Raw genomic sequence first — 57,671 nt, forward strand, 5'->3', positions numbered from 1 at the left:
CCCTTGAATCTCATACGGCTTGACCGGCATAGGGGTCGACTTGCGACGATCATCCGTTGCGGGCCGGCAAGCGGTTCTCAACTCAGCTATCGGACCGGGTTCGGCCATGACGCGTCATTCAATACATGACTCGCTTTGAAGTTCCGGTGTCCGTCGAGACCAAAAAACGGTCCTTCAAAGGGCGAATTGCGTGTCGGACCGCGCTTCGTCAGGTCGTAAGCGCTTCGCTCCCTTTTCCCGTCACAACAACTCAAGCGTTGCGACGCCGATTTCGCGAAGTTTCTGCCGAGCAAGCCGGAAGTCCCAATCGTCCCGACTCAAATCAGAAAACAGGTAGTCGGATACCATGAGTTGGATCGCAACGCGGCTGGCGACCCGCCCGTCGATCGCATTGGGTCCGTTGGGATGCAACGTGGCTGTCAACGCGACTTGCTCACGACTCTGACTATCGAGGATCTCGACGTCGACCTCAAAACCGCAGCCTCGCAGTGCATCGGAGCGATAACCCATGTCGAGGAAGTCAACTCGAACCGGCGCGAGAAGATTTCGGCCGCTGTCGATGTACGCGTCTGGATACACGTACGAATCCGGGTTCGCAAGATATACAGAGGCCACTGCGTTATTTGCCGCAATCAGAGTCTGGATGCCTTCACGACAGGTTTCTGTGATTGCGCGAAAGAGCGTGTCGCCGGAGTCTGGCGGTACACTATCAAACCACCGGGCGAATTCCTCGTTCGCCGCCCCATTCTCGCGTATGGCTTCCTCAATCGACACGTAACCGAGAGCCGCATCCCACCCGGCATAGAGATCCTTGAGCCCGCAGCCGAAGTCGCAGGCTTGCTCGCGCGTAAGGTGCTCAAGCAGCCGAAAGAAGCGCTGCGTCGGAGGGTCATCATCAGGTTGCTTGCCAAAGGTCCCAAGCAGCGACCAACTAACCACGGCAGCAAACTCATGAGCATCGGCATCGCGGCCGAGCTTGCGCCAGAGCGTGAAGAGCGAGCGCAATACCCGTACATACCGCGACGGGACGCTACCATTAACGATCTCTTTAAGGAACATTAACGCGCTCTTCTTCCCGGCGATACGGTCGATCGCGAAGACTTGCGCAAGCACGGCCGACGCCTCGTACAAGTCAACCGGTTGGATCTCAGACTCCGCGACCATGCACCTGCGGATCTGCGCATAGTTTTTTGCGGCTTGCGCAAGCGCGGCCGCATCTAGGCGATCGAGCGGCAATACTTGTTGCGCCCACAGTTGCTCTTGTGAGCGCCGCTCCTCCTCCGTCAAACGAGACCAGCGCAGAAGCGGTGTTGGTACAGGCAGCACGCTAAACCCTGCCCCGATACTTTGCATGCCGTTGAAGAATGCCGCGAGGCGTAGGCGGAAGATCTTGTTCCCGTGCGTCGACAGCACAAAGTCGTGCAGATGCCGAAACTCGTGATCAAGCACGCTCGCGACTGCAAGATCGTGGAGACTTTCGTGATCGAAATTCGCGTGGGCCGAGGGTTCGCCCGTGACAAGCGCTAAAAGCTTTTCAAATGAGTCGGGCGCGTCCGAATGGAACCGCAGACAGACACCGAGAAACTTTGTGTCAAATGCGCCGTAGTCTGCCTGAAGGAATGGCAGCGTCATGCTAGTCTGGCTTGGCAACCGATTCGATGAGTTTCTTGACCTGATCCTCGGTCAGATCGGCGCGCCAACGAATCTCGACTTCACCTTCTGAGGTCACCACTCTAATTTTCTTCTTCTGATCCGGCGCATTGCGCAAGAAGTTCAGCAACGTGAGGGAGAAGTTTCCAACTGCGAATCCCGACGATACGATGGCGGAGATAGCCGCGGCCTCGATCAATCCAAATTCGAAGCCGCGCGGACCGTCAACCTTCTGCGCGGAATTGACGGTCACGTCATCTGGATGCTTGCGCAACTCCTCCGCGAGCGGGTTAATGAGTTCGGGAGCGCCTACGATTCTGATCTGGATCTTCCGAGTTGCAGCCATCATCTCCTCCGTAGGCGAACCACGGTACCGTTCCCGGTGATGCAGTCGTAGACGTGATACTCGCCTCTGCGGCGCGTTCCCGTCAAGAGGAGCTTCCTCCGGCGTCATAAGCAGCCCTTGGTTCGCGGTGCCGCAGGGACAGTCAAACGTTGGCTGCGCCTTGGGTAGGGCACCTTCGCACTCTCAATGAGCCTGCCACGCGGTCGGCCGCGAACTGGTAGCCGAACTTGCCGTGGTGGGCACTCATCAAGCGAACGCAACTGACGTTACAGAGGAACAAAAGTGTGTGGCTGCGCGACAACCGCCAAATGAGCAAGTTTTGGCTAGCTAGGAAGGGCGGCGGCTGTCTTCGAAACGGTCGTAGCGGTTTCGCGGGCTTGAGTGACCGTTCCGGGTCGAACTGGGACGTTCATAGTTGCTTTGCCCCTTCACGTGGGCGATAGTTCAGAGGGTGGAATGACAAGCCCAAGGCCCGCCAGATATAGCGGCTCACTCCAGCTGTAGCAATTCTGTAGCAAACCAAAATTCACCCCGCGGTACCGCGCCCATAGCCCCACGCGGCAACAATCGACCGATATCCGAACGTTGCGATATGACAGCGCCTCTTCATCCAAAAAAAACCGTCTTATTTTCGCTCGAAGTCTGTCACCATTTCATGCGACACCGACCGTGAGCGTAGCGTTGGTCCTGCATTGCGGAAGTATGTCCTAACGGGAGAGTCCTGATGAGCAAGAAGTCCGAAACGAGCGGTAAGAGCGGCGCGAATGAGTCGACCGCTGCGACGCTGGCCGCGCTGGCGAATTACATCAGTGAGTTCGTCATCAATGGGACGCTCGACACCAGATGCGCCGCGAAACTAGTTAAGCGCCTGAGAAAGGAAGCGGAAACCATTTTGGAAAATGGAAGCGCGACAAAGCTGGCACAAAAGGATCTGAAGAAAGCGTTCGACACGGTTGACGCTGCAGTCCAGGACCACGATGCGAAACTGCTGGTCACAGCTAACGCCGCACTACGTACAGCAGACGAGGGGAAAAAGGCGGAAAAGTCGCACTGAAGACTCGCACGCCTTGACGCTGTAGTAGCTGCGTCCCTCAGATAATGTTTTCAACGGCGAGATACGCCCGCAGAATCACCTGGAGCACGGTCAGTACCGGCCATCAAGCGTCATTCGCCCCTCCCGTTAGACAGACGTTCAGACGTCGGCTCCGCATTGCAAACGGTCCTTGGCCTTTGGGACACGAGCGCCGGTATCGTCCATCGCCATAGGCTGTCCACAGCACGTGTCACAGGCGACTGGCAGAACCCAGTCGCGTCGTGGCGCAGTTTCGCGTTGATTTCGTAAAAGCATCTGCAGATGCCGGTACACGCCAGGCGGCCACAAGCGCACAGAATAAAAGGCGAAGAAGGCGCAAAACGCAGAGATATCGGCATGCGTCGGCGACGCGAGCGGCTATTCTTCAGACGCTGCGACTATCGCGTTTCCGGTCGGCTCTGCTGGTCGTCGGCAGCCATTCCGCGCCCCACGCGGAAAGGGGGGGTATGTCACGTCCAAAACTACCTCGGCGCACGCGACGCGCACTGCATCGTCGGCAGTCAAACGCACGCATGTGGCTCGTCATCGGCAGTTCGCTCACCGGTCTGTGCTTTGCCCATGCGACGCTCGCGGCGGGCACCCTTCCACAAGGCGGCACTTACGTGGCCGGCACGGGCGCGATAGCAAGCCAGGCCAACGGCCTCGTGATCACGCAACCGGGTTCGACGCGCGGCGTGATCGAGTGGAACGGTTTTTCGATCGGCAGGAACAACAGCGTGACGTTCGACAACGGCTCGGGCGCGACGCTGAACCGCGTGACGGGCGGCTCGCCGTCCGCCATCTTCGGCAGGCTCAGTGCAACGGGGAGTCTGTATGTGATCAATCCGCAAGGCATCGTCGTGGGGCCATCGGGCGTGATCAGCACGGGAGGCCGTTTCGTCGCGTCAACGCTCGATGTCTGCAACGACGCGTTCATGCAGGGCGGTGGTTCCCTCACGCTGTCGGGCGACCGGGACGCAAGCGTGATCAACCTCGGCAAGGTCAGTTCGAGCAGCGGCGATGTGTTCCTGATTGCGCGACACGCCGTGATCAACGCGGGCACTATCACAGCGCCCAACGGTACGGCCGAACTGGCTGCAGGCGAACAGGTGTTGTTACAGGACTCGGGCAGCAGCAGACAGGTATTCGTGCAGATGGGCAGTCAGGGCACCGTGGTCAATAGAGGGCACATAAAGGCCGCGCAGGTCAGCCTGCAAGCCGCCGACGGCAATGTCTACGCGCTCGCTGGCGGCGGCACGCGCATCCGAGCGACGGGTACCGCGAATCGTGATGGCCACGTCTGGCTCGTCGCCGATGGCGGCCGTGTCAGTCAACTCGGCAAGATCTCCGCGAGCAACGCGGATGGCAGCGGCGGAACGGTCGACACGCAAGCGGCACAACTGGCCTTTGGCAAGCATGCAGCCGTTCACGCGGGCCAATGGAACCTTTTGACGCCGGCTTTCACGATCGATGATGCCGCCGCGCGCGCGTTGCAGCGCAGCCTGAACGCGGGCACGTCGATCGATATCACGACCACAGGCGCGAACGGCGCAACGGGCGACCTGGGCATTGCTTCGAGCCTGAACTGGAGCGGTCCGGCTTCGTTCACGCTTGCCGCGTACCACAACGTCTCAGTGACGACGGGCACGACGATAGCGAACAATGGTGCGGGCAATCTGGCCTTGCGCTCCGACGCTTCGGGCATCGATAACGGCGGCAGCGTCATCAACAATGGCACCATCGACTGGTCGAAAAGTACGGGCATCGTCAGCGCGTTCTACGATATGAACGGCAGTTACAGCCCCGGCACGCTTGTCGGCAATGCGGCCTGGAGCGCGCCGCTCTACAGCGGGCTCGTGACGCAGATAACCGGCTATAAACTCGTCAATTCGGTCACGGACCTGCAGAGCATCGAGAACGATCTTGCCGGCAACTACGCACTCGGCAAGGACATCGATGCTAGCAATTCCGCGTTCACAACGCTCGGTTACTCTTCCGCCACGCCGTTCACGGGTCAGTTCGACGGTATGTGGCATACGATTTCCAACATCTCTCCGCGTTTCGACGCGGTTTTTAACGATATTGGGGCGAAGGGTGTCGTGCGCGACGTGAACGTCAACTCGAAGGTCGGCACAACGGTTTTCTTTTTTGACGGGACCGCAATATTGGCCACCAGCAATCACGGCACGGTGGCCAACGTCTTTACATCCGGGGCCATTACCTCACAGTCCAGTGATGCAGGCGACTCATTCGCCGGGCTTGTCGCCACTAACTACGGGCTGATCGCGCGCTCGGGCAGCAGCGCGACGGTTACGGCCGACGGTTCTGTCGCTGGGCTGGTTATCCTTAACGAAGGTACGATCACCGAGTCATACTCCATCAGCCGAGTCTCCGGAATCAGCTCGCACGGCCCAGCGGGAGGACTCGTCGCGTACAACGGCGGAACGATCACACAGTCCTTTGTGTCGGGTCCCGTGGGGTCGGTATCGGGGCTGGTAGGCGGTGTCTGCGCCAGTTGCGGTGGTCTCGGCAACGATGTCTACTGGAACGTACAGACAACGGGACAGTCGTCGAGTGGCGGCAACCTGCCAGCATCGAACGGGCTCACTACCGCCCAGATGAGCGCCCCGGCGAGTTTTGTCGGCTGGGACTTCGGTCCGAGTGGCGCCTGGACGATGCCGCCCGGGGCCACGCACCCCGTCCTGACCTGGCAAGTCACCGGGCAGTGAGCCATATTTTATGAGCTGGGCCAGCTCAGCATGCCGACGCTCCTGCTGATCGGCCAGAAGGACACGACGGCGATCGGCAAGGACGCCTCGCCGCCCGAGGTGCGCGCGAAGCTCGGCCATTACCCCGAATTGGGCCGCGCGGCCGCGAAGGCGATTCCCCATGCGACGCTGGTCGAGTTCGCGGGGCTCGGTCACGCGCCGCAGATGCAGGACCCGGAAGCGTTTCATCAGGCACTGCTCGATGGACTCGCGGCGGTGCCGACCAATCGTTGAGCGTTCAAACGGCTTTCTGTCCCGCTACCGTAGTCCTGCGTCGTTCACCGCCAGGCGAAACGTCCTGGTAGCTACTTTATAGCTCTTCGCGGATTTCCACGGAGGACGCTTGCGGACAGGCTGTAGTCGGCCAGGAGCCGCTTGCGACCTGAAGACAGGCTAACCGTCGACCGCAGTGGCGGGATGCATTTCAAGCGCCGCGTTGGCGTCCCTTTTAAACGGAACCGCCGCCAGCACCGATGCAAGTACCATCAGACCTCCGCCAAACCATGCCCAGCCAGAAAGATGCTCACCGAGCCATACGTATGCGAATAGCGCGCCGAACGCGGGCTCGCTTCCCATCAGCAAAGCGACGCGCGTTGGGTTGCTGCGCTTGACGGCAAAGTTCTGTGCGAAGAAAGCGAACAACGTACAGGCGAGCACGAGGTAAGCGATGCTCGCCCAGAAGTCACCGTGCCCACTGAGCGACGGCAGCGCATCCCAATGTTGTGACGGCAGCACGAACGCCGCCAGGACACTGCCCAATGCAACGACGCCTGCCTGGACCGCCGTCACCGACAGCGGAGCAAGTTCCGATTCGCGCATCACACGCTTGGTCACGCACACCATCAGCGCACGCAGTAACGCCGCAAGAAGAATCAGCGCGTCGCCCGCGGTCGGAATGATCGCGCCTGCGCTCACGAACGCGGCGCCCGTCAGCGACAGGCCCACGGCGATCCATTCTCCACTCGACGGCTTTCGTCGTAGCAACACCCATTCGACCAGCGGCGTAAGCGCGACACACAGACTGATAAGGAACGCCGCATTCGACGCGCGTGTGTGCGCTATCCCGAAAGTCTCGGCCAAAAAGATGCCGAGCAGGATTGCACTGGAGCCGAGCGCACCCAGCAACGCGGACGCTTTGACGTGTCGGAGCGAGCGCAACGCCGGCGACAACACGAGGAACGTCAGCCCGAAGCGCAACGCCAGCAGACCGAGCACGGGATAGATCGCGAGCGCGCCTTTCACGACCCCATAACTGGTGCCCCACACCATCGCGACCGCAAGCAGCATGAGGTCCGATATCCACAACGCGCTCTTTTGCTTCGACATGACGGACCTTCTGTTTTCATTCGAACGGCCCAAATTGTCAGGTATTGCATTGATAAATATAATCAGGCTCAGTGGAACATCTTTTATGTTTGAGATGCACAAATGACTGGTGCGCGTGCGAGGGTCGCGATGAATCCCAATGAACTCTTTGCGTTGCTACCCGACATGGCGACGTTTGCGAGGGTCGTCGACGCCGGCAACTTCTCCATTGCCGCGCGGCAACTGGGCAGTACACCGTCGACTGTCAGTCGGCAGATCAAGCGCCTTGAGGATTCGCTTGGCACGCGGTTGCTTGAGCGCTCGACCCGTAGCATCCGTTTGACGGATTCAGGCGCGCAGATCTACCGGTATTGCCGGGATATGGTCGGCGCAGCGTCGGGTGCCGTCGACGTCGCTGGACAAGTGACGGGTGATCCGCGAGGCAAGGTCAGCATCAGTGCGCCGATTTCATTTGCGAGATCTGTCATCCATCCGCTTGTTCCCGAATTTCTGCGCATGTGGCCCGACGTGGATGTCCATCTGGTCTTCGCCGACCACGAAGTCGATCCGCTACGTGACGATGTCGATATGGTGATCCGACTCACGCGTTCGCCTCCGCCAGGGCTTGCTGCCCGGCGACTTGGAGCGGTCAAATGGGTTCTATGCGCGTCACCTGCCTATCTCGCGGAACGGGGGACACCGGCCGAGCCGCATGACCTTGCTCGGCATGCATGCATGTATCTAGGGGAGACGGTCGACGACAATCGATGGCATTTCCGCCGCGACTCTGAGACACAGTCGGTCGAGGTGAAGGGGCGATACATCGCCAATGATGCGGGCGCGCGATTGGATGCTGCGCTGCATGGGCTGGGCATTGCGAGCTTGCCCGATTTTGCTGCTGCGCAGGCGATTTCGAGGGGCGACATTGTCCGGGTGCTGACCGACTGGGAGTTCGAGGCGCGTACATATATGGGACCGGTCTGGCTGCTTTATCCGTCGAGCCGTTTTTTACCGTCTCGAGCACGTGCGCTCATCGATTACCTGGTGAGCCAGCTTCACGACAGGTAGGCTGCCACACCGACGGCATCAGGCGCGCAGGGCTGCGCGCCTCCTTTGCTGTCAGCCGTGGTAGAAGCCGTCGGTGACCGAGTTTTGCAGCACGCCGTCGACATAGACGCCGACAGGGTCGCCATCAGCGGACGTGAGGATCGAGCCGATATGCTGGCCGGGTAGTTTCATCCGGCCGCCTTGAATTCTGGTCATCTCCTGGTGATCAAGTTCTGCAGCGTTCTGGATGTCGTCGATGCTCAGCGTGTTCATGATGTGTCTCCTTGAACAAGAGGGTTGTACAAACATTTAAGCGGCCGGCTGCTTGCAGCACACAACGCACATGTCATGCCATCCGGGCGTGACCTGCGCGGAGCGCATCCCCCGGTGAATCGCGATGATGCGAGTTTGGGCGCCACCATCACTTAGCCCAAACGAAGTTGGAAAATCGCTGACATGGCCTTGTTTTCCTTCTCCTACAACAGCAACGAATCGCAGGCGTTCTTGACCGAACCGCCTCACTGGTCGATGGTGGCGCATCGATTACATGTACGTGAACCTCCTGGCGGCATCCGACGTTCAAGACCCGATGTCGCCATTTTTAATTCATCCATTGAAAGGAAACCACTCATGGACCTGAATCTGACAGGCAAGCTCGCACTGGTGAGCGGCAGCACAGCCGGCATCGGTTTCGCTATCGCCAGCACGTTGGCGCAGGAGGGCGCTCGTGTGATCGTGAACGGCCGCGCCCAGTCATCTGTGGACGACGTGGTCGCGCAGCTGAAAGCGCAGACGGGCAGCGACGTGCAGGGATTTGCGGGCGATCTCAGTACCGCCGCTTCAGCAGAAGAGCTCGCGCGACGCTATCCGGACGTGGAAATTCTGGTCAACAACCTGGGCATCTTCGAGCCCAAGCCGTTTGAAGAGATCCCCGATGCGGACTGGCAGCGGTTCTTCGACGTCAATGTCTTGAGTGGGGTACGCCTCGCTCGCCTGTTTTTGCCTGCGATGAGGCAGGCCAACTGGGGGCGCATCATTTTCATTTCGAGCGAAAGCGCAGTGCAGATTCCAGCTGAAATGATCCACTACGGGATGACGAAAACCGCGCAGCTGGCGGTCTCGCGGGGGCTCGCCGAAGCCGTTGCCGGCACGGGCATTACAGTCAATAGCGTGCTGCCGGGGCCGACGAAATCGCGGGGAGTGGGTGAATTCGTGGAGACCCTTGCCAAGGCCGACGGCAAATCGTTTGAAGCGTTCGAAACAGAGTTCTTCGAGAAGGTCCGTCCCACCTCGCTCATCAAGCGATTTGGTTCGCCGCAGGAAATCGCGTCGCTCGTGGCCTATATCGCCAGTCCGCTTTCGTCGGCCACGACGGGAGCCGCGTTGCGGGCCGACGGGGGCGTTATAAAAAGCGCCTTCTAGACCCCGAAGGCATCGGACCGGCTTCTCACACGACCGGCCCCAAGTCAGTGCAAAGACAAGGACGGCTTGCCATGAGCCGCCCTTTTTTCGTGCGTCGCCGTGTCCGCCGATCGGTTCGCGAACCGCTTATCTGGCCGCCATCATTTCATCGCGCACCTCGGCGCCGATCTCGAACGACCGCAGCCGCGCGGCGTGATCGTAAATCTGCGCGGTCAGCATCAACTCGTTCGCGCCGGTCTGCTCGATGATCGATTGCAGACCTTCGCGGATTGCGTCGCGATCGCCGAGCACCGTGCAGGCGAGCGCACGCGCGACGTTGTTCAACTCCATCTCCGACGCGTCGAGCCGCTCGACCGGCGGCTGCAATTGTCCCGGCGTGCCGCGCCGCAGATTGATGAACTGCTGCTGCAGCGACGTGAACAGCCGTGCGGCTTCGTCGTTCGTGTCGGCGGCGAACAGATTGACGCCGACCATCGCATAGGGCTTCGCCAGCGTCGCGGACGGCCGGAACTGCGTGCGATACACCTGCAACGCGGTCATCATGTAATCGGGCGCGAAGTGCGACGCGAACGCGAACGGCAGCCCGAGCGCCGCGGCCAGTTGCGCGCTGTACAGCGACGAACCGAGCAGCCACAGCGGCACGTTCAGGCCCGCGCCCGGCACCGCGCGAATGCGCTGGCCCGCGACCGGCTCGGCGAAATACCGTTGCAATTCGACGACGTCGTCGGGGAAGGTTTCGGCGCTCGCCTGGAGATCGCGGCGCAGCGCGCGAGCGGTGGTCTGATCGGTGCCGGGCGCGCGGCCGAGGCCGAGATCGATCCGCCCCGGATACAGCGACGCGAGCGTGCCGAACTGCTCGGCGATCACGAGCGGCGCATGGTTCGGCAGCATGATGCCGCCGGAGCCGACGCGAATCGTCTTCGTACCGCCGGCCACGTAGCCGATCACGACCGAGGTCGCCGCGCTCGCGATACCGGTCATGTTGTGATGCTCGGCGAGCCAGTAACGCTTGTAGTTCAGCTTTTCCGCGTGCTGCGCGAGTGACAGTGTGTTCCTGAACGCGTCAGCCGGCGTGGCACCCGCGGTGACCGGCGAAAGATCGAGAACCGAGAAGGGGATCATTGTCTGTTGATTGCGATGGGCGGCGCTTTCGCGCGATGGGGCATTGTGGCAAAGCGGCGCCTTTTCTGCTGGCGGCGCGGCGATGCCCCTGTCGACCGAAGGGTCGGCAGGACCGATGAGGCGCACTGAGGCGCGACCCATGGCGCGGAAATTGCGCGTGCGTAGCGTGTTCGTGCGGCGGTGCTTCGCATTCGCAGTGCGCCCGAATAAGCAATCCAGCGAGTGACCGTGCGCCGATCGGAATTCGAGTGTACGGTTAAGTATCGGTGCGGTGACGCGACCCGTTGCCGGACATCCGGAATGTAGCGAAGGAGTTCCCGATCCCATGAATGTCGTCAAAGAGTTTCGTACCCGGTCATTCCAAGACGTGTCCCACGCATTGCTCGACCGCGAGGAGATCGCGCTCGTCGACGTGCGTGAGGAAGATCCGCACGCGCGCAGTCATCCGTTGTTCGCCGCCAATCTGCCGCTGTCGCGGCTCGAACTCGACGCGCCGCTGCGGCTGCCGCGCCCGGCCGTGCCGATCGTCGTGTTCGATGCCGGCGAAGGCCTTGCGAGGCGTGCGGCCGAGCGCTTCGCCGAACTCGGCTATACCAACGTCGCCTTGCTAGAAGGCGGCCTGCAAGGCTGGCGCGAAGCGGGCGGCGAGTTGTTCAAGGATGTCAACGTGCCGAGCAAGGCGTTCGGCGAACTGGTCGAAAGCGTGCGTCATACGCCGTCGCTGTCCGCGCAGCAGGTGCAGGCGCTGCTCGATCGCGAGGCCGATGTCGTGGTGCTCGACGCGCGCCGCTTCGACGAGTTTCAGATCATGAACATCCCCGGCAGCATCAGCGTGCCGGGCGCGGAGCTGGTGCTGCGCGCCCGGCAGCTCGCGCCGAATCCGGCCACGCGCATCATCGTCAATTGCGCGGGGCGCACGCGCAGCATCATCGGCGCGCAGTCGCTGATCAACGCGGGCGTGCCGAATCCGGTGGCCGCGCTGCGCAACGGCACGATGGGCTGGACGCTCGCCGGTCAACCGCTCGCGCACGGCAGCGCGCGGCGTGTCGAAGGCGCGGTCGACGACGCTTCCCGTCTCGCCGCGGCAGACGGCGCGCGCGCGCTTGCCGACCGGGCGCGCGTGCGCCGCACGTCGCGCGACGAAGCGCGCCGCTGGGCCGACGAAGCGATGCGTACCGTCTATCGCTTCGACGTTCGCAACCCCGAGGAATACGAGGCGGGCCACGTTCCCGGTTTTCGCAGCGCGCCGGGCGGTCAGCTCGTGCAGGAAACCGACCTGTTCGTGACGGTGCGCGGCGCGCGCGTGATCCTCGCGGACAGCGACGGTGTGCGCGCGAACATGACCGCATCGTGGCTCGCGCAGATGAACGTAGAGGTGTACGTGGTCGATGGCCTGACGGCGGCCGATTTCGCCGAGAAGGGCATGGCGCCGTTGGCGCGCAACGCGGTCACGCCGCCCGACGTCGACGACATCGCGCCGGCCGAGCTCGCCGCGCTGCTGCAGTCGACGGGAACCGTCGTGCTCGATTTCACGAGCAGCACGCACTATCTGAGGCGGCATATTCCGGGCGCGTGGTTCGTGATCCGCAGTCAGCTCGCCGACGCGCTGCGCACGCTGCCCGACGCGAAGCGCTATGTGCTCACGTGCGGCAGCGACGTGCTCGCGCGCTTCGTCGCGCCGGAGCTCGCCGCGGCGACGGGGCGGCCGGTGCAGGTGCTGCGCGGCGGCACGATCGCGTGGATCGACGCGGGCTTGCCGGTGGAGTCGGGCGGCACGCGGATGGCGTCGCCGCGGATCGATCGTTATCAGCGGCCGTATGAGGGCACCGAGAACGCGCGTGAAGCGATGAGCGCGTATCTGGAGTGGGAGCATGGGCTCGTCGCGCAACTCGCGCGCGACGGCACGCACGGCTTTCGTGTGATTTGATGGGCCGTCCGTCCGGGGGCCGGCCATCCGGCGGCCGGCGATCCGGGGGCCGGCCATCCGGCATCCCTCTTGCGCCACGCGAATCTTCTGCCGATTCGGTGTAAACGCGCTCTCGTCGAAAGCCTCCGATGCGTTTAGATTAGCGGCATCTGGAAGGCTTTTCGAGGGACCAGGGCGGCCATAAAAGGCAGCGGTTTGTCATTCGGCGATGGCGCAAGGTGAGTAGCCAAGGTTGCTCATCGCTTCGTCTGGAGCAGACCGCTGCGCGTCGTCCGCGGTGCTTCGCGCAAGGCGGCCAATGAGCCGCCGTCACTTCCGGTTGATCCTATCGACCGACATGGCGACGCTGTATACAGCGTCGCCTTTTTGCTTTTGGCGTGCCCATCTCAGCCGACCTCAGCCGATCCATTACCGCTGCGCGCAACACGTTCCTCGCGGTTTTCTCCGTGCGCGGTTATCCTTGTAGTACACACTACAGACCGGCCAGGCGCCGCGACGACAGATCCCACACATCCGGACAGGAACCGAAGTGAGCCTCAAACCGCTGGGCGTCACGCTACTGATAGCGTGCTTTGCGCTGACCGGCTGCGACCAACAGCAGAGCGATCAAGCCGTGCAAAAACTCAAGGACTTTTTCAACGCCGTCAAACCGGACGCGTTGCTGCTCAAGAACATGACGCCGGGCGTCACGACCGAAGCGCAAATCCTCGCGCAGATGGGCAAGCCCGAGACCACGCGCACCTTCACCGACGGCTCGAAGCGCTTCGAATATCCGCGCGGCCCGCAAGGCCTGAACACCTACATGGTCGACATCGATCGCGACGGCAAGCTGCAGGCGATCACGCAGGTGCTGACCGCGGACAACTTCGCGCAGGTTCGCTCGGGCATGACCGAGGACGAGGTGCGGCGCTTGCTTGGCAAGCCTGGACAGGTGGCGGTGTTTCCGCTGAAGCCGGAAACCGTGTGGAGCTGGAAATGGCGCGAGGGCGGCGTGACCGAAGAAGGCATCTTCAACGTTCACTTCGACCGGAACCAGAGGGTGTACACCACGTCACGCTCGGACGTGATCCGCGGGCGATAGGCGGGGGCAATGTCGATCAGAAGACGGCCGGATAAGCGGGCCGAAAAAGCGGGGTAGGCATGATACGTCGACGTCGATACAGCCGGATCGGGCTGGTGTTGGGGGGCGGCGCCGCGCGCGGCTGGGCGCATATCGGCGCGATTCGCGCGCTGCAAGACGCGGGCATCAGGCCCGACGTCGTGTGCGGCACGTCGATCGGCGCGCTGGTCGGGGCGGTCTATGCGAACGGCGATCTCGACTGGCTCGAGGAGTGGGTGTCGCGTCTCACGTGGCAGACCGTGGTGCGGCTGCTCGATCTGCGCATCTCGGGCGGCCTGCTTGGCGGGCGCAAGGTGATCCAGCTATTCGCCGACAAATTCGCCGGCCGCTCGATCGCGCAACTGCACATGCCGTTCGCGGCGGTCGCGACCGAACTCGACACCGGCCGCGAAATCTGGCTGCAGGACGGCAGCACGATCGACTCGGTGCGCGCATCCATTGCGATTCCGGGCATCTTCACGCCGGTATGGCACAACGGCGTGTGGCTCGTCGACGGCGGGCTCAGCAATCCGGTGCCGGTGTCGGTCGCGCGGGGCATGCGCGCGGACTGCGTGATCGCGATCGATCTGAACAACGACATCCTGAACGGCCGCGATTTCGGCGGCCCGGTCATTCAAACGCCCGCGCTCGATCCCACCGCACCGCCGCCCGTCGCGCTGCGCCGCAACGGCAAGCCATGGCCGCGCTGGCTCGCGCCGGCGGAGGCGAGCGCCACCGACGACGTGCGCGTGCCGCCGAAGCCAAGCGCGCAGGTGCCGTCGATGCTGAGCTCGATCGCGCAAAGCATCGACATCATGCAGGTGCGTATCACGCGCAGCCGGCTCGCTGGCGAACCGGCCGATATCCTGATCCAGCCGCGTCTCGGCGGCATGGGCATCTTCGATTTTCATCGTGCGGCGCCAGCCATCGAGGAAGGGCGCGAGGCGGTCGAGCAGATGCTGCCGGCGATTCGCGCGCGGCTCGGGCTCGACTGAGCGCGAGCTGTCAGGCGTCGGAGCCGGCGTGAACGCGCTGATGCAACGGCGCGACGCGATCGGGCGGTGCCACCGCCGTCGGCGCGGCCTATCGAAAAAGCGACCCGAAACTTGCGAAATCGCCGCACGGCCAGGCGCGCGCGGCGCGCCCGACAACACGATAACCGCCGTGAAACCAAGCGCTACGAGGGTTCCGTCGTGCGTCGAAGTGTCATGTTGCGTCGCAGCAAACCACCCGCCCGGTATTTGAGAAATTGATTTCAGCTTGCGAGACTCCGCGCCATGCCGGAGCAGCGAGCAGCCCATGAAGCCGCCGCCATCCGCGCCAATACAACGAACCTGGATGGAGACACGCGTGTTCCTATACGGCTTTGGTCCCGTGCTGCTCGCCGGCACGCTCCAGACGATCGAGCTGTCCGTTCTGTCGCTGGCGGCCGCTGTGTTGCTCGGCCTCGCGGGCGCGGCGGCGAAACTCTCGTTCAACCGGCCCCTGCGGGTCATCGCGACCGGCTACACGACGCTGATCCGCTCGGTGCCCGACCTCGTGCTGATGCTGCTGCTGTTCTACAGCATCCAGATCTGGCTCAATGATCTGACCGACATGTTCCGCATCGAGCAGATCGACATCGATCCGTTCGTGGCCGGCGTGCTGACGCTCGGTTTCATCTACGGCGCGTATTTCACCGAGACTTTTCGCGGCGCCTTTCTCGCGGTGCCGCGCGGCCAGCTCGAAGCGGGCAGCGCGTACGGCATGAGCGGCGTGCGCGTGTTCACGCGCATCCTGTTCCCGCAGATGATGCGCTTCGCGCTGCCCGGCATCGGCAACAACTGGCAGGTGCTCGTGAAGGCCACCGCGCTCGTGTCGATCATCGGTCTCGCCGACGTCGTCAAGGCCGCGCAGGACGCGGGCAAAAGCACCTTCAACATGTTCTTCTTCATTCTCGTCGCCGCGCTGATCTATCTGGCGATCACCACCGTATCGAACCTCGTGCTGATCTGGCTGAACCGCCGCTATTCGATCGGCGTGCGACACGCGGAGCTCTGAGCGTCATGATCGACATCCTCAATCAATTCTGGAAGGCGTATCTGTTCTGGGACGGGCAACGCCTGTCGGGTCTTGCGGTCACGCTGTGGCTGCTGGTCGCGTCGATCGCGATCGGCTTCGTGTGCGCCGTGCCGCTCGCGGTTGCGCGCGTGTCGAAGAAGCGCTGGCTGTCGACGCCGGTACGTCTGTACACCTACGTATTTCGCGGCACGCCGCTCTACGTCCAGCTGCTGTTGATCTACACCGGCGTGTACAGTCTCGCGTTCGTGCGTTCGCACAGTTTGCTCGACGCGTTCTTTCGCAGCGGCTTTCACTGTGCGATCCTCGCGTTCGCCTTGAACACCTGCGCGTACACGACCGAGATTTTCGCGGGCGCGATCCGCTCGACCTCGCACGGCGAAGTCGAGGCGGCGCGTGCCTACGGCATGAGCGCGTTCACGATGTACCGGCGCATTGTGATACCGTCCGCGCTGCGCCGCGCGTTGCCGTTGTACAGTAACGAAGTGATCCTGATGCTGCACGCGACGACGGTCGCGTTCACGGCCACGGTGCCCGACATCCTGAAGGTCGCGCGCGACGCGAACTCGGCGACCTACCAGTCGTTCAACGCGTTCGGGCTCGCGGCGCTGATTTATCTCGTGGTGTCGTTCGCGCTCGTCGCGCTGTTCAGGCGCGCCGAGCGTCGCTGGCTCGCGCATCTCGCGGTGCGCACGCACTGAGCGCGCGTTGACGACATAGCATCGGGCGCCTCGAGCTTCGGCAGGGCGGCGTCCGCACCAGACCGATCCGTATTCTCACTGGGAGAGCATCTTGCTCCATACCACTCAAACCGAAGCTTGCAAGCTCGCCGTACAGGACATCCACAAGAGCTACGGCGACAACGAAGTGCTCAAGGGCGTGTCGCTCAACGCGAACAAGGGCGACGTGATCAGCATCATCGGCGCGAGCGGCTCGGGCAAGAGCACTTTCCTGCGCTGCATCAATTTTCTCGAGCGGCCGAACGCCGGGCAGATCATCGTCGACGGCGAAGCGGTCAAGACGAAGACCGATCGCGCCGGCAATCTCGAAGTCGCCGATCACAAGCAGCTGCAGCGCATCCGCACGAAGCTCGCGATGGTGTTCCAGCACTTCAACCTGTGGGCGCACATGAACGTGCTCGAGAACGTGATCGAAGCGCCGATTCATGTGCTCGGTCTGAAGCGCAAGGAGGCCGAGGACCGGGCGCGCGAGTATCTGGAGAAGGTCGGGCTCGCGCCGCGTCTCGAGAAGCAGTATCCGTCGCATCTGTCAGGCGGCCAGCAGCAGCGTGTCGCGATCGCGCGCGCGCTCGCGATGGACCCGGACGTGATGCTGTTCGACGAACCGACCTCCGCGCTCGACCCCGAACTGGTCGGCGAAGTGCTGAAGGTGATGCAGAAGCTCGCCGAGGAAGGCCGCACGATGATCGTCGTCACGCACGAAATGGGCTTCGCGCGCAATGTGTCGAACCATGTGATGTTCCTGCACCAGGGCCGCACCGAGGAAGAGGGCAATCCCGCCGAGGTGCTGAGCGCGCCGCGCAGCGAGCGCCTGAAGCAGTTCCTGTCCGGCAGCCTGAAGTAAAGCGCGGCTCGCTTTTTACGGACACCCGATGGCCCGCACGTCCAGCCCGGCTCGCACGACCCAGGTCGTGATCGTGGCACTGCCGCCCGTGTCGATGTCGGGCGTCGGGCCGATCGTCGACGCGCTCAGTCTCGCCAATGAAATCGACGGCCGTGCGCTGTATCGCGTGCAGGTGTGTTCGTGGGACGGCCGCGCGGTGCCGCTCGCGGGCGGCGCGCAATGGCCGGCCGATGCCGCGTTCGGCGACGCGATCGCGTGTGACTGGCTGATCATCGTCAGCGAGCGGTTCCAGCAGTTCGCCGACTACCGGCTGTTTCTCGCGAGCCTCGCGCGCGTCGGTCAGCGTACGCCGCTCGTCACCGGTATCCACCACGGCGTGTGGTGGCTCGCGATGGCGGGGCAGTTGTCCGGCTATCGCGTCAGCGTGAACTGGGAAACCTATCAGCAGTTCTCTGAACAGTTCGAACGCTCGATCGTCACGCAGCAGATCTTCGAAATCGATCGCGATCGCGCGACCTGCGCGGGCGGCCAGGCGACCGTCGACTTCATGCTCGCGATGATCGGCCGCGAGCACGGGCCCGAACTCGCGGAGCGCATCGCCGATACGCTCGGGGTAGGCGTGCTGCGCGCGGGCGAGGAGCGTCAGCGCATTCCGTTCGTGACCGCGCCGGGCGAGCGCCACCCGCGCCTGAACGACGCGCTGCTGCTGATGGAAGCCAATATCGAGGACCCGCTGACCACCGATGAAATCGCCGGCTTCGTCGGCGTCTCGCGGCGGCAGCTCGAGCGCCTGTTTCGCCAGTATCTCGGCTCGATGCCGTCCAAATACTATCTGGGGCTGCGGCTGTCGAAGGCGCGCACGCAATTGCAGCGCACCAGCAAATCCGTCGTGCAGATCAGCCTCGCATGCGGGTTTGCGTCGGCGGCGCACTTTTCGAATGCGTATCGGGAGCGCTTCGGCGTCACCCCGCGCGAGGATCGCCGCAACTGGATCGACCGCCAGAGCGGCGCGCACGGCGGCGCGAGCGAGCCGCGGCCGGCCGCGCTGATCGAGCGGCCCGAGCTCGATTGATGCAAGCCATCTGAAAGCGAAACCGCGGCAAGTTCAGCGCAAAGCTCGACAGCCGCGACGCGCGGAACCTCATAGAAAGCGTCGCGTATGCGCAAGACGTGCCGCGCGCGGTTTCCTACACTAGCTGTATTACCTGTCACCCGTAAAAGGAATTGCCATGAACGACCTGACTGTGACACGCGAGACCTTCGACGAAGTCATGGTGCCGGTGTTTGCCCCCGCCGCCTTCGTACCGGATCGCGGTCTCGGCTCGCGCGTGTGGGACACGCAAGGCCGCGACTATATCGACTTCGCCGGCGGCATCGCCGTCACCGCGCTCGGTCATGCGCATCCCGAGCTGCTGAAGGTATTGCATGAGCAGGGCGGCAAGCTGTGGCACATCGGCAATGGCTACACGAACGAGCCGGTGCTGCGCCTCGCGAAGCGCCTCGAAAGCCTCACGTTCGCCGACCGCGCGTTCTTCGCGAATTCGGGCGCCGAGGCGAACGAGGCCGCGCTGAAGCTCGCGCGCCGGGTCGCGTTCGACCGTCACGGCGCGCAGAAAGATGAAATCATTTCGTTCGCCCAGTCGTTCCACGGCCGCACGCTGTTCACCGTCAGCGTCGGTGGCCAGCCGAAGTACTCGGAAGGCTTCGGCCCGGTGCCGGCCGGCATCACGCATCTGCCGTACAACGACATCGAAGCGGCGAAGAAGGCGATCGGCGCGCAGACCTGCGCGGTGATCGTCGAGCCGATCCAGGGCGAGGGCGGCGTGATCCCGGCCGATCCGGCGTTCCTGAAGGCGCTGCGCGAAGCGTGCGACCAGCACAACGCGCTGCTGATTTTCGATGAAGTGCAAACCGGTGTGGGCCGCAGCGGCTTCTTCTACGCGTACCAGGACACCGGCGTGACGCCGGACATCCTGACCACCGCGAAGGCGCTCGGCAACGGCTTCCCGATCGGCGCGATGCTGACCACCAAAGAGCTCGCCGCGCACTTCAAGGTCGGCGTGCACGGCACGACTTACGGCGGCAATCCGCTCGGCTCGGCGATCGCGGAAAAAGTGGTCGAACTCGTCAGCGACCCGAAGCTGCTCGAAGGCGTACGCTCGCGCAGCGAAGTGCTGAAGGGTCATCTCGCGAAACTGAACGAGCGCTTCGGGCTATTTACCGAAGTGCGTGGCAAGGGTCTCCTGATCGGCGCCGAACTGAACGACACGTTCCGGGGCCGCGCGAAGGACTTCGTCACCGCGGCCGGCCAGCACGGCGTGATCATGCTGATGGCGGGTCCGGACGTGCTGCGCTTCGTGCCGTCGCTGATCATGCCGCTCGACGACATGGCCGCAGGCTTCGCGCGTCTCGAGACGGCCTTCGGCGAACTCGTCGGCGCGAACGCCCAGGCGGCGTCGCATTGATGTTCAGGCGGTCCCGCACGCCCACGCTGATGCAGCGGATCATGCGTCACATTCAACAGGAACGATGATGCTCTTCGTACGTCCAGGCCGCCTTGCCGATCTCGATGCGCTCGAGCATATGGCGCGCACCGCGCAGCCGGTGCTGCATTCCCTGCCGCACGACCGGCGCGCGCTCGAAGCGCGGGTCGCGTTGTCGGAAGACTCGTTTCGCGCGGAGGTCGATTTTCCGGGCGAGGAGTTTTATCTGTTCGTGCTCGAAGACTCGGAGAGCGGCAAGCTGATGGGCACCGCGAGCATCGTCGCGGCGGCCGGTTACGCGGACCCGTTCTACGTGTTTCGCAACGACGCGCTGATTCATGCGTCGCGCGAACTGCACGTGAATCGCAAGATTCACGCGCTGACGATGTCGCACGAGCTGACCGGCAAGAGCCGGCTCGCGGGCTACTACATCGACCCGTCGCTGCGCGGCGACGCGGCCGCGCAATTGATGTCGCGCGCGCGGATGATGTACATCGCCGCGAATCGCAAGCGCTTCACGCCCGAGGTGTTCTCGCTGCTGCTCGGCGTGACCGACGAAAACGGTGTATCGCCGTTCTGGGAAGCGGTGGGGCGCAAGTTTTTCGGCCGCAATTTCGCCGACATCGAAGTCGAATCGGGCGGCCGTAGCCGCACCTTCATCGCCGAAGTGATGCCGACCTATCCCGTGTATGTCCCGCTGTTGCCCGAGGCGGCCCAGCGCGTGCTCGGCGAGCCGGACGCGAACGCGCTGCTCGCGTATGAGATTCACCTCGAGGAAGGCTTCGAGACGGATCGCTACGTCGACATCTTCGACGCGGGTCCGGTACTGACCGCGCAGGTGGATCGCAGTGTCAGCGTGCAGCACAACGAAACGCGCGTCGTGCGCGAGGCATCTGCGACGCACGGCGCAACGTACCTGATCGCGCACAACGGCGCCGCCGGCGAGTTCCGTTGCGTGCTCGGCGATCTCGCGCCCGGCAAGGAATCGGGCGCCGGGTTGTCCCAGGCGGCGCGCGCCGCGCTCGGCGTACGGGAAGGCGATGCGGTGCGCTGCGTACCGCTGCATCAGCCGCAGGATGAACAATCGGGAGAAGCGCAATGATCGTCGTTCGCGTAGTACAACGAGGCGATGTGGATGCGCTGATGCGGCTCGCGCAGGAGACCGGGCCGGGCCTGACCACCTTCAAACCGGATCGCGATGCGCTCGCGGCGCGTGTCGAGCGCGCGCGCCGCACAATGGAAGATCAGGCCGCGCCGCACGAGGCCGGTTATTTCTTCGTGATGGAAGACACCGCGACCGGCGACGTGGCCGGCGTCTGCGGTATCGAAACGGCGGTGGGTCTGCAGCAGCCGTTCTACAACTATCGCGTGAGCACGGTCGTGCACGCGAGCCAGGATCTCGGCATCTGGACGCGCATGCACGCGCTGAACATCTCGCACGACCTCACCGGTTATGCGGAAGTGTGCTCGCTGTTCCTGAGCCCGCGTTATCGCACGAGCGGCGTCGGCGGCTTGCTGTCGCGCTCGCGCTTCATGTTTCTTGCGCAGTTTCGCGAGCGTTTTCCGCAGCGTCTGTGCGCGGAGTTGCGCGGCCATTTCGACGAGCAGGGCACGTCGCCGTTCTGGCGCGCGGTCGGCTCGCATTTTTACCAGATCGATTTCAACGCGGCCGACTATCTGAGCTCGCACGGCCGCAAGGCGTTTCTCGCCGAGTTGATGCCGCGCTATCCGGTGTACGTCGAACTGTTGCCGGAAGAGGCGCAGCGCTGCGTCGGCCTCACGCATAACGACACGATTCCCGCGCGCCGCATGCTCGAGGCCGAAGGGCTGCGCTATGAGAATCACGTCGATATTTTCGACGCGGGTCCGGTGCTCGAATGCCATATAGCCGATTTGCGCACGGTGCGCGAAAGCGTGCTGGTGGCGGCTGAAATTGGCGAGGCAGCGGAGCAAGCCGCGCAGGACGGGCCGAAGTCGATGGTATCGAATACATCGCTCGGCGATTTTCGCGTTGGCGTCGTGGCGGGCGTGCCGCGCAACGGTGTGTGCCGCCTGAGCGCGGCCGAGGCCGACGCGCTTCGCGTGCAGGCAGGCGATCCGCTGCGGGTGCTGCCGTTGAAACACAAACAAGGATGATCATGAGCGAGCTTTTCATCGACGGCGAATGGGCCGCCGGCACAGGACCCGTATTCGCATCGCGCAATCCCGGCACGGGCGCGGTGGTGTGGGAAGGCAACAGCGCGTCGGCGGACGACGTCGATCGCGCGGTACGTAGCGCGCGCCGCGCGTTCGCCGCGTGGTCGGCGCTGACGCTCGACGAGCGCTGCGCGGTGGCGCGCCGCTTCGCCGCGCTCGTGACAGAGCGCAAGGAAGCGCTCGCCGAAGCGATCGGCCGCGAGACCGGCAAGCCGCTGTGGGAAGCGCGCACCGAAGCGGGCTCGATGGCCGCGAAGGTCGAGATCTCGATTCAGTCCTACAACGAACGCACCGGCGAAAAGCGCTCGGCGATGGCCGACGGCACCGCGGTGCTGCGGCATCGTCCGCATGGCGTGGTGGCGGTGTTCGGGCCGTACAACTTCCCGGGCCATCTGCCGAACGGGCATATCGTGCCCGCGCTGATCGCCGGTAATGCGGTCGTGTTCAAGCCGTCCGAACTTGCGCCCGGCGTCGCGGCGCTGACCGTGCAGATCTGGCGCGACGCGGGGCTGCCTGCCGGCGTGCTGAATCTCGTACAGGGTGAGAAGGACACCGGCATCGCGCTCGCGAATCACCGGCAGATCGACGGACTGTTCTTCACCGGTAGTTCGGATACCGGAACATTGCTGCACAAACAGTTCGGCGGACGGCCGGAGATCGTGCTCGCGCTCGAAATGGGCGGCAACAATCCGCTCGTGATCGGCCCGGTCGCGGACCTCGACGCCGCCGTGCACCACACGATTCAATCGGCGTTTCTGTCGGCGGGGCAGCGCTGCACGTGCGCGCGCCGCATCTTCGTGCCCGACGATGCGTTCGGCGAGCGTTTCCTCGCGCGCCTGACGGAAGTGACCGCGCGCATCGGCGTCGGTGAATACAACGCCAAGCCGCAGCCGTTCATGGGCGCCGTGGTGTCGGCGCGCGCGGCCTCGCGTTTGATCGGCGCGCAGGAGCGTCTGCTCGCGAGCGGCGCGAAGGCTCTGCTGAAAATGGAGCAGCGCGATCCGCAACTCGGCTTCGTCACGCCCGCGATCCTCGACGTGACCGACGTAAAGGACCTGCCCGACGAGGAGCACTTCGGTCCGCTCGCGCAGATCATCCGCTACCGCAATTTCGACGACGCGCTCGAACGGGCGAACGATACGGAGTTCGGTCTCTCGGCGGGCCTGCTCGCCGACGACGAAGCGCTGTGGACGCATTTCCAGCGCACGATTCGCGCGGGTATCGTCAACTGGAACCGGCCGACCAATGGCGCTTCTTCAGGAGCGCCGTTCGGCGGGCCGGGCCGCTCCGGCAATCATCGGCCGAGCGCGTACTATGCGGCCGACTACTGCGCATACCCAATGGCCTCGGTCGAGAGCGCGCAACTGACCATGCCCGCGAGCGTCTCGCCGGGCCTTCAATTCTAAGGATCGACGATGCTGCAAGCCACTGAAGCCAATTTCGACGGTCTGGTCGGCCCGACTCACAACTACGCGGGCTTGTCGTTCGGCAACGTCGCGTCGCAGAACAATGAGAAGTCGGTCGCGAATCCGAAGGCCGCCGCGCGCCAGGGTCTGCGCAAGATGAAGCAGCTGGCGGACCTCGGCTTTCATCAGGGCGTGCTGCCGCCGCAGGAGCGTCCGTCGATGCGTCTGTTGCGCGAGCTCGGTTTTTCCGGCGACGATGCTTCGGTGATCGCGCGCGTCGCGAACAACGCGCCCGAACTGCTCGCGGCGGCGAGTTCGGCCTCGGCGATGTGGACCGCAAACGCGGCGACGGTGAGCCCGTCCGCGGATACGCACGACGGCCGCGTGCATTTCACGCCGGCCAATCTGTGCAGCAAGCTGCATCGCGCGATCGAACATGAGTCGACACGCCGCACGCTGCGCGCGATGTTCAGCGACACCGACCGCTTCGTCGTGCACGAGGCGCTGCCCGGCACGCCCGCGCTCGGCGACGAGGGCGCGGCGAATCACACGCGCTTTTGCGAGCAATACAATGCGCGCGGTGTCGAATTCTTCGTGTATGGCCGCAGCGAGTATCGTCGCGGGCCGGAACCGAAGCGCTATCCGGCGCGCCAGACGTTCGAGGCGAGCCGCGCGGTCGCGCATCGTCATGGCTTGCAGGAAGCGGCGACCGTGTACGCGCAGCAGAACCCTGAAGTGATCGACGCGGGTGTGTTCCATAACGACGTGATCGCGGTCGGCAATCGCAACACGCTGTTCTGCCATCAGCTCGCGTTCGTCGAGCAGCAGGCGGTGTACGACGAGCTGCGCGCGAAGCTCGCGAGCCTGCACGCAGGGTTCAACGTAATCGAAGTGCCCGACGCTCAGGTCAGCGTCGCCGATGCGGTGACGTCGTATCTGTTCAACAGCCAACTGCTGACTCGGCCCGATGGCAAACAGGTGCTGGTCGTGCCGCAGGAATGCCGCGAAAATCCGCGGGTGGCCGCGTATCTGGATGAGCTGACTGCGCACAGCGGTCCGATCGACGAAGTGCTCGTGTTCGATCTGCGCGAGAGCATGAAGAACGGTGGCGGGCCCGCATGTCTGCGTCTGCGCGTCGTACTCGACGACACCGAACGCGCCGCGGTCGCGCCGGGTGTGTGGCTCGACGACACGCTGTTCGGCCGTCTCGATGCGTGGATCGAAACGCACTACCGCGATCGTCTCGCACCCGCCGATCTCACCGATCCGAAGCTGCTGGTCGAGTCGCGCACCGCGCTCGATGAGCTGACGCAAATCCTCGCTCTGGGCTCGCTGTATGACTTCCAGCGCTGAGCACCCGATGGCGGCCCCGAGCGCGATGCTCGACGATTTTCTCGCGTGGACGCTCGCGGGGTCCCGGCCTGCCGCGCAGCAGGCGCAAGGCACGTGTGCGAACGGCGTGCGCTGGACGTGGCAGGGCGACGGTGTCCTCGTCATCGAGCCCGCGGAGCAGCACGCGGACATCCGTAGCGTGCTCGTGTCGGCCGGCGTGCATGGCGACGAAACCGCGCCGATCGAACTGCTGTCGCGCATCGTCGCCGATATCGCGCAGGGCCGCGCCGTGCTTGCATGCCGGTTGCTCGTGATTCTCGGCAACATCGAGGCGATGCGCGACGGCGGCCGCTATCGCGACGACGATCTGAACCGGCTGTTCAGCGGCCGTCATCTGCAACTGCCGCACAGTCATGAGGCGCCGCGCGCGGCCGCGCTCGAACAGGCCGCGACGCGCTTTTTCGCCGACGCGTCCGCCGCGCCCGGCGCGCGCTGGCATATCGACATGCATACGGCGATCCGCGCGTCGGTGTTCGAGCGCTTCGCGCTGTTGCCGCATACCGGCAAGCCGTTTTCGCGCGCGATGTTCGAATGGCTCGGCGACGCGCGTATCAGCGCGGTGCTGCTGCACACGACGAAGGGCAACACCTATTCGCACTTCACCGCGCAAGCGTGTGGCGCTGCTGCGTGCACGCTCGAACTCGGCAAGGTGCGGCCGTTCGGCGAGAACGACCTGACACGCTTCGAGGGCGCGGATCTCGCGGTGCGCGCGCTGCTGGCCGGCACGCGAGCCGACGCGCAAGCCGCTCTGCCGCGTGTGTTCACCGTCGTCGATCAACTGACCAAGCAAAGCGACGCATTCGAGCTGCTGCTCGCGCCGGACGTACCGAACTTCACGCCGCTCATAAAGGGCAGCTTGCTGGCGCGCGACGGCGACTATCGATACACGGTGCAGCGCGACGAAGAGCGCATCGTGTTTCCGAACCCGACGGTCAAGCCCGGCCTGCGCGCCGGTCTGCTCGTCGTCGACACCACCGCCGATACGCTGTCCAGGCTTGTCTAGACAGGTTCCATGTACAATCGCCGGCTTCGCGGCTGTCGCATCTACGGGTCACGCCGGCCGCGCGAGTCCGAAGCGCGGCGGGCGTAATCCGCCTGTGCGCGCCGAATCGGCTCCGTTTCAGTCCACACCGTAAAGGAACATCCGTAATGAAGAAGAATTGGCCCAACCTGGCCGCGCTCGCGCTGGTCGCGACGGCGGTGTTGACGGCAGGCACCGCGTCGGCGGCTGAGATCAAGGAAGTGCGCTTCGGCGTCGAGGCGTCGTATGCGCCGTTCGAATCGAAGTCGCCCGCTGGCGAGTTGCAGGGCTTCGACATCGACGTCGGCAATGCCGTGTGCGCGAAGCTGAAGGCCAAATGCGTGTGGGTCGAGAACTCGTTCGACGGCCTGATCCCGGCGCTCGAAGCGCGCAAGTTCAGCGCGATCAACTCGGACATGACGATCACCGACCAGCGTCGCCAGGCGATCGACTTCACCGATCCGATCTACACGATCCCGAACCAGATGATCGCGAAGAAGGGCAGCGCTCTGCAGCCGACGCCCGCATCGCTGAAGGGCAAGCACGTCGGCGTGCTGCAGGGCACGATCCAGGAAACCTATGCGAAGGCGCGCTGGGCGCCGGCCGGGGTCGACGTCGTGCCCTATCAGACGCAGGACCAGATCTACGCGGACCTCGCGTCGGGACGTCTCGATGCGTCGTTCCAGGACGCCGAAGCGGCATCGAAGGGCTTTCTGAAGAAGCCGCAGGGCGCGGGCTTCGAGTTCGCCGGTCCGGCCGTCAGCGACGACAAGCTGCTCGGCGCGGGTGTCGGCTACGGCGTGCGCAAGAACGACAAGGCACTGAAGGATGCGCTGAACGGCGCGTTGAAGGAGCTGAAGGCGGATGGCACCATCGACCGCCTCGCCGCCAAATACTTCGACGTCAAAGTCGTGCTGAAGTAACGATGCATCGAAGTGTGCAAAACGGCCGCGCGTTGCGGCCGTTTTGCTTTCTGCGCGCGTGTCGCAAACGTTCAGCAAATATTTCGAGATATTGCCTCGTAAGCCTGTTCGTGCCCAATGGCGCTGCGATAAAATTGCGACGCACACTGCCGCGCGCGACGGAGCTTGCAACGTCACGGAAACGCGCCAACGTGCAGCGAAAAACAGAACATAGCGGCAAGGCGCCAGCGGCGCCGAGCGGGGGACTGGAATGACCACCATCGCAATCGAGACTCTGAGCCACAGCGGCACGACCGACGACGCGTCGCTCACCGCCAGCTACGCAAGGCAGCCCATTCTGAATCGGGACGGCATGCTGTGCGGCTATGAGATCAAGGTGCGTGCGCCCGAGCTGCCGCTCGCCGACGCGGACCTCACCGCCCCGCAAGCCAATACCGATCTCCCTCCCGAAACCGACGCGTTGCCGGGCCGCGCGCCCACGCCGGTGCAACGCGTCGCGCGCGCGATCGCGCGCGGGCTCGTGCAAGGCGACGTGCGCGGCGCGCTGACCGGCCATCCGGCCTACGTCGACGTGAGCCGCGAGCTGCTGCTCGACGACGCGATCCTGAGACTGCCCGCCGAGCGCTTCATGCTCGAGCTGCCTTCATCGCTCGAAGTCGACGACGCGTTGATCGCGCGTGTCGTGTATCTGCATGGCCGCCGCTACCGCTTCGCGCTCGACGACGTCACGCAGCCCAATGAGACTTTCGCGAAGCTGCTGCCGTACGCCGAAGTCGTCAAGATCGACGTCACGCGCACACCGCGCGCGCTGCTGCCGAAGCTCGCGAGCGTGCTGAAGTCGGCTGGCAAGCTGCTGCTCGCATCAGGTGTCGATGCGCAGGCCGACTTCGAAACGTTGCACGAGCTCGGCTTCGACCGCTTCCAGGGTTATTACTTCGCGCGCGCGCAAAGCTCGGCGACGCGCCGCGTCAGCGCGCCGCGCCACGCGCTGCTCAATCTGCTGCAACTGCTCGCGGGCGACCCGACGGTCGCGCAGCTCGAAGCCGAGCTGAAGCTGAACCCGGTGCTCGTCATGCATCTGATGAAGCTCGCGAATTCGAGCGGCCTCGCGGTCGGTCACAAGGTGACGACGCTGCGCGACGCGATCAACGCGACCGGCACCGACCGCATCGCGCGCTGGACGCAGCTGCTGCTCTACGCAGACGGCCGCAAGGTCGCGCTGGAGGACGATCCGCTGCTGCAACTCGCGGCCACGCGCGCGCGCTTCATGGAACTCGCGATCGAGCGCATGCCCGAGGCGGGCCGCGACGAAGCCGATGCGGCCTTCCTGACCGGTGTGTTTTCGTTCGTCGATGCGGTGTTCGGCGGCTCGCTCGAAAATACGCTGAACATCCTTACGCTGTCGCGACCGATCCAGGCCGCGATCCTGCATCGCGAGGGCAGGCTGGGTCTGCTGTTGAGCGCGGTCGAAGCGCTCGAAGGCGGCGCATGGGAGCGCGTCGCCACGCTATGCGAGCGTCTTGCTCCGTTGACCGTGGAAGAGGTGGCGCAGATGGGTCTCGCGGCCGGCGCATGGGCTGGCGTCGCGGATCGCGGCGCGGAAGGGCTCGAGCGGATCGAGGATTGAGTGGGGTAAAAGCCCCACACGGTGCCCGGATAAAATCGTTTGCGGGCAAACACGGAAAGGATCGACGTGAAGCGGCGTGATCAACGATCACGCCAGGTCTTCACATCGTCTCCATTTCCCGCATCTGCCCCTGGCCGAAAAAACGTCCTAACTCCCGTGCCAGTTCGTTGAGCACGCTCATCTCCTTCTGCGAGATGCGGCGCGCCTCCTGCGTATGCGACCAGTCGCCGTAGAGCAGCGCGACCGTCTGATCGGTTTCGTCGACGATCGGCAGCAGCACGAACGCGCGCGCGTCGTCGAACGAGCGCCGGAACCACTCGGGCAGCCGCGCGACCATCTTCGGATCGCGCGCATTCTCGATGAAGATGCCCACCGAGTTCGCGATCGCGAGATGAAATACGTCGGGTTCGAACGCGGTGCTAAACGAGAGCCGCGGCAGCGCCGCGTCGATCTTCGGCCCGAAGCCGAGACGCGCCTTGAACGTGCCGCTGCTGTGCTTGACGTACACCACGGTGCGCGAGAAGCCGAGCGCCGCGAGCACGGTCTCGGCGGCCATCGCAAGCGTCGGTGCGAGCGGGCTGCCCTCGGGCAGGCCGCGCAGATCCTTCACCCCGATCTCGATGCGCGCCTCGGGTGTAAGCGCCTCGCGCGCGATCGCATCGGCATTCGCGCGTAACTCGACGATCTCGCGCATCACGCTGTCGCCGCCATCCTCACGCGATAGCGCGACGCTCATCTGCAGCAGCACCTCGGGGTCGGTGTTCAGCGCGCCGCTGTACTCGTGCGCAAGCTCGCCGATGCGTGCCTCGCGCTCCCCCTCGGGCATGTTCTGCTGGGTGAGCACGTCGGCGACCGCGGTCGAGTAATTGGTGATCGCGCGCAGCCACTGCACCTGGCGCGGTTGCGTCACATCCTCCGGATCGAACTCGCCCATGCCCGAGCGGATCGTGTCAGGCAGGCGCCAGCGCACCGCGGCTTCGGCGCCGATTTCATCGAACGTCACGCCGAGCACGAGCACGCACGCATCGGTTTCGAGTGCGCCGCCGTCGATATGGCGGCGAATCTGGTCCCATTCGGCGTCGAGATAGAACACGACCAGCAGCTTGCCGATCTGCCGCATCAGCGTGCAGACCACCGCTTCCTCGCCGGCGCGCAGGTCGCCGCGCTCGGTCAGCTTGCGCGCGACGCAGCCCGACAGCAGCGTGCGGTTCAGTTCGAGTTTCGCGTCGATGCGGCGCGGCGCGCTTTGATGAAAGTGATCGACGATCTTCAGACCGACGACCAGATGGCCGACCGCATCCATGCCGAGCACCATCAGCGCGCGCGACACGGTCGTGATGTTGCCGCCGAACGCGATGTACATCGCCGAGTTCGCGAGGCGCAGCACCTTCTGGGTGAGCGCGAAGTCCGACAGCACCACTTGCACGAGGCCGGTGAAGTCGAGGTCGTCGTTGGTCACTGCCGCCATGGTGGTGCGCAGCGATTGCGACAGCATAGGGAAATCGCCGCGCTCGCTCATTCGCGTCCAGAGCCGGTCGAGCACTGCCGCCTTTACCATGTGAGTCCCGCAAAAGCCATACGTGTTCCAGTGAATGCCATGCCGGTCGTGAGCCGGCTTGTTGCGCTGCCTGGGCGTCGTGTCTGCATCGCCCGTTACGCGCCGTGCAACTGAAGCTCGCGCGATTCGAAGCGCTGCGCGAGTTCCTCGGACGGCAGCGCCTTGCAAACGAGCCAGCCCTGAATGTGATCGCAGCCCATCTCGGTGAGCAACGCGCGTTGCGCTTCCGTTTCGACGCCCTCGGCTACCAGTTCGAGGTCGAGCGTCTGCGCAAGGCCGACGACAGCGCTAACGATTGCCTGATCGTTTCGCGAGGTTAGCAGATTCTCCACGAAACTCCGGTCGATCTTCAGCTTCGCGAGCGGAAAACGCTGCAGGTACGCGAGGCTCGAATAGCCGGTGCCGAAGTCGTCGACGGCGAAGCGGATGCCCATCGCGGTCAGCTCTTCGAGCAAGCCTTTCGCGTGCGCCGGATCGTGCATCAGCAGACTTTCGGTGATCTCGAAGACGAGGCGGCGCGGATCGATGCCGGTCAGCTCGATCGCCTCGCGCACCGAGTCCTTGAAGCGCGGATCGCGAAACTGCTGCGGCGACACGTTGACGGCCACGTACTGCAGCGAGATGCCCTTCGCGTCCCACTGGATCAGTTGCATGCACGCGACCTTCAGCACCCAGTTGCCGAGAAAGTTGATGAGCCCGATCGACTCCGCGAGCGGAATGAACATCGACGGCGGCACGAGGCCATGCACCGGATGCGTCCAGCGAATCAACGCCTCGACACCGACCACGCCCCGCGTGCGGCTGCTCGTGATCGGCTGGAAGTGTAGCGAAAACTCGCCGTTGCGTACGCCGTCGTAGAGGTCGGCCTCGAGCTTGAGGCGCTCGGCGTCGGCCGGGTTGTCGTCGGGTACGTAGAACGCCAGCGTGTTGCCGCCCGCGGCCTTCGCCTGCAACAGCGCGTGGTCGGCCCAGCGCAGCAGGTGCGTGTCGTGGCCGCCGGTGTCGTTGGCGTGGCGCACGTCCGGGTACAGCGCGATGCCGATGCTGGCCGACAGGTGCACCTGCTGACCCTTGAACACGTACGGCTGCTGGATCGCGGTCAACAAACGCCGCGCCAGCGCTTCGGCGGCCGCCGCCGCGTCGGTGCGGCTCGCGGCAGGCTTCACGAGGATCGCGAACTCGTCGCTGGCGACGCGCGCGATCGTTTCGTTCGGGCTCGTCATGTTCAACAGCCGCCGCGACGTGTCGCGCAGCATCTCGTCGCCGGCGTCGTAGCCGAGTGCGCGGTTCACGCGCTGATAGTCGTCGAGATCGAGCAGCAAGAGCGCGACCGGCGTGCCGTGCGCGTCGGCCTTCTGTTGCGCGTCGAGCAACGCGTGCAGCAAGCCCGACTGGTTCGGCAGGCTGGTCAGCCGGTCCAGATGCAGCGCCTGGGTCAGGCGCTCTTCGGTGGCGCGCCACGACGACACGTCGAAGCCGGCGATCGCGTAGCCGTCGACGCCGTCGTGGCTGCTGCGCACGACCCGCAGCTCGACCGTGATCGGATAGGTCAGCGACTTGACGAGCCCGAGCGTCGCTTTTTCGACGTTGCCCGAGGCCGCCGCGAGCTTGAGCAGCGCGTCGAGGCGCGGCACGTCGGCGGGCGCGACCAGATCGTGCAGCGTCGCGGTTTTCAGGTATTCGCGGTGATAGCCGATGAAGCGCAGGCTCGCGTCGGACACGTAGATGAAGCGCAGCGCATCGTCGACGTGCGCGAGCAGATCGACCGCGCCGACCACCTGTTCCAGTGGGGGCGGGCGGTTCGCGCTGCTCGGCTGGTCGTCGTCCTCGCGCCGGCCGAACGCCCACAGCCGGTCGATGACCGTGCGCAAGGAGCCCCGGCGGGGCGCGGTGATCGTGTTCGCTTCCATGTTTGTCGCTGGCAACCTGGGTTCGTCCGCAGGCGGGGCTGCTTGTCCGCCGCTCCGGGCGGCCAGGAGATAGCAGGCCGCCCCATCAGAACGAGATAACGACGCATGCGGGGAAATCTTTAGCGGCCCGTGGAGAAAAACAACTGGTAAGGAGAAGCCCGGCGCCGTCGCCGGGACGATTCGGTTAAAGTGACGTCGCCTCGCGGCCGTTAATACGGCGAATCCCCTTTATTTGGCGACGCTGATGACGTCGCGCTGCATAGACTTTCCGAACCTTGCACTGATGATCCATGTCCGAACGCCCCGTCGTCAGGTCCGCCAGAGCCCCACGGCCCGTCCCGCGGGACGTCGAGGTGCGTGATGTCCTCGCCGGCGCGTCGGCCGGCTATCGTGAGCACGGGGGGCTGGACGCTGCCCCGCAGTATGTCTATGTCGGCCGCCAGCCGATTCTCGATCGCGATGGCGCGCTTCACGCCTACGAGCTGCTGTTCCGTGCCGGAACGTACAACTACGCCGAAATCAGCGACGACACGCAGGCCACCGCGCAGGTGGTCGCGCGCACGATCGGCGGAATCGGCGTACCCGCCGTGCTCGGCCAGCATCGCGGCTTCGTCAATATCGATCGCGCGCTGCTCTTTAGCGACATCGTCCATCTGATGCCGCCCGAGCGCTTCGTGCTCGAAATCCTCGAAACCGTGCGCTACGACGCCTCGCTCGCGCGTCGTCTCGGCGAGTTGCGCGGCGCCGGCTTCCAGGTCGCGCTCGACGACGTGCACGATCTGTCCGACGAGCTGAGCGCGATGCTGCCGTACGCCGACATCGTCAAGATCGATTTCGTGCAGACGCCGCGCCGCGCCGTCGCGCAGCTCGCATCGACGCTGCGCGGCCACGGCAAGACGCTGCTCGCCGAGAAGGTCGAGACGCGCGAGGACTTCGCGCTCGCCCACGAGCTCGGTTTCGATCTGTTCCAGGGCTACTTCTTCGCGCGGCCGCAGGTGCTGGCCGCGCCGCGCAACCGCTCGCTGCGCCCGGGCCTGCTGCGGCTGCTCGCGCTGCTGTCGCGCGACGCCGGCATCGTCGAGCTCGAGGCGGAGCTGAAGGTCAATCCGGGCGTGGTCGTGCAACTGCTGCGGCTCGTCAATTCGAGTGCATTCGGCCTCGGGCGCAACATCGCGTCGCTGCGCGAGGCGATCATCGCGACCGGCACGCGGCAGATCGCACGCTGGGCGCAACTGCTGCTGTACTCGGACACCGGCGAGTTGCCGTGGCGCGCCGATCCGCTCGTGCAACTGGCGGCGACGCGCTCGCGCTTCATGGAACTCGCCGCGAACTGGCTGCGTCCGGCCGACGGCGAATTCGCCGACGCCGCGTTCATGACCGGGATTTTTTCGCTCGTGCACATCGTGCTCGACAGCACGCCTGACGCGGTGCTCGAGAAACTCGGCCTGGCGCCGCAGATTCGCGACGCGATCGTCGCGCGCAAGGGCGAACTGGGCGCGCTGCTGCTGATCGCCGAGGTCGCGGGCGAGGGCGGCGACGCGGCGCCGGTCGCGACGGCGGCGGGCTTACACGCGCTGACGCCCGACGTGCTGTCGGAGCTGAACCTGTCGGCGGCGGCGTGGTTCGGCGCGCACGTGGCGGAATTGGGCGTTTGAGGCGTCGAGCTCGCGCGCCGCACCCTTTCGATTCGCTTGTGATCCGGGCGACGAGCCACGCCGCGTGCGCATCCGTGGTCCAATAGAAAGTTCAGCGACGGCCTGTGACGTCGGCCGAAGCTGTCTCCGATGGACCCGATCAATTGCGTGCGCTCACGCGTGGAGGAGCAGATGAAGACAAAACACATACCGGCGGTACTGGCCGCCGTCATGGCGTTCGGATTCGCAATGCATTCGCCGCTCGCCTCGGCAACCCTGAAGCCCGGCAATACGGCGCCGATGTTTACCGCCGAGGCCTCGCTCGGCGGCAAGACCTACACGTATTCGCTCGCCGACGAACTGAAGAAGGGCCCGGTCGTGCTGTACTTCTATCCGGCCGCGTTCACGAAGGGCTGCACGATCGAGGCGCACGATTTCGCCGATGCGGTCGACCAATACAAGAAGTACGGCGCGACGGTGATCGGCGTGTCGCACGACAACATCCATACGCTGACGAAGTTTTCGGTCAGCGAATGCCGCAGCAAATTCCCGGTCGCGGCCGACGCCGACGCGAAGGTGATCAATGCGTACGACGCGGCCATGCCGTTCAAGGCCGGCATGGCGAATCGCGTGTCGTACGTGATCTCGCCCGACGGCAAGATCATCTACGAGTACACGAGCCTGTCGCCCGACAAGCATGTCGAGAACACGCTGAACGCGCTCAAGGAGTGGTCGGCCGCGCATAAGGCGCAGTGAGGGGCCGAACGCGCCGTCGCGTTTGCCCGCGCTAGCCGACTAAAACCATTTGCCGGATGAGCTTGCGATGCCGATTGTCGTTGCGTTGATTGCGCTGATCGCGCTGGGGTACGGCGCGGTGCGTGCCTTTTATGCGCTGCAGGCCGCTTTCGGGCTGGCGGTGGCGGAGGGTGTGGCTGTGCTGGTTGCGTTGCTGATCGCCGGTGCGCTCGCGTACTGGCGGCAGCGGCGCCGCGAAGTCGCGCCGAACGTGCGCGACGGCGACTGGACGCACGAATTGAAGGGCAGTTGGGGCTCGGTGCGGCTCGCGGCGGCCAAGCGGCTCTGCGAGATTCGCGTCGGCGACCAGCAGGGCGCGTATATCTTCGCCGATCTGCTCGGCGCCGAAGCACAGGGCCGCGACGCACAGGCGCGGCTCGCGCTGAAGGTCAAGGACTCACGGCACGGCGAGTGGCTCGTGCCGATGTCGAACGAGCGGGCGGCGCGCCGATGGCAGCGGATTTTCTCGCTGGCCATCGAGCAGAAGCTGTGAGCGCCACCTTCACTACGTCATGACGACGTCGGCGCCGCGCCACCCGCGCGGCGTGCCTTTCTCGCCTCCCAGCGCACGCGGATGCGATCCATGTACAGATAGACGACCGGCGTCGTATAGAGCGTCAGCATCTGGCTGACGATCAGCCCGCCGACGATCGAAATACCGAGCGGCGCGCGCATCTCCGCGCCTTCGCCGCTGCCGAACGCGAGCGGCAACGCGCCGAGCAGCGCGGCGAAGGTGGTCATCATGATCGGCCGGAAGCGCAGCAGACAGGCCTGGTAGATCGCGTCGCGCGACGACATTCCCTTGCGCGACGCGTCGATCGCGAAGTCCACCATCATGATCGCGTTCTTCTTCACGATGCCGATCAGCAGGATCACACCGATCAGCGCGATGATGCTGAACTCGGTCTTGAACAGCAGCAGCGCGAGCAACGCGCCCACGCCCGCGGACGGCAGCGTCGACAGGATCGTCAGCGGGTGGATGTAGCTCTCGTACAGGATGCCGAGCACGATATACACCGCCGCGAGCGCGGCGAGGATCAGGATCGGCTGGTCGGACATCGACTGCTGGAACGCCTGCGCGGTGCCCTGGAAGCTGCCGTGAATGGTGGCGGGCATGCCGATCTCGGCCATCGTGTCGTAGATCGCCTGCGTGGCGGTGGACAGCGACACGCCCGGCGGCAGGTTGAACGAGATCGTCGAGGCGACGAACTGGCTCTGGTGATTGACCGATAGCGGAGTGGTGCCCGGCCCGAAGCTCGCGATCGCCGACAGCGGCACCATCGTCTCCTTCGCGGTCGACACCGCCGAGCCCGACGACGCGCTCGACTTGCCGCTCGCCGCGATGGAGTTGATGGCCTGATTGCGCGCGGAGTCGGCTGCGATGCTGGCCGCGCTCGTCGCGGTGGTGGCGGCCATGCCGCCGGTTGCCGCGCTCGTCGTGGTCGACGTGCTGGTCGCTCTGGACGTCACGGTGCCGGCCGGCGCGTTGGTGGTCTGCGCGCCGCTCGCGCTGCCGCCCGACGTGCTGACGAAAATCTGCTTCAGCATCTCCGGGCTCTGCCAGTATTGCGGCGCGACTTCCATCACGACGTGATACTGGTTCAGCGGGTTGTAGATCGTCGACACCTGGCGCTGGCCGAACGCGTCATACAGCGTGTTGTCGATCTGCGCGGGCTTGATGCCGAGGCGCGATGCCGTGGCGCGATCGATCGTCACCATCGCTTCGAGACCGCCTTGCTGCTGGTCGGAGTTCACGTCCGCGAGCTCCTTGCGTGCCTGCAGCGCCTCGGTGAGCTTCGGCCCCCACTTGTACAGATCGGGCGTCGAGTCGGCGAGCAGCGTGAACTGATACTGCGCGTTCGACTGCCGGCCGCCCACGCGAATGTCCTGCACCGCCTGCAGGAACGTGCGCGCGCCGGCCACGTCGCCGAGCGGCGCGCGCAGCTGCTGGATCACCTGGTCGGCGGAGAGCTTGCGCTCGCTCTTCGGCTTCAGCGACACGAACATGAAGCCCGAGTTGGTCTGCCGGCCGCCGGTAAAGCCGACCACGCTGTCGACCGCGGGGTTCTTGCCGACGATCGCCATCATCTCCGAGAACTTGCCTTTCATCGCCTGGAACGACGTGCTCTGGTCGGCCTGGATGCCGCCGATCAGGCGCCCCGTATCCTGCTGCGGGAAGAAGCCCTTCGGCACGATGATGTAGAGCGCGATGTTCAGCGCGATGGTCAGCAGCAGGACGAGGACGATCAGCAGCGGATGCCGCAGCGCCCAGCCGAGCGTGCGCTCGTAGCCGCGCTGCATCGATGAGAAACCGCGTTCGAGCCAGCGGCCGAAGCGGCTTTCCTGTTCTTTCTCGTGCGGCTCGCGCAGCAGGCGCGAGCACATCATCGGCGTGAGCGTCAGCGATACGACCAGCGACACCGCGATCGCGAGCGACAGCGTCAGCGCGAACTCGCGGAACAGCCGCCCGACGATGCCGCCCATCAGCAGGATCGGCAGAAACACGGCGACCAGCGAAATGCTGATCGACATCACCGTGAAGCCGACCTCGCGCGCGCCGATGAACGCGGCCTTCATGCGCGGCACGCCGTCTTCGATGTGGCGCGAGATGTTTTCGAGCACGACGATCGCGTCGTCGACGACGAAGCCGGTCGCGATGGTCAACGCCATCAGCGACAGATTGTCGATCGAGAAGCCCATCAGGTACATCGCGCCGAACGTGCCGACGATCGAGATCGGCACGGCCACGCTCGGAATCAGCGTGGCGCGCCAGTTGCGCAGGAACAGAAACACCACCATCACGACGAGCGTGACCGCGATCACGAGCGTGCGCTCGGTATCCCTCAACGACGCGCGGATCGTCGTCGAGCGGTCCGAGGTCGGCGCGATGTCGACGTCGGCGGGCAGCGACGCGTGCAGTTGCGGCAGCATCGCCTTCACGCGGTCGACGGTCTCGATGATGTTTGCGCCCGGCTGCCGGTACAGGATCACGAGCACCGAGCGCTTGCCATTGAAGAGACCGAGGTTGCGCAGATCTTCGACCGAATCGACGACTTCGCCCATGTCGGAGAGTTTGACCGGCGCGCCGTTGCGATAGGCAATGACGAGGTCCTTGTATTGCGACGCCTTGCTCGCCTGGTCGTTGGTGTACAGCTGTACGCGGTTCTCGCCGAACTCGATCGAGCCCTTCGGGCTGTTCGCATTGGCCGCGGCGAGCGCCGCGCGCACGTCCTCGAGGCCGATGCCGTAATGCGACAGCGCGTGCGGCAGCAACTCGACGCGCACGGCCGGATTCGCCGAACCGCTGACATCCACTTCGCCAACCCCCTGCACCTGCGACAACGACTGCTGCAGCACCGTCGCGGCCGAATCGTAGAGCTGGCCCGCCGTCAGCGTGCTCGATGTCAGCGCGAGAATCAGGATCGGCGCGTCGGCCGGGTTGACCTTGTGGTAGGTCGGGTTGCTGCGCAGGCTCGCGGGCAGGTCGGCGCGCGCCGCGTTGATCGCCGCCTGCACGTCGCGCGCGGCGCCGTCGATGTTGCGGTTCAGGCCGAACTGCAGCGTGATGCGCGTCGAGCCGACCGAGCTCTGCGACGTCATCTCGGTGACGTCGGCGATCGAGCCGAGATGCCGCTCGAGCGGACTCGCGACGCTTGTCGCGACGGTCTCCGGGCTCGCGCCCGGCAGCGTCGCCTGCACCGAGATGGTCGGGAAGTCGACCTGCGGCAGCGGCGCGACCGGCAGCTTCGTGAACGCGAATACCCCCGACAACGCGATGCCGATCGCCAGCAGCGTGGTGGCGACCGGACGGGAGATAAACGGACGCGACAGGTTCATCGCTCAGTTCCCTGCATCGGTGGCGGGCGGCGTGGCGCTACCGGACGAATCGCCGCGGTTAAAGCGCTCGCGCAGCCGGCGGCCGAGCGAATCGAACGCGAGGTAGATCACCGGCGTCGTGAACAGCGTCAGCAGCTGGCTCACGATCAGGCCGCCGGCGATCGCGATACCGAGCGGCCGGCGCAGCTCCGAGCCCGCGCCGGTGCCGAGCATCAGCGGCAGCGCGCCGAGCAGCGCGGCGAGCGTGGTCATCAGGATCGGCCGGAAGCGCAGCAGACACGCCTGGTAGATCGCCTCGCGCGGCGGCTTGCCTTCCTCGCGCTCGGCGTAGAGCGCGAAGTCGATCATCATGATCGCGTTCTTCTTCACGATACCGATCAGCAGCACGATGCCGATGATGCCGATGATGTCGAGATCGTGGCCGGTGATCAGCAGCGCGAGCAGCGCGCCGACGCCGGCCGACGGCAGCGTCGACAGAATCGTGATCGGATGGATGAAGCTCTCGTACAGCACGCCGAGCACGATGTACATCGTGACGATCGCCGCGAGGATCAGGAACAGCTCGTTGGCGAGCGACGCCTGGAACGCGAGCGCCGCGCCCTGGAAGCGCGTCTGGAACGACGCGGGCAGACCGACGTCCTTCTCGGCCTGCTGGATCGCCTTGACCGCCGCGCCGAGCGACGAACCCGGCGCGAGGTTGAACGACACCGTGGTGGCCGGGAACTGGCTCAGGTGCGTGACCAGCAGCGGCGCGGGTTGCTCGATGAACTTCGCGATCGACGACAGCGGCACCTGTCCGCCCGTCGACGTGGAAGAGGGCAGGTAGATCGAGTTCAGCGACGTGGTGTAGTGCTGCATCGTCGGCTGCGCTTCGAGAATCACGCGGTACTGGTTCGACTGCGTGAAGATCGTCGAAATGATGCGCTGGCCGAACGCGTCGTACAACGCGTTGTCGATCGTAGCCGGTGTGATGCCGAAGCGCGCGGCGGTCGCGCGGTCGATCTCGATGAACACCGAGCGGCCGTTGTCCTGCAGATCGGTCGCGACGTCCGCGAGCTCGGGCGACTGCTTCAACCGGTCGACCAGCTTCGGCACCCACGTGGTGAATTCGCTGATGTTCGGATCGGTCAGCATGAACTGATACTGCGTCGGGCTGACGGTCGAGTCGATCGTCAGGTCCTGCACCGGCTGCATGTAGAGCGACGCGCCCGGAATATGCGCGACGTCTTTCTGCAACTGGCGGATCACCTCGCTCGCGGTATTGCTGCGGTCGTCGCGCGGCTTCAGGTTGATCAGCATGCGGCCGCTGTTCAGCGTGATGTTGCTGCCGTCCACGCCGATGAACGAGGTCAGGCTTTCGACGTCCGGGTTCTTCAGGATCTGGTCGGCGAGCGCCTGCTGACGCTCGGCCATCGATGCGAACGACACCGACTGCGGCATCTGCGTGATCGCCTGGATCACGCCGGTGTCCTGCACCGGGAAGAAGCCCTTCGGCACGAACACGTACAGCAGGCCGGTCAGCACCAGCGTGAGCACCGCGACGACCAGCGTGGAGCGCTGACGGTTCAGCACCCACGTGAGCGCGACCGCGTAGCGCGCGATCACCCAGTCGATGAAGCGGTGCGCCTTCGCCTCGAAACGGTGACTGTCGTGCGGCGGCGTGTGGCGCAACAGCTTCGCGCACATCATCGGCACGAGCGTCAGCGAGACGACCGCGGAGATGACGATCGTCACCGCGAGCGTGATCGCGAATTCGTGGAACAGGCGCCCGACCACGTCGCCCATGAAGAGCAGCGGAATCAGCACCGCGATCAGCGAGACCGTCAGCGAAATGATCGTGAAGCCGATCTGCTTCGAGCCCTTCAGCGCGGCTTCGAGCGCCGTGTCGCCTTCCTCGACGTAGCGCGCGATGTTCTCGATCATCACGATCGCGTCGTCGACGACGAAGCCGGTGGCGATGGTCAGTGCCATCAGCGACAGGTTGTCGAGCGAGAAGCCGCACAGGTACATCACCGCGAGCGTGCCGATCAGCGACAGCGGCACCGATAGGCTCGGAATGATCGTCGCGTAGATGTTGGCGAGGAACAGGTACATCACCAGCACGACCAGCACGACCGACATCGCCAGTTCGAACTGCACGTCGCGCACCGACGCGCGGATCGTCGTGGTGCGGTCGGTGACGACCTCGACGTCGAGCGCGGCGGGCAGCGACTGCTGCAACTGCGGCAGCAGCGCCTTGATGCTGTCGACCACCTGGATCACGTTCGCGCCTGGCTGGCGCTGCACGTTCAGGATGATCGCGGGCGTGTTGTCGACCCACGCACCGAGCTTCGTATTCTCCGGTCCCGCCACGATGCTCGCGACGTCGGTCAGCATCACCGGACGGCCGCTCTTGTACGCGACCACGGCGCTCTTGTATTCGTCGGCGTCGGTCAACTGGTCGTTCGAGTTGATCGTGTAGTTGCGCGTCGGACCGTCGAAATTGCCCTTCGGCGTGTTGACGTTCAGGTTCGAGACGGTGGTGCGCAGGTCGTCGAGATTCAGGCCGTACGCGGCGAGCGCGCGCGGGTTCGCCTGAATGCGGATCGCCGGGCGCTGGCCGCCCGACAGGCTCACGAGACCCACCCCGGCGACCTGCGAAATCTTCTGCGCGAGACGCGTGTCGGCGAGATCCTGCACCTGCGTGAGCGGCAGTGTCTTCGACGTGATCGCGAGCGTGATGATCGGCGCGTCGGCCGGGTTGACCTTCGCGTAGATCGGCGGCGCGGGCAGGTCGGACGGCAGCAGGTTGCCCGCCGCGTTGATCGCCGCCTGGACCTCCTGCTCGGCGATGTCGAGCGGCAGGTCGAGGCTGAACTGCAGCGTGATGATCGACGAGCCGGCCGAGCTTTGCGACGACATCTGGTTCAGCGACGGCATCTGCCCGAACTGTCTCTCGAGCGGCGCCGTCACGGACGACGTCATCACGTCCGGGCTCGCGCCCGGATAGAAGGTCTGCACCTGGATCGTCGGATAGTCGACCTCGGGCAGCGCGGACAGCGGCAGAAAGCGCAGCGCGACGAGGCCGACCAGCATGATCGCCGCCATCAGCAGCGCGGTGCCGACAGGACGCAGAATAAAAGCGCGGGATGGATTCATGCGGTAAGTGCCGTGCCTTTACTTTATTGCGATGCTTGCGCCGCGTGCCGGCCGCGATGCGCGTGCGCGTGCGCGCCGGATGCGGCCGATGCGCCGGACGCGCCACGCGGCCGCTCGGCCGGAATCGTGATCTTCGCGCCTTCGCGCAGCCGGTCCGAACCGTCGATCACGACGCGCTCGCCGACCGCGAGGCCCGACTGGATGCTGGTGCGCTCGCCGTCGACCGGGCCGACCTTGACCTGGCGCACGGTGACCGTGTTGTCGGGCTTCACGACGTACACGAAGGTACCCATCGAGCCGTTGAGCACCGCCGAGGTCGGCACGATCACCGCGTTCCTGATCGTATCGACAAGCAGGCGAGTGTTGACGAACTGGTTCGGGAACAGGCCGTTGTCCTTGTTCTCGAAGATCGCGCGCAGTTTGATCGTGCCGGTGGTCGTGTCGATCTGATTGTCCATCGTCTTTAGCGAGCCGACTTCGAGCGGATGCGTGTTGCTGCGGTCGTACGCGGTGGCCGACAGCGACTCGCCGTTCTGCGTGTGCTGGATGATCTGCTGCAGATTGTCTTCGGAAGTCGTGAACAACACGCTGATCGGATCGAGCTGCGTAATCACGACGATGCCGTTGGTGAGGCCCGAGGTCACGTAGTTGCCCGGGTCGACCTGACGCAGACCGACGCGTCCCGACACCGGCGCGGTGATGCGCGCGTACACAAGGTCGAGCTTGAAGCTGTCGACGTTGGCCTGGTCGGACTTTACCGTGCCTTCGTATTGCCGCACCAGCGACGCCTGCGTGTCGACCTGCTGGCTCGCGATCGAGTCCTGCGCGAGCAGCGTCTGATAGCGCTTCAGATCGAGACGCGCGGTGGCGAGCAGCGCCTCGTCGCGCACCAGCGTGCCCTCGGCGTTGCGCAGCGAAATTTCGTACGGGCGCGGGTCGATCTGGGCCAGTACGTCGCCCTTCTTGACCATCTGGCCTTCCTTGAAATAGACGTCCTGCAGCACGCCGCTCAGTTGCGGCAGCACGGTGACGGTGGCGAGCGGCGTGACCGTGCCGAGCGCGGTCAGCACGACCGGCATCTCGCCCTGCGTCGCGGCGGCGACGTGCACCGGCTGCGCCATGTTGGCCATCGCGTTCGGACCGCCGCGGCCGAAGCGGCCGCTGCGCGCGCCGCTCGCCGCCCCCGGCGCGCTCGCACCGCTGCCGGGCCCGCCCCACGGATGCCAGCGCCACAGCACGACGCCGAACACGACCAGCGCCGCGACGATCAGCGCGACGGTGCGGCCGCGGTGGCGTTTCACCGCGCCGGGCGCGCTCGATTGCGCGCCGTTCGCGGACGGCTGGGGAGCGGCAGGGCGTTCGGTTTCCGGGTGCTTTTGTTGTTCGTCCATCGGTTCGGTCGGGTGGCTGGCTTGATGATGTGAGCCGCCGATGCGGTCGCCGCCATCGAAGGGCGGTGGGCCGGCACATGGGCGGCATGTCAGGCGGTCGTGGCGGCGGGCGCCGCGCAATGTTCAGCGCGATGCTACCCGAGGCGCGGGACAGGGATGTTAACGCAATGCGGAATCATCACGGCTGGACGCGGCCGGTTCGACGACGCTCACGGCTCGCGGCGCGCGGTCCCGCAACGGGATGCGTGATCGTACGTTGCGGCGTCTGTAACAGTCCAGCCGCGTATTTTTCGGTTGATTACGAAGGTTACAGCATGTCGGCGCATCGTCGGGCGAGGGCGGGCCGCCGTCGCCACTCTCGCAGATCACGGGCGGCTGGCGCCGCGTTCGATCCGCGCGGGGCGCCGTTTGGCGCCCGTTGCCGCCGACGGCTTATTCGTCGAGCCGGCGCCCCGGCGTGCCGCCGATCTCCAGGACGATCTTGTCGATGCATTCGAGCAGCGCGGGCGCGGCGCGCGCGATCAGCCAGTCGCGCGGACATTGGTCGGCCGAGCCGCCGCAATTGACTGCGTAGCGCTCGCCCGACGGCCCGACGAAGCCGAGCGCGATCGCGTTCAGCCCGTTGTACCACTCGCCGGTGGCGATTGCGAAGCCGCGCTCGAGGGTGTCCTGGATCGCGCTTGCGAGACGGCTGCCGATATAGCCCCAATCGTCACCTTCGGCCGTCTGCAGGCCGACCAGCAGACGGTCGCGGTCCGGTTGCGCGAGCGCCGCGAGGTACGCCCGGCCGACGGCGGTGCGCGTCAAGCTCATGCGCGAGCCGATTTCGAGTCGCGACACGAGCACCGCCGAACGCGGCCGGATCGCGTCGATGACGACCATGTCGTAGCGGTCGCGCACCGCCAGATGCACCGACAACGCGGTGCGTTCCGCGAGTTCGATCAGAAACGGCCGCGCGCGCGAGCGGATGTCGAAGTTGCGCAGAAAGCCGTTGCTCAGTTCGAGCACCGACGAAGTCAGCACGAAGCGCTCGCTGTCGGGTAGTCGCAGCAGAAAACCTGTGCCCACGAGCGTCGCGGTGATGCGCGACACGGTGGGCTTCGGGATGCCGGTCAACTCGGCGAGTTCGCGATTGCTGAGTGGTGCGTGTGCGGCGGCGACGGCGCGCAGTACGGTCAGGCCGCGCGCGAGCGCGGTGACTTCATCGCCCGGGCCGTCTCGGTCTTTGCTGGCGGTGACCTTGGCGGCGACGGGTTGGTTGGGAGTGGATCGGTTCATGCGTTTTTTTGGAACAGCATTTCAAATTGTTCGTGCGCCAACCTGTTGATGGCCGCTCACAGAGGCAGGGACATCTCCAAACCGGGGCACCCATTCATACATTTTTAAGAAAAATCATTGTATCGGAAGAAATTGCCGATCGATGGCCGACTACATCTTTTTGCTTGACTTAGTCAGCATAACCATAAAAAATGGAACCGCATTTCGAAAGTCGCTTGTCTCCGCTGCATTTTGGTGCGCGCGAGCGGAAAAATCCCGAAATCCAGGATCGATTGCCCGTCCAATGCGCTTGCGCCTTTCGAATGACCTTCTCTCAGGTTCTAGCACGGCCCTCGGAATGGCTAGAACTTTTTAAGGCGTCACGGCAACGTGACGCTTTTTTTTGTTGTTATGGGTGCACAACAAAGTTTGCGGTAAGTGAGGGAGAGCGGTTCAGATGCAACAAAGTCTGCGGCGACGCGTATTCTTATTGTGCAATGCGCCAATTTTAATGGTCACAGATTGGAGCTCTGCCTCGGCGATGCAAACCGGAGCACTTTGTCTCAACGCCGAGATTCACGAGCGCGAATGCGGATTTCCACGAGTGGTTCAACCAAGTCATACGCTTGGGGCGACTCAATTGCGCTATCGCGCAATTGCTTGAGAACTCCAGAGGTAAAGGTCCGTGCAGAGGTGGCGGTTCGTGTCGCTGCCTTCAGGGTCAGCCATCCGTAAGTGACGGCATAGTCATCGGGGCTGCGAAGTATCTCGGATTTTATCCAAGACTGCCCTAACGCAGTCCAGTTGGGACTATGGCGATGCGCGCGAGCGGCATTTTTTTGGAGTGGCAAAAGTTTTGCCACCGAGCTCAGAATCATCTCCTGTACTATTTCCAATAAGCGCTACGATGTCATCCCAGAATCCCGCTGGGAGTTCCGGTTCTACATCGTCGTGCATATAGTTTTCGTTAATTTTTGACGCGGCGAAAGCGGCGCGGAGGAACGCGTTCGCGTGGCCTTGTGTAGTTGCGAGAAGAATATCTCGATGGGGAAAGAGGTTGCCGCACGGCCAAGTATGGGCATAGTCGTCCCATTCTTGACCACTGACGGGATACGACTCGTTGAACAGCGCTGAAGCATCGATCGGGAATCCATACTCGGTTGATTTGAGTGCATTGAGCAAACCATCGCACAGCTCGGCAACCCGTTCCGGGGCGAAACTGCAGGCGGCCGCAAGTGCTGCATGAACAACGCGCGCGCTATTTTCGCCGTCGAGCGTAGTGCCGCTCAGAATTGCATCGTAGCCAGATAAAATCGGGAGCATCAGCAGAGCGAACTGTGATATCGCACCGCGCGAGGTCGATATTCAGAAGTAGGTTCTGTGATGGGCGTGCGCTCTGACGCTCTCTCTTTTCCAGTTGGCGGAGGTAATCGATTGCCTCGTCGAATTTTCGCACTTCAGCAGCCACACAAGCAGATTCCCATTGGAACCTCGGGATTAGGTCGCTACTGTTCCAACCGCGCAACAATGCGTATCGTTCCTCTGCCGGAGAGTCGGAGCATCGCAACTCGTTAAGAACTTCTAGGCGAATGCGCTGACTGGTCGGGTGAAGAGAAAGCAGCCTCTCGATTTCTCGGCGCCTCTGTTCGCGATTTTCAGCGTCTCCAGGCCACAAACCACGTGCGCGTGCCTCGGCAGCCAAAAGCGGTACGGAATCAGCCGTCGTAATGGCCTTAAGGCGCGGCCAAATCGCCTCCATGTGTGCACTACGATTTTTGTCACCATAGCGAGTACGAATCAACTCGCTCAGAAGGCCTACACCATCTGCGTCAAGCTCTTCGCCAAGCGACATGAGGCGATTGAATGCCTCTTCGTCGTGGCCAAGCATCCATTCACAGTACGCTACCTTCGATGCGATCCTCGGCTCAGATGCATCGAGCTTGTAATAACCCAAGGCAGCCTGTTCATACTGATGTTCTACCGGGCGGCGATGCACAGCCTCTTCGGCTACATCGACCTACGGCTTATGCGGTGGGCTCGACGAAAGTACAGGAGGCTGCGGCAGCGCAAGCGATGTAGTGCGGAATGGCTACGCAAGATGAATTTCGCCCACCCCAGGTTGTTTGTCCACTGGCGTGTCGTAGGGGTATCGGTTGGATAACGGGAGCCGAATGAGTCGAGAGGCTCACGTTCGGTTCTGCGAGAGGCTCGGGGTGCAACTCCCCGGGTCTACTCACCTCATCACAGCAACGAACGGACGCTCGTCGTGAACGCACACTAGAGGAAACTGCTCAAGCCACGATTGGCACGGCGCGCTCGACCTTGGAAGGGGGCCTCAGCCAGCCACGATGATCCCGCCGGTCTCGGGTGGGCATCCTTTTGTTTTCGGAGTGTCCTATATTCGCGGCAGGTGATCCCGATCACCAACCTCGCTGCCGCGGCGGGCCGTCCGGGCCGGTTGCGGAACGCGCACGCTGCCCATTACTGAGTTCTCACGCTTGACCCCGGGCTTCGCTTTCGCGGTGCCGACCCTGTGAATCGATTGACGTTTTAAGTTTCGCTTAAGTTTCGATCTCTACGGTTACCCCTCCGAAGACACGGTCGCCCCGAAGGCATGCGGACAGATGTTAGGCAAGCGCACCGACAGCGGTATCCGAACAAGCCCGAGCTTCGCGACGCGTGCGTAGCGCGAATGAGCGTGGCGGGCCTGGCCATGCAAAGTTGGCATCGGGTCCGGCCTCTCTTCATTCGTGACGGCACGCGAGCCGAGTCGCCGTCGTTCAATATCACCGCTTCCCGCCGTTCCTTCATGAGTTTTCCCACATTCGAAGTGCCGGCAGCACGCACCGGCAAACTCCTTTTTTTCCGTTCGACCCCTTGCGTCCACGCGACGGATGCGCCGGCGCTTTGCTCGCCGCCACTCCCGCTGCCACGGACCGGGCGCGCCCGGCTCGCGCAGCAGGCAATACGTCCGGCCGATGTTTCGTGAGCGTCGGGACATGCGTGCGTGCATCCTGATCCTGGTTTTGTTCTCCTTATTCGCCGGTCCGGCGATGGCGCGCGCCCGTCATATCAAACGCGTCGTGGCGAAACCCGCGGTGCTCGCGCGCGCTGCGATGGTCGTCGATCTGACGACCGGGCGCGCGCTGTATATGAAGCATGCGGATCAGCGCCTCCCGATTGCGTCGTTGACCAAACTTGTGACCGCAATGGTGGTGATCGACTCGAAACGCTCGCTGGTCAAGCCGTCACGCATCACGGACGCCGATGTCGACCGCTTGAAGTGGTCGCGCTCGCGCCTGCCGGTCGGCTCGCTGCTGCTGCGTCGAACGATGCTGCATATCGCGCTGATGTCGTCGGAGAATCGCGCGGCATTTGCGCTGAGCCGTGATTATTCGGGTGGACGTGCCGGCTTTGTCAAAGCGATGAATCGCAAGGCGCGGCGTCTGCATATGACTCACAGCCATTTCGTCGATCCGACCGGACTGTCGCCGCAGAACGTATCGAGCGCGCGCGATCTGGTGAAACTCGCAAGCGCCGCGTACCGGTATCCGAAGATACAAGCGTATTCGACGTCCCATAGGCAAGTCGTTCTTGGCGGCGACGGCCCGCTGATGTATCACAACACCGATCCGCTCGTGCATCGCGCGTCATGGCACGTTGCGCTGCAGAAAACAGGCTTTACGAACGAGGCCGGTCATTGCCTGATCGTGATGACGCCGGTGAGCGGACACATGATGGTGATCGTGCTGCTCGGCGCTCCGAATCCGCACGCGCACTTTCAGGACGCGATCGAGCTGCGGCGCTGGATCCGAACCATGCGCCACCGCTGAGCGCGCAACGCGCTGGGGCGTTGCGTCCGTCGCCGAGGTTGCGTTTCGCAACGCCCACCGTTGACTGATTTGCGCGGTTTTGCGCGGCGGCCTCAAAGCTCGGGTCGGCGATCGAACCGTTATTCCAGCGGTGTGTCAATGAAACAAGTTTCGCGAGCTAGCGACGGCAGGTGGATTTTGCCGCACGCCCGGATTGCGATGTTGTTGAAGGATCGAACGCTGGTCGCTGACTATGTTAGGTGCCTGACGTTCGCAGCTTCGCGGTATCCGAATCTTCGATCGACCACGTGACGTTATCGGCTTCCCGCCGAGTGATGGCTAATTTGACAGAGCGTCAAGGAAAGAATGCGAGTGTCGGCTAGGACAACGGGCACGAGATCGGCGGCAGGCTATCGCATGAAGCCAGATATCTGCTGGTTGCAGGCGCGGTGATCGGGGGGAGGGCTAACGGTCATCGCCAACGCACCCAGTCCGGCCGAGATCATCCTTGTGCGACGGGGATTTTCTGACGAATCCGTCAGTGCCCTCTGGCTGCTGGCCAGCCCCATTCTTCCGACTGCTACGGCGTGTGTAGCATTCGTTTTTCTGCAGACGCCTTGCCAATCGCGCTGACGCGCTCGGACAAGCATGACTACCAGTAAAGTCGTTAAAAGCTTCGAGTGCAACGGCAGCCAGCGTGCGCTTTATGGGCGTCGCTCTCTAGGCCTAAGTGAAAAGGAAACGACGTGCTTCTTCCAGACACCACAGGAAGCCGTGACAGGAATCCACACATACTTTTGTCGAAGCTTGGCGACTGCAGGCATATCTACCGTTGCATCGAGTGTTGCCGATTGCCCTGATTCTTGCGCGCCTCTGCCGGGCAATACCTTTGCGTGTAACGCATTGCCCGCCGAGACGATAATTGAATCGTAGCGCTGACCGGTTCGAACCCATTGGTCGAACGCCGCGATGCAATTTACGACCGCTTCGCGAACATGGATGCGTCTGAGAAAGGCGTAGTCGGCTAGTGGTGAGGGTTTCGGTTGCGCATGAGCGAGGTGATAGGTCCAGCAACATACGACGAGAAAAAAAAGACTGGTGATAACCTTCATTCGGTAGCAAGCCCGCAGGGGGCACTTATCAATAGGGCAACAAACCGCGAGTATACACGCAGCCTTAAACCGGCTTTCTGCACGCTTTGCCCGAAGCGGGGATGCCCACGACAATTACGCAGCAGTGCTGCGAGTCGGGATTGCCGGAGCGGAGCGATACTCGCATCACTGCCGAACGAGAAGGAACTGGATGCTTGCCGCGGCATTTGGATGCGCCATGCTCACATCGTGCTCACGAACGCATGATGTGTTTGAAGGTGCACCCATTTACTCGGGCGCGACTGAGCTGGACGACAGATCACATCTATATGTCGTTTGTGAAAGGCTGTGTGCGGTAGAGATCGAGCGCAGAGGGGCTCGTGCTAGTATTTCGGAGATCCTAGGCTCCGATGCTTCCTCGCACTGCCCATGTTGGCGGTCGCTCCCGTCCAGGTGGCGAAGGTCATCTCCTCTGAAATCACTCAATGCGTTTCCGCTCCAGGTCCATCAATTTTTCGCCAATTTCGACTAGACCACATGCGCTGCCGCGTTGGCGTTCGCACGCGCTGGGAGCGGCTTTCTCATTGGGGTTTCTCGTCCTCGCTGCGCGAGCGGCGTGGGTGCAGGGGATCAACGATAGGTTTTATCAGAAGCAGGGGGAACTTCGACAGGTGCGCGAGTTCAGCATTCATGCGACGCGTGGACGCATTCTCGACCGCGACGGGAGAGCGCTGGCGGTCAGCCTTCCGACGCGCACGTTATGGCTGGATGCGGACGGTGCGGACACGGTCTCGTCCGACCAGGCATCTGCACTGGGTAAGTTGCTCGACATTGACGCGGACCGGATCGGCGCAATGGCGGCGTCCCACAAATCATTTGTCTACCTCAAGCGGCAGGTGCCCCTGGATGTTGCGCAGCGGGCGATGCTTCTCGATGTGCCGGGCGTTTATGCCCAACCAGATTACCGTCGCTACTATCCGGAAGGCAGCATTGTGGCGCATGTCACCGGTTTCGCTGGCGTCGACGGTAATGGTCTGGAGGGCATTGAAAAAGTCGATAATCGCCTACTGACCGGTGGCAATGGCAGGCGCCGCGTGCTGCGAAACGCTCAAGGGCAGGTCATCGATACGCTTGCGCTGCAACGTCCCATCGCCGGCAAGGACGTGACGCTCACCATCGATGAGCCCGTCCAGTACGCAACCTTCAAAGCCTTGCGTGATGCCGTTGAGCGCACCGATGCACATTCAGGCTCGGCGATCGTTCTGGACGCACACACTGGCGAGATTCTTGCAATGGCAAACTGGCCGAGTTTCGATCCGAACACCCGCCGCAGAAGAACGGGCGAGGCGATGCGCAACTACGCTGTCACCGATGTGTTCGAGCCGGGCTCGGTCATGAAGCCCCTGACGATCGCACTGGCGTTGCAACGCAATGAGGTATCGCCTCGCTCCGTGGTACCGACCAACGGTGGAAGGCTGCGACTCGACGGGGCCGTGATTCACGACGACAAGAACTTCGGCACTTTGACGGTTAGCGGCGTCGTGCAGAAGTCAAGCAACGTGGGCACGACAAAAATCGCGCTGCTGATGAAGCCACACGACATGTGGAACAACTTCCATGCTGTCGGGCTGGGTCGGGCGCCGCGCGCGGGGTTGCCGGGCGCGGCAACCGGCACGCTGCGTCCTTACCAGAACTGGCGGCGGATCGAGCAGGCAACGATGTCGTATGGCTACGGTCTGTCCGCGTCGTTGCTGCAACTGGCGCAAATGTACACGGTGTTCGGCAATGAAGGTCTGTTTGTACCCGCTACGATTCATCCGCGACATGGTATGCCGGCGCATGGTCGACGCATTTATTCGCCACGCGTCGCGGCGGAAGTGCTCACCATGCTTGAGTCCGTGGTGTCCGAGGACGGTACAGCACCACAGGCAGCCGTACCGGGCTATACGGCCGCAGGCAAGACCGGAACCGCATATCGTTGGACCGCGCGCGGCTACGACCGCAGTCAGTATCGGGCGTCGTTCGTTGGGATTGTCCCGGCACAACATCCGAGGGTGATCATCGCGGTGTCGATCGACCGGCCCCACGTGGGCTCGCATTTCGGCGGCGCAGTCGCAGGACCTGCCTTCTCGGATATCGCGGCGAAGACCATGAATCTTCTGGGCGTGACGCCTGATGACCCTGGCGCACAATTTGTGCAGGACAATCCAGGGCCGGTCACATAGACGATATGCTCGAGATCGCGTCTCACGCGCTGTCGTTAGCGGTCGACGCCTGGCAATCCTTTTGTCGTAACTGGCCACCGCATACGGACCGTTTTCATTCTTCCTTGACGCCTGCTGCCCGACGGATAATCCAGCCAACCGTGAGCCCCTGACCCAGGATCGACGAAACGACCACACAGTACGTCAACGCGAGGACGATGTCGCGCCCCGGTCCAGGCTGAATCGATAGTGCCAGTGCAACGGAAATGCCACCACGCAGCCCGCCCCATGTAAGCACACTCCACGCTCCTTTCGGTAGCCGGGACGCCCGCCCAAGCAGCATGACAGGCAGTCCCACAGAAACCAGTCGCGCGAGCAGTGCGATCAGTGCCGCACCGGCGCCAGCGAGTAGTATCCTGCCGGGGAACTCGACGAGCAGAACCTCCATGCCGATCAATACAAAAAGAACGGCATTCAGAATCTCATCGATCAACTCCCAGAACATGTCCACGTATCGCCGGGTCGTCTCGGACATCGCGTCGGCGCGGCCGCGGTTGCCGATCATCACGCCCGCAACCACCATGGCGAGTGGCCCGGAGACATGCAGATGATTAGCGAGCGCGTAGCCGCCGATCACCGATGCGAGCGTCATCAGGACCTCGACTTGGTAATGGTCGACGCTTTTGAGCAGCCGATATGTCAGATAGCCTACGACGCCGCCGAATAGCAGGCCGCCGCCGGCTTCCAGGATAAATGCAGCCAACCCCGTCTGGACGGATGGAGTGACGCCCGTGCTGGCCATCGTGAGCAGCAGAGAGAAAAGCACGACCCCGACGCCGTCGTTGAAGAGCGACTCTCCAGTAATGACCACCTTCAGGCCTTCGGGCGCGCCTGCGGACTTCAGGATGCCCATCACCGCGACGGGGTCCGTCGGCGAAATCAGGGCGCCGAACAGCAGGCAGAAGGGCAGCGCGAGTTCGACTCCGCAAAGGGGGAGCAGTTTCCACATCGCGAATCCGATCAGCAGCGTGGAGGTCGCCGTACTGAGCACAGCCAGACTGATGATCTGGGTCCGGAAAGCCTTCAGCTTGCGTAAATCCACATGCATCGCGCCGGCGAACAGCAAAAGCGACAGCATGCCTTGCAGAAGCACCTCACTGAAATTGATCGAGTTGACGAGATGCTCTTCTGCAACGCGCAGACCGTGCGCGACGCCAAGCTTGTCCAGTCCAACGATCGCAAGGGAGAGTCCGAGCGCCGTTACCATGACGCCGATCGTCGTCGGAAGCCTCAGAAAGCGGTGATTCACATACGCCAGTAGCGCGGTGACGACCAGACAGATAGCAATGATGTCGAGCATGCGGCGTGGTGGGGGATGAAGGTTCTGGGCTGGATTGAGCGGACCGGCGGCGCTGGATCAGGTGATCAGATTCGCACGGGAAATCTATGTTGAATTTTCTGCATCCGGACTCCAACCGTGCCTTGGGAAACGGGAGTATGCGCGGTTGCCAAACAGGTCATCCGGCAGACGCGTGGGGCAGCCAGGCGCCTGAAATCCTGTCCCAGGCATAAACCCGAACACGCTCAGGAACGGCCCGGGCGGTATTCGGAAGCGTTTATTGTGCCTCTCGAGTAGCCAATTCTGCGTGCGGCGCGAACGATGACCTCTTTGCACCGTCCTCCGCCTGTTGCTTGTTCACGACGTGGAGCGTGCGCGTCGGGAAAGCGAATTCAATACCCCGTCTACCAAATTGCGTCATCAACTCGAGATTGATTCCCTGCTGTATGTCCATGTACAGGTTATAGGCGGGATCGGTGACGTAATACACGACTTCGAAATCGAGCGAGCTGTCGCCGAACCCCTTGAAATGCGCACGATCAAAGCGGGTCTTTCCGGCGGATTCGACTGCCTTCTGTACCATGGCAGGAACGGCGCGCAATTGCTCGGGACTCGCATCGTATGTCACCCTGAAATTGAACAGAATGCGCCGCTCGGCCATTCGCTTGTAGTTGTGAATCGTGTTTTTCAGCAGTTCGGTATTGCTGCAAACGATCTGTTCTCCACTCAGACTCCGGATGCGCGTGGTCTTGAGTCCGATGTGCTCGATGCTCCCGGCAATCTCATCGAAGACGATGAAGTCGCCAATCTCGAATGGCTTGTCGAGTCCGATGGCCAGCGAGGCGAAAAGATCACTCAGAATGCTTTGTACCGCGAGTGCGACGGCAACACCACCCACACCCAGGCTCGCGACAAACGCGGTGATGTTCACGCCCATGTTGGCGAGCACCGCCAGCATAAGAACGGACCACAGCAGCGCGCGCAACGTCCACGACAGCATGGTTGTGATGACCGGATTGTGGGCGAGCGTCTCTGTCGCTTCCCGCCGCCTCTCGGTCCATAGCGTCACGCCACGGTTTATCCACAGGGCCAGCTGAAAACCGATGATGAGAAACCAGAGATGGCCAAGACGGGCGTCCCACCTGTCCGGCAATGTCAGAAACTTCGTGCCGACCAGCGCTGCTGCCGCGAGTAGCGTAAGCCGGTGCGTGCCTTCAATGACCTGAACCAGCATATCGTCGAGACGGGTTGACGTTCGTTGGGACAGCATCGAAAGGCGCGTGATGGCGAACTTCAGCAGATAGATCAACGCCAGGTAGCTGACGATGGTCGCGATCGCCGCATAGACCCACTCGCTGGCAGAGATACCCAGAAACGCGTTCAGGTCGAGCCACTTTTTCATCGATTTTCCTCCCCAATTGAATCCGCGTGACGGAACTTATAGACGTGAGCGGTGTAAGCGCTCGTACCGGTCTGTCAGGCCTCCAGGAAGATAGTTCCCCAATCAGCTCGAGTCGGTGGCATGGATGCGCATTCCCCGTTGACTCGATCTGGCGCGGCCCGGGCGCTCGTCCGGCTCACCTCTTTAGAAATCCAGTGTCGTGCATTTCCTGAGAAACTCGATGCATTCAGGCTGGTTTGGCCAGCACGACGAAGCCGTTGTACTCGTCAAGCTGCTCTCGCCGCTCAGCCATGTCGGTCTCCATCGTCAAGTATGCGGAACCGCCGTGCGCGGCTCAGTCCCAGTTTTCGTCGCACCATTTGATAGCCCACGCTTTCGCGCAAGATATGGCATCGGCCTCGTCGGCGAACGAATCGATATCACCTGAATCATGCGTTTCGACGCGGTCTTCCGCGTCGCCCGGTCTGCGACTGATTCTGGCTCTCGCAACGTAACGACCATCGTTAGCGCGGTGCGCCCGGCAATCGATGTGAAATGTTCCATATTCGTACTGCATCGCGGCACCTCAACATTCGTTTGTTACATCAGTTGTCACGCAATCAGTCTGATGAGTTATCGTCAGAAGTGGTGTATGGGGATGAGGCGGGGATTTGAGAAGGCGGTGGCGGTTAGCTGAGAATGTTGCTTGTCGAGAGTAACGAACCAGCGAACCGGAATCCACCACCATGAAGAAGCTTACGGAAGAAACGAACGACGGTAAAGCAGCAGCAGGCGTCGGCAGCCTTGATGAGCTGATCCAGCAAGGCGCGCGACAGATCATCCAGCAAGCGATCGAGGCAGAATTGGCGACATTGCTCGAACAGTACGGGAACGTGAAGACGCTCGACGGCCGGCGCGCCGTGGTGCGCAACGGCTATCTGCCGGCGCGTGAGGTCGTCACGGCGATCGGTCCGGTTCCGGTCAAGGTACCGAAGGTACGCGACCGCTCAGGTTCGGGAGTGAAGTTCAATTCGAACATTGTGCCGCCATACATCCGCAAGTCACCACGTGTGTCGGCGGCGTTGCCGTGGCTCTATCTGCGCGGCGTATCGACCGGCAACATGAGTGAGGCGCTCAGCGTGCTCCTGGGTGAACAGGCTAAAGGGCTTTCACCGAACGTGGTCAGCCGCCTGAAGGCGCAATGGGCCGAGGAGCACCTGCTATGGAACCGGCGTGACCTGTCAGGCGCGCGCTGGTTCTACTGGTGGGCCGACGGCATTCATACCGGACTGCGCACTGACGATTCTGACGGCCAGTGGCTGCTGGTCATCATCGGCGTGAAGCCGGATGGAACGAAGGAGCGCGTGGCGATCGCCGACGGCTATCGCGAATCGAAGGACGCATGGCGCGACGTGTTGCTTGTTCTGTGCCGGATCGGGAGACTCTGACGGCGACGGTTCGCATCCTGAAAGCGGCCCGCGAAAAGAACCGGCCCGAGTAGGTGTGAAAAGTGGGGAGATTCTGCATCGGCAAGAATCTCCCCTATTTTTCTGGACTCCAAGCCTTAGCCCACCTTATATCGAAACCACTTCCGATCGCCTTGATTGGCGAGGTGGGGGGTCACGGCATCAAATGCTCGGCCCGAACGGTGAACCCTGCATGAAGCAAGTCGAAATCGACCGCAAACCGGTACGCATCCTTCTTCGCGCCCAACTCGGGTATCACGCCATGCCAGAAGAGTGTCGCCGGCCGATCGACAAGTTCTGGGAGCCAGCACGGCGCCTCGTCTTGCTTCACTGCCAGACGCAGAGGCACCGTTGCCTCTCCGGCCGAGAACTTCTTTCTGCTTTTCACTAGAATCCACTGCTTCCATCTCTCTACAGTCGCGGCGCCGAAAATGATCTGTCGGTAGGGATCAAGCGAGTTTACGTCGTCAGAAGCCCCACCAAGGAATCTAAAGGCACTCTTGTAGGTCAGTTCCTGATTGCCAATTGTCAGTGCTCGTTGGTCTCGTTCTTTTGGCGCAATCCGGATCCAGGCGTCAACAACTTCTTCCAGCGTGCCCGGGTATAGCGCTGGAATATGTCGCACCGCCCGGGACAGCTGCAAGAGTTCTTCTTTTGTTGGGGCGCGGGACTTTTGCTTTAGCGCAGGCTGTGGCCCCAGCAGGTTGGGTATTGGCTTCTCCCTGACTTGCACAGGTTTGCGCTTCGGTGCACCGGGAATTATGGAGGACTCTGACGAAGGCGCCTCATCCGGACATCCGCTGACGTGTCTGGGGCGAGCGGCGAAATATGTATTTTTCCACGTTCGGGTGTGAACGTTCGTTAGGCAGATCTCGTGCGGACAGTAGAAAACCCAGTCCTCGGTAGCCCTTACTGCACGTGCGTACTCTACCGTGATCATCTTTTCGAGTTCCCAACACAACGCTTCGGTCATCAACTCGTCGCGCATACTTCCCCCGAATTTCTCACAAAGTCAAAAAAACATTCGCCGCTTCACTACAACTATATAGGGACTGGTTGAGTGACCGAAAGCGGCCGCACTGAGATCGACGACCTCACATCGTCTGTCGAACCAAGTCCTACCTTCTACACATGCAACTGACTACCCGGTAACGGCCACCATCCGGCTGTACAGAAGCCTCATCGATGCTCCGCGTCAATTTGCAGTGTGCGGTCCACTGCCAGCAGCCTCACTGGATCGGTCTTCTTCCACTGTGATTTCGGCACGAGCACGGACCATTCGGTGTTGGCCGTATTGTGGAAGAACGCCGCCACGCCTACGTAGTTCACTGCGTCGCCGATCGGCTCCGAGATCTTCAATGTCTGCCCCGGTCCCAGCGTCACGTCCCGGCTCCAGAGCGTCGCGGCCTTCAGCGCCTCGTTGCCCGCGAGCAGTTGCGCGTAGGTCGCTGTGACGAAAGGCTTGTCGTCCTTCAACTGGTAGATGCGCAGCACAACCGGAAGCGACGCGCCACGCACATCCTCGTTCAGTGCGCCGCGTGCCGTCACCACCAGGTTCATCTGTTTGACCTTCGTCTCGAACACCGCGCGTGTGACATCCACGGTGCCGTCCTTCACCGACTGCCAGGTCCCGCACGCCGAGACGGCCAGCGCGAGGCCCACGCCGAGCGCACCCCGCAAAATCCAGACACTCATCACAAAGGTGCTCCCTCGAAGTCGATGCGAGGATAGACGGTCTCCTTGCCACCGATGCTCAGTACCAGTTGCATGGAAACATGAAGGCTCGCGTAGCGCCCCAGAAAGTGATTGAGCACTTCGCCGAATAGCCCAGCATCGCCCGGCCCGTCGAACGCGGTCGGATCGAGTTCGACATATGCGCACGCAATACGTTGTACGTATGCCCGCTCCACCTTCTGCTTCTCGGAGAAACGTACCTCCCTGATCGCGTCGATACGACGCGAGACCCCGTCGTCTGGCGTCCAGTCGTAGAGTTCCAGCGTCTCGCGCAGCGCCGGTGCGCCCTCCATATGGATCCGGTTCAGTTCGTTCCCGCCACCCGCCGTAAAGTGCCCCAATACGCGCCAGTCGTAGCCCGGGTAATAGCGCGGCGGATAGAGCGGCATGGACGGTGCCGTGAGGTTGCGCACCGATGCAATCCCGGTGAAGTCCGATACGGTCTCAGTGATCGTCGCCTCGGCCAGCGCCATGCGCGGGAGACGCCCGTTATTGGCGAGCGCGCGTACCGTCAGGTAGCGGTCCGGATCGGGACGGTCCTCGTCGTTCTCTGCGTGCCGGTACGTTCCGGCCCATAGCTGCCCCGCCAGCGTCACCCGGAGTTCCCGCCCAAGCGGACCGAAACGCGTCGACGTATGGAAGTAGCGCTCAGGCTTTTCGTAACGCAACGCCCAGC

General features: G+C 63.4%; 42 protein-coding genes and 3 pseudogenes (1 of these 45 cut by a window edge). 27 read left to right on the plus strand and 18 right to left on the minus strand.

Annotation, left to right across the window (positions count from 1 at the left end; all coding sequences use genetic code 11):
- Positions 1 to 240 precede the first annotated feature (240 nt).
- Positions 241 to 1,632 (minus strand): hypothetical protein, encoded by a 1,392-nt coding sequence (locus OKW27_RS35330; RefSeq protein WP_429336185.1) that lies wholly within the window; start codon positions 1,630 to 1,632, stop codon positions 241 to 243.
- 1 nt (position 1,633) lies between these two features.
- Positions 1,634 to 1,999 (minus strand): hypothetical protein, encoded by a 366-nt coding sequence (locus tag OKW27_RS35335; protein ID WP_429292645.1) that lies wholly within the window; start codon positions 1,997 to 1,999, stop codon positions 1,634 to 1,636.
- 721 nt (positions 2,000 to 2,720) lie between these two features.
- Between OKW27_RS35335 and OKW27_RS35340 the strand changes: the two genes are divergently transcribed.
- From OKW27_RS35340 to OKW27_RS35350, 3 genes and pseudogenes are all read left to right on the plus strand, one after another.
- The gene (locus tag OKW27_RS35340) at positions 2,721 to 3,050 is read left to right on the plus strand and encodes a hypothetical protein (protein ID WP_429336186.1); all 330 of its coding nucleotides are present in this window, start codon (positions 2,721 to 2,723) and stop codon (positions 3,048 to 3,050) included.
- 485 nt (positions 3,051 to 3,535) lie between these two features.
- Positions 3,536 to 5,797, plus strand: coding sequence for a filamentous hemagglutinin N-terminal domain-containing protein (locus OKW27_RS35345; protein WP_429336187.1), 2,262 nt, complete (start codon positions 3,536 to 3,538; stop codon positions 5,795 to 5,797).
- Between the two features lie 3 nt (positions 5,798 to 5,800).
- Positions 5,801 to 6,070: pseudogene (locus tag OKW27_RS35350) on the plus strand (alpha/beta fold hydrolase); the annotation flags it as partial.
- A gap of 159 nt (positions 6,071 to 6,229) precedes the next feature.
- On the opposite strand, the gene OKW27_RS35355 reads toward OKW27_RS35350, so the two are convergent.
- Entirely contained in the window at positions 6,230 to 7,162 is a 933-nt protein-coding gene (locus OKW27_RS35355) for a DMT family transporter (RefSeq protein ID WP_429336188.1), read from the minus strand.
- A gap of 129 nt (positions 7,163 to 7,291) precedes the next feature.
- Here OKW27_RS35355 and OKW27_RS35360 point away from each other — a divergent pair, with 129 nt between their 5' ends.
- Positions 7,292 to 8,209: a LysR family transcriptional regulator gene (locus tag OKW27_RS35360; protein WP_187618859.1), complete on the plus strand. Its 918-nt coding sequence runs from the start codon at positions 7,292 to 7,294 to the stop codon at positions 8,207 to 8,209.
- A 51-nt stretch (positions 8,210 to 8,260) separates the two neighbouring features.
- Here OKW27_RS35360 and OKW27_RS35365 read toward each other — a convergent pair whose 3' ends face one another.
- A complete protein-coding gene (locus OKW27_RS35365) occupies positions 8,261 to 8,461 on the minus strand; it encodes a hypothetical protein (RefSeq protein WP_429336189.1) in 201 nt (66 codons plus the stop codon).
- A 357-nt stretch (positions 8,462 to 8,818) separates the two neighbouring features.
- Here OKW27_RS35365 and OKW27_RS35370 point away from each other — a divergent pair, with 357 nt between their 5' ends.
- Positions 8,819 to 9,610 (plus strand): SDR family NAD(P)-dependent oxidoreductase, encoded by a 792-nt coding sequence (locus OKW27_RS35370; RefSeq protein WP_429292650.1) that lies wholly within the window; start codon positions 8,819 to 8,821, stop codon positions 9,608 to 9,610.
- A 126-nt stretch (positions 9,611 to 9,736) separates the two neighbouring features.
- Here OKW27_RS35370 and OKW27_RS35375 read toward each other — a convergent pair whose 3' ends face one another.
- The gene (locus OKW27_RS35375; RefSeq protein ID WP_090805675.1) at positions 9,737 to 10,732 is read right to left on the minus strand and encodes an LLM class flavin-dependent oxidoreductase; all 996 of its coding nucleotides are present in this window, start codon (positions 10,730 to 10,732) and stop codon (positions 9,737 to 9,739) included.
- Between the two features lie 325 nt (positions 10,733 to 11,057).
- Here OKW27_RS35375 and OKW27_RS35380 point away from each other — a divergent pair, with 325 nt between their 5' ends.
- From OKW27_RS35380 to OKW27_RS35450, 15 genes are all read left to right on the plus strand, one after another.
- Entirely contained in the window at positions 11,058 to 12,659 is a 1,602-nt protein-coding gene (locus OKW27_RS35380) for a rhodanese-related sulfurtransferase (protein ID WP_090803992.1), read from the plus strand.
- A gap of 529 nt (positions 12,660 to 13,188) precedes the next feature.
- The gene (gene bamE, locus OKW27_RS35385) at positions 13,189 to 13,740 is read left to right on the plus strand and encodes an outer membrane protein assembly factor BamE domain-containing protein (RefSeq protein WP_090803993.1); all 552 of its coding nucleotides are present in this window, start codon (positions 13,189 to 13,191) and stop codon (positions 13,738 to 13,740) included.
- A 59-nt stretch (positions 13,741 to 13,799) separates the two neighbouring features.
- Positions 13,800 to 14,753, plus strand: a complete 954-nt coding sequence (locus OKW27_RS35390; protein WP_090803995.1) for a patatin-like phospholipase family protein — start codon at positions 13,800 to 13,802, stop codon at positions 14,751 to 14,753.
- A gap of 355 nt (positions 14,754 to 15,108) precedes the next feature.
- Positions 15,109 to 15,798 carry an ABC transporter permease gene (locus OKW27_RS35395; RefSeq protein WP_429336627.1) on the plus strand — a complete coding sequence of 230 codons (690 nt, stop codon included), beginning with the start codon at positions 15,109 to 15,111 and terminating at the stop codon, positions 15,796 to 15,798.
- A gap of 5 nt (positions 15,799 to 15,803) precedes the next feature.
- The gene (locus OKW27_RS35400; protein WP_184044231.1) at positions 15,804 to 16,517 is read left to right on the plus strand and encodes an ABC transporter permease; all 714 of its coding nucleotides are present in this window, start codon (positions 15,804 to 15,806) and stop codon (positions 16,515 to 16,517) included.
- A 91-nt stretch (positions 16,518 to 16,608) separates the two neighbouring features.
- Complete coding sequence (locus OKW27_RS35405; RefSeq protein ID WP_090803998.1) at positions 16,609 to 17,400, plus strand: ABC transporter ATP-binding protein; 792 nt, start codon at positions 16,609 to 16,611, stop codon at positions 17,398 to 17,400.
- Positions 17,401 to 17,428: 28 nt separating this feature from the next.
- A complete protein-coding gene (locus tag OKW27_RS35410; RefSeq protein ID WP_429336190.1) occupies positions 17,429 to 18,472 on the plus strand; it encodes a GlxA family transcriptional regulator in 1,044 nt (347 codons plus the stop codon).
- Between the two features lie 157 nt (positions 18,473 to 18,629).
- Positions 18,630 to 19,865, plus strand: a complete 1,236-nt coding sequence (locus tag OKW27_RS35415; RefSeq protein WP_429336191.1) for an aspartate aminotransferase family protein — start codon at positions 18,630 to 18,632, stop codon at positions 19,863 to 19,865.
- A gap of 67 nt (positions 19,866 to 19,932) precedes the next feature.
- The gene (gene aruF / locus OKW27_RS35420) at positions 19,933 to 20,985 is read left to right on the plus strand and encodes an arginine/ornithine succinyltransferase subunit alpha (protein ID WP_429336628.1); all 1,053 of its coding nucleotides are present in this window, start codon (positions 19,933 to 19,935) and stop codon (positions 20,983 to 20,985) included.
- Positions 20,982 to 22,019, plus strand: a complete 1,038-nt coding sequence (astA, locus tag OKW27_RS35425; RefSeq protein ID WP_184008656.1) for an arginine N-succinyltransferase — start codon at positions 20,982 to 20,984, stop codon at positions 22,017 to 22,019. The genes aruF and astA overlap by 4 nt, the downstream gene beginning before the upstream one ends.
- 2 nt (positions 22,020 to 22,021) lie before the next feature.
- Positions 22,022 to 23,485: a succinylglutamate-semialdehyde dehydrogenase gene (gene astD / locus OKW27_RS35430; RefSeq protein WP_429336192.1), complete on the plus strand. Its 1,464-nt coding sequence runs from the start codon at positions 22,022 to 22,024 to the stop codon at positions 23,483 to 23,485.
- Between the two features lie 12 nt (positions 23,486 to 23,497).
- Positions 23,498 to 24,838: an N-succinylarginine dihydrolase gene (gene astB, locus OKW27_RS35435; protein ID WP_429336629.1), complete on the plus strand. Its 1,341-nt coding sequence runs from the start codon at positions 23,498 to 23,500 to the stop codon at positions 24,836 to 24,838.
- Positions 24,822 to 25,880, plus strand: coding sequence for a succinylglutamate desuccinylase (gene astE, locus OKW27_RS35440; protein ID WP_429336193.1), 1,059 nt, complete (start codon positions 24,822 to 24,824; stop codon positions 25,878 to 25,880). Before astB ends, astE begins: the two co-directional genes overlap by 17 nt.
- A 146-nt stretch (positions 25,881 to 26,026) precedes the next feature.
- Positions 26,027 to 26,821, plus strand: a complete 795-nt coding sequence (locus OKW27_RS35445) for an ABC transporter substrate-binding protein (RefSeq protein ID WP_090804009.1) — start codon at positions 26,027 to 26,029, stop codon at positions 26,819 to 26,821.
- Between the two features lie 250 nt (positions 26,822 to 27,071).
- Positions 27,072 to 28,448 carry an EAL and HDOD domain-containing protein gene (locus OKW27_RS35450; RefSeq protein ID WP_429336194.1) on the plus strand — a complete coding sequence of 459 codons (1,377 nt, stop codon included), beginning with the start codon at positions 27,072 to 27,074 and terminating at the stop codon, positions 28,446 to 28,448.
- 100 nt (positions 28,449 to 28,548) lie between these two features.
- On the opposite strand, the gene OKW27_RS35455 is transcribed toward OKW27_RS35450, so the two are convergent.
- Together OKW27_RS35455 and OKW27_RS35460 are read right to left on the minus strand one after the other, a co-directional pair.
- Positions 28,549 to 30,006 carry an HDOD domain-containing protein gene (locus OKW27_RS35455; RefSeq protein ID WP_090804012.1) on the minus strand — a complete coding sequence of 486 codons (1,458 nt, stop codon included), beginning with the start codon at positions 30,004 to 30,006 and terminating at the stop codon, positions 28,549 to 28,551.
- Positions 30,007 to 30,101: 95 nt separating this feature from the next.
- Positions 30,102 to 31,916: a putative bifunctional diguanylate cyclase/phosphodiesterase gene (locus tag OKW27_RS35460; RefSeq protein WP_429336195.1), complete on the minus strand. Its 1,815-nt coding sequence runs from the start codon at positions 31,914 to 31,916 to the stop codon at positions 30,102 to 30,104.
- A 353-nt stretch (positions 31,917 to 32,269) separates the two neighbouring features.
- Here OKW27_RS35460 and OKW27_RS35465 point away from each other — a divergent pair, with 353 nt between their 5' ends.
- The 3 genes from OKW27_RS35465 to OKW27_RS35475 all read left to right on the plus strand — a co-directional run bounded on the left by OKW27_RS35465 (position 32,270) and on the right by OKW27_RS35475 (position 34,838).
- Positions 32,270 to 33,571: an EAL and HDOD domain-containing protein gene (locus OKW27_RS35465; RefSeq protein WP_429336196.1), complete on the plus strand. Its 1,302-nt coding sequence runs from the start codon at positions 32,270 to 32,272 to the stop codon at positions 33,569 to 33,571.
- 171 nt (positions 33,572 to 33,742) lie between these two features.
- On the plus strand, positions 33,743 to 34,306 hold the full coding sequence (locus tag OKW27_RS35470; RefSeq protein WP_429336197.1) for a peroxiredoxin: 564 nt from the start codon (positions 33,743 to 33,745) through the stop codon (positions 34,304 to 34,306).
- A 67-nt stretch (positions 34,307 to 34,373) separates the two neighbouring features.
- Positions 34,374 to 34,838: a hypothetical protein gene (locus OKW27_RS35475; protein ID WP_090804017.1), complete on the plus strand. Its 465-nt coding sequence runs from the start codon at positions 34,374 to 34,376 to the stop codon at positions 34,836 to 34,838.
- Positions 34,839 to 34,855: 17 nt separating this feature from the next.
- On the opposite strand, the gene OKW27_RS35480 is transcribed toward OKW27_RS35475, so the two are convergent.
- The 5 genes from OKW27_RS35480 to OKW27_RS35500 form a co-directional block, all read right to left on the minus strand.
- Positions 34,856 to 38,182: an efflux RND transporter permease subunit gene (locus OKW27_RS35480; RefSeq protein WP_429336198.1), complete on the minus strand. Its 3,327-nt coding sequence runs from the start codon at positions 38,180 to 38,182 to the stop codon at positions 34,856 to 34,858.
- Positions 38,183 to 38,185: 3 nt separating this feature from the next.
- Positions 38,186 to 41,320 carry an MdtB/MuxB family multidrug efflux RND transporter permease subunit gene (locus OKW27_RS35485; RefSeq protein WP_429336199.1) on the minus strand — a complete coding sequence of 1,045 codons (3,135 nt, stop codon included), beginning with the start codon at positions 41,318 to 41,320 and terminating at the stop codon, positions 38,186 to 38,188.
- A 23-nt stretch (positions 41,321 to 41,343) separates the two neighbouring features.
- Positions 41,344 to 42,711 (minus strand): MdtA/MuxA family multidrug efflux RND transporter periplasmic adaptor subunit, encoded by a 1,368-nt coding sequence (locus tag OKW27_RS35490; protein ID WP_429336200.1) that lies wholly within the window; start codon positions 42,709 to 42,711, stop codon positions 41,344 to 41,346.
- A 432-nt stretch (positions 42,712 to 43,143) separates the two neighbouring features.
- Positions 43,144 to 43,989, minus strand: a complete 846-nt coding sequence (locus OKW27_RS35495) for an IclR family transcriptional regulator (protein WP_090804023.1) — start codon at positions 43,987 to 43,989, stop codon at positions 43,144 to 43,146.
- Between the two features lie 789 nt (positions 43,990 to 44,778).
- The gene (locus OKW27_RS35500; protein WP_429336201.1) at positions 44,779 to 45,291 is read right to left on the minus strand and encodes a hypothetical protein; all 513 of its coding nucleotides are present in this window, start codon (positions 45,289 to 45,291) and stop codon (positions 44,779 to 44,781) included.
- A 1,760-nt stretch (positions 45,292 to 47,051) separates the two neighbouring features.
- Here OKW27_RS35500 and OKW27_RS35505 point away from each other — a divergent pair.
- Positions 47,052 to 47,801 carry a peptidase S11 gene (locus tag OKW27_RS35505; RefSeq protein WP_429336202.1) on the plus strand — a complete coding sequence of 250 codons (750 nt, stop codon included), beginning with the start codon at positions 47,052 to 47,054 and terminating at the stop codon, positions 47,799 to 47,801.
- Positions 47,802 to 48,190: 389 nt separating this feature from the next.
- Positions 48,191 to 48,413: pseudogene (locus OKW27_RS35510) on the plus strand (putative Na+/H+ antiporter); the annotation flags it as partial.
- 71 nt (positions 48,414 to 48,484) lie between these two features.
- On the opposite strand, the gene OKW27_RS35515 reads toward OKW27_RS35510, so the two are convergent.
- A complete protein-coding gene (locus OKW27_RS35515) occupies positions 48,485 to 48,892 on the minus strand; it encodes a BspC domain-containing protein (RefSeq protein WP_429336203.1) in 408 nt (135 codons plus the stop codon).
- 599 nt (positions 48,893 to 49,491) lie between these two features.
- Here OKW27_RS35515 and OKW27_RS35520 point away from each other — a divergent pair.
- Positions 49,492 to 51,096, plus strand: coding sequence for a peptidoglycan D,D-transpeptidase FtsI family protein (locus OKW27_RS35520; RefSeq protein WP_429336204.1), 1,605 nt, complete (start codon positions 49,492 to 49,494; stop codon positions 51,094 to 51,096).
- Positions 51,097 to 51,190: 94 nt separating this feature from the next.
- Here OKW27_RS35520 and OKW27_RS35525 read toward each other — a convergent pair whose 3' ends face one another.
- Positions 51,191 to 52,435, minus strand: coding sequence for a cation:proton antiporter (locus OKW27_RS35525; protein ID WP_429336205.1), 1,245 nt, complete (start codon positions 52,433 to 52,435; stop codon positions 51,191 to 51,193).
- A 256-nt stretch (positions 52,436 to 52,691) separates the two neighbouring features.
- A complete protein-coding gene (locus tag OKW27_RS35530) occupies positions 52,692 to 53,816 on the minus strand; it encodes a mechanosensitive ion channel family protein (RefSeq protein WP_429336206.1) in 1,125 nt (374 codons plus the stop codon).
- Between the two features lie 725 nt (positions 53,817 to 54,541).
- On the opposite strand from OKW27_RS35530, the pseudogene OKW27_RS35535 reads away from it, so the two are divergent.
- A pseudogene (locus OKW27_RS35535) lies at positions 54,542 to 55,213 on the plus strand (transposase); the annotation flags it as partial.
- Positions 55,214 to 55,415: 202 nt separating this feature from the next.
- Here OKW27_RS35535 and OKW27_RS35540 read toward each other — a convergent pair.
- From OKW27_RS35540 to tssF, 3 genes are all read right to left on the minus strand, one after another.
- Positions 55,416 to 56,234: a hypothetical protein gene (locus tag OKW27_RS35540; RefSeq protein WP_143037149.1), complete on the minus strand. Its 819-nt coding sequence runs from the start codon at positions 56,232 to 56,234 to the stop codon at positions 55,416 to 55,418.
- 206 nt (positions 56,235 to 56,440) lie between these two features.
- On the minus strand, positions 56,441 to 56,956 hold the full coding sequence (gene tssJ, locus OKW27_RS35545) for a type VI secretion system lipoprotein TssJ (protein ID WP_429336207.1): 516 nt from the start codon (positions 56,954 to 56,956) through the stop codon (positions 56,441 to 56,443).
- Positions 56,956 to 57,671 carry the final stretch of a type VI secretion system baseplate subunit TssF gene (gene tssF, locus OKW27_RS35550; RefSeq protein WP_429336208.1) on the minus strand. 1,144 nt of this gene lie beyond the right edge of the window, so only the last 716 of its 1,860 coding nucleotides appear in the window; its start codon lies off the right edge, out of view; the stop codon is at positions 56,956 to 56,958. The genes tssJ and tssF overlap by 1 nt, the downstream gene beginning before the upstream one ends.

Source organism: Paraburkholderia sp. 35.1 (assembly GCF_050436525.1).
Classification (GTDB): domain Bacteria; phylum Pseudomonadota; class Gammaproteobacteria; order Burkholderiales; family Burkholderiaceae; genus Paraburkholderia; species Paraburkholderia tuberum.

What these genes read in the sequence shown, in the direction of transcription:
- aruF (WP_429336628.1), top strand. Translation starts at nt 19,933, where the DNA reads ATGCTCTTCGTACGTCCAGGCCGCCTTGCCGATCTCGATGCGCTCGAG.
- OKW27_RS35400 (WP_184044231.1), top strand. Translation starts at nt 15,804, where the DNA reads ATGATCGACATCCTCAATCAATTCTGGAAGGCGTATCTGTTCTGGGAC.
- OKW27_RS35390 (WP_090803995.1), top strand. Translation starts at nt 13,800, where the DNA reads ATGATACGTCGACGTCGATACAGCCGGATCGGGCTGGTGTTGGGGGGC.
- tssJ (WP_429336207.1), bottom strand. Translation starts at nt 56,956, where the DNA reads ATGAGTGTCTGGATTTTGCGGGGTGCGCTCGGCGTGGGCCTCGCGCTG.
- astE (WP_429336193.1), top strand. Translation starts at nt 24,822, where the DNA reads ATGACTTCCAGCGCTGAGCACCCGATGGCGGCCCCGAGCGCGATGCTC.
- OKW27_RS35380 (WP_090803992.1), top strand. Translation starts at nt 11,058, where the DNA reads ATGAATGTCGTCAAAGAGTTTCGTACCCGGTCATTCCAAGACGTGTCC.
- OKW27_RS35445 (WP_090804009.1), top strand. Translation starts at nt 26,027, where the DNA reads ATGAAGAAGAATTGGCCCAACCTGGCCGCGCTCGCGCTGGTCGCGACG.
- OKW27_RS35495 (WP_090804023.1), bottom strand. Translation starts at nt 43,989, where the DNA reads ATGAACCGATCCACTCCCAACCAACCCGTCGCCGCCAAGGTCACCGCC.
- OKW27_RS35455 (WP_090804012.1), bottom strand. Translation starts at nt 30,006, where the DNA reads ATGGTAAAGGCGGCAGTGCTCGACCGGCTCTGGACGCGAATGAGCGAG.
- OKW27_RS35475 (WP_090804017.1), top strand. Translation starts at nt 34,374, where the DNA reads ATGCCGATTGTCGTTGCGTTGATTGCGCTGATCGCGCTGGGGTACGGC.
- OKW27_RS35450 (WP_429336194.1), top strand. Translation starts at nt 27,072, where the DNA reads ATGACCACCATCGCAATCGAGACTCTGAGCCACAGCGGCACGACCGAC.
- OKW27_RS35355 (WP_429336188.1), bottom strand. Translation starts at nt 7,162, where the DNA reads ATGTCGAAGCAAAAGAGCGCGTTGTGGATATCGGACCTCATGCTGCTT.
- OKW27_RS35375 (WP_090805675.1), bottom strand. Translation starts at nt 10,732, where the DNA reads ATGATCCCCTTCTCGGTTCTCGATCTTTCGCCGGTCACCGCGGGTGCC.
- OKW27_RS35480 (WP_429336198.1), bottom strand. Translation starts at nt 38,182, where the DNA reads ATGAACCTGTCGCGTCCGTTTATCTCCCGTCCGGTCGCCACCACGCTG.
- OKW27_RS35345 (WP_429336187.1), top strand. Translation starts at nt 3,536, where the DNA reads ATGTCACGTCCAAAACTACCTCGGCGCACGCGACGCGCACTGCATCGT.
- OKW27_RS35500 (WP_429336201.1), bottom strand. Translation starts at nt 45,291, where the DNA reads ATGCTCCCGATTTTATCTGGCTACGATGCAATTCTGAGCGGCACTACG.
- OKW27_RS35360 (WP_187618859.1), top strand. Translation starts at nt 7,292, where the DNA reads ATGAATCCCAATGAACTCTTTGCGTTGCTACCCGACATGGCGACGTTT.
- OKW27_RS35330 (WP_429336185.1), bottom strand. Translation starts at nt 1,632, where the DNA reads ATGACGCTGCCATTCCTTCAGGCAGACTACGGCGCATTTGACACAAAG.
- OKW27_RS35370 (WP_429292650.1), top strand. Translation starts at nt 8,819, where the DNA reads ATGGACCTGAATCTGACAGGCAAGCTCGCACTGGTGAGCGGCAGCACA.
- OKW27_RS35415 (WP_429336191.1), top strand. Translation starts at nt 18,630, where the DNA reads ATGAACGACCTGACTGTGACACGCGAGACCTTCGACGAAGTCATGGTG.
- OKW27_RS35470 (WP_429336197.1), top strand. Translation starts at nt 33,743, where the DNA reads ATGAAGACAAAACACATACCGGCGGTACTGGCCGCCGTCATGGCGTTC.
- astA (WP_184008656.1), top strand. Translation starts at nt 20,982, where the DNA reads ATGATCGTCGTTCGCGTAGTACAACGAGGCGATGTGGATGCGCTGATG.
- OKW27_RS35490 (WP_429336200.1), bottom strand. Translation starts at nt 42,711, where the DNA reads ATGGACGAACAACAAAAGCACCCGGAAACCGAACGCCCTGCCGCTCCC.
- OKW27_RS35540 (WP_143037149.1), bottom strand. Translation starts at nt 56,234, where the DNA reads ATGACCGAAGCGTTGTGTTGGGAACTCGAAAAGATGATCACGGTAGAG.
- OKW27_RS35530 (WP_429336206.1), bottom strand. Translation starts at nt 53,816, where the DNA reads ATGAAAAAGTGGCTCGACCTGAACGCGTTTCTGGGTATCTCTGCCAGC.
- OKW27_RS35485 (WP_429336199.1), bottom strand. Translation starts at nt 41,320, where the DNA reads ATGAATCCATCCCGCGCTTTTATTCTGCGTCCTGTCGGCACCGCGCTG.
- OKW27_RS35365 (WP_429336189.1), bottom strand. Translation starts at nt 8,461, where the DNA reads ATGAACACGCTGAGCATCGACGACATCCAGAACGCTGCAGAACTTGAT.
- OKW27_RS35335 (WP_429292645.1), bottom strand. Translation starts at nt 1,999, where the DNA reads ATGATGGCTGCAACTCGGAAGATCCAGATCAGAATCGTAGGCGCTCCC.
- OKW27_RS35340 (WP_429336186.1), top strand. Translation starts at nt 2,721, where the DNA reads ATGAGCAAGAAGTCCGAAACGAGCGGTAAGAGCGGCGCGAATGAGTCG.
- astD (WP_429336192.1), top strand. Translation starts at nt 22,022, where the DNA reads ATGAGCGAGCTTTTCATCGACGGCGAATGGGCCGCCGGCACAGGACCC.
- OKW27_RS35515 (WP_429336203.1), bottom strand. Translation starts at nt 48,892, where the DNA reads ATGAAGGTTATCACCAGTCTTTTTTTTCTCGTCGTATGTTGCTGGACC.
- OKW27_RS35525 (WP_429336205.1), bottom strand. Translation starts at nt 52,435, where the DNA reads ATGCTCGACATCATTGCTATCTGTCTGGTCGTCACCGCGCTACTGGCG.
- OKW27_RS35460 (WP_429336195.1), bottom strand. Translation starts at nt 31,916, where the DNA reads ATGGAAGCGAACACGATCACCGCGCCCCGCCGGGGCTCCTTGCGCACG.
- OKW27_RS35410 (WP_429336190.1), top strand. Translation starts at nt 17,429, where the DNA reads ATGGCCCGCACGTCCAGCCCGGCTCGCACGACCCAGGTCGTGATCGTG.